General features: G+C 60.7%; 49 protein-coding genes, 5 tRNA genes and 1 pseudogene (1 of these 55 running past the window's edge). 38 read left to right on the top strand and 17 right to left on the bottom strand.

The genetic code is table 11. The annotated features are described in order from the left end of the window. The 7 genes in view from purD to B097_RS0111975 are tightly spaced (at most 52 nt apart) and all read left to right on the top strand, a layout consistent with a single transcriptional unit that may run on beyond the window. Positions 1-280, top strand: the final stretch of a protein-coding gene (gene purD, locus B097_RS0112005; RefSeq protein WP_018582768.1) for a phosphoribosylamine--glycine ligase. The gene continues 956 nt to the left of window position 1, outside the view; 280 of the gene's 1,236 nt are visible here — the last part of the coding sequence; its start codon lies beyond the left edge, outside the window; it ends in the stop codon at positions 278-280. A 52-nt stretch (positions 281-332) separates the two neighbouring features. Beyond that, positions 333-1,448: a pyridoxal phosphate-dependent aminotransferase gene (locus tag B097_RS0112000; protein ID WP_018582767.1), complete on the top strand. Its 1,116-nt coding sequence runs from the start codon at positions 333-335 to the stop codon at positions 1,446-1,448. Between the two features lie 26 nt (positions 1,449-1,474). Continuing rightward, positions 1,475-2,905: an adenylosuccinate lyase gene (gene purB / locus B097_RS0111995; protein WP_018582766.1), complete on the top strand. Its 1,431-nt coding sequence runs from the start codon at positions 1,475-1,477 to the stop codon at positions 2,903-2,905. Between the two features lie 45 nt (positions 2,906-2,950). Further along, on the top strand, positions 2,951-3,847 hold the full coding sequence (locus B097_RS0111990; RefSeq protein WP_018582765.1) for a phosphoribosylaminoimidazolesuccinocarboxamide synthase: 897 nt from the start codon (positions 2,951-2,953) through the stop codon (positions 3,845-3,847). A gap of 23 nt (positions 3,848-3,870) precedes the next feature. Continuing rightward, positions 3,871-6,015 carry a S9 family peptidase gene (locus B097_RS0111985; RefSeq protein ID WP_018582764.1) on the top strand — a complete coding sequence of 715 codons (2,145 nt, stop codon included), beginning with the start codon at positions 3,871-3,873 and terminating at the stop codon, positions 6,013-6,015. A gap of 45 nt (positions 6,016-6,060) precedes the next feature. Then, positions 6,061-6,741 (top strand): DUF2334 domain-containing protein, encoded by a 681-nt coding sequence (locus B097_RS0111980; RefSeq protein ID WP_018582763.1) that lies wholly within the window; start codon positions 6,061-6,063, stop codon positions 6,739-6,741. Between the two features lie 29 nt (positions 6,742-6,770). Beyond that, complete coding sequence (locus B097_RS0111975; RefSeq protein ID WP_018582762.1) at positions 6,771-7,262, top strand: glutathione peroxidase; 492 nt, start codon at positions 6,771-6,773, stop codon at positions 7,260-7,262. A gap of 10 nt (positions 7,263-7,272) precedes the next feature. Here the strand turns inward: B097_RS0111975 and B097_RS13025 are convergent, their stop codons facing one another. From B097_RS13025 to B097_RS0111960, 3 genes are all read right to left on the bottom strand, one after another. Beyond that, positions 7,273-9,945: an ExeM/NucH family extracellular endonuclease gene (locus B097_RS13025; RefSeq protein ID WP_018582761.1), complete on the bottom strand. Its 2,673-nt coding sequence runs from the start codon at positions 9,943-9,945 to the stop codon at positions 7,273-7,275. 194 nt (positions 9,946-10,139) lie between these two features. Next, positions 10,140-11,201: an alpha/beta hydrolase gene (locus B097_RS0111965; RefSeq protein ID WP_018582760.1), complete on the bottom strand. Its 1,062-nt coding sequence runs from the start codon at positions 11,199-11,201 to the stop codon at positions 10,140-10,142. Between the two features lie 69 nt (positions 11,202-11,270). Then, a complete protein-coding gene (locus tag B097_RS0111960; RefSeq protein ID WP_018582759.1) occupies positions 11,271-12,278 on the bottom strand; it encodes an acyl-CoA thioesterase in 1,008 nt (335 codons plus the stop codon). A 104-nt stretch (positions 12,279-12,382) separates the two neighbouring features. Between B097_RS0111960 and B097_RS0111955 the strand changes: the two genes are divergently transcribed. The 3 genes from B097_RS0111955 to purM are packed head-to-tail and all read left to right on the top strand — an operon-like array spanning position 12,383 to position 15,415. Further along, a complete protein-coding gene (locus B097_RS0111955) occupies positions 12,383-12,781 on the top strand; it encodes a sterol carrier family protein (protein WP_018582758.1) in 399 nt (132 codons plus the stop codon). A gap of 15 nt (positions 12,782-12,796) precedes the next feature. After that, positions 12,797-14,338 (top strand): amidophosphoribosyltransferase, encoded by a 1,542-nt coding sequence (purF, locus tag B097_RS0111950; protein ID WP_018582757.1) that lies wholly within the window; start codon positions 12,797-12,799, stop codon positions 14,336-14,338. Further along, positions 14,339-15,415, top strand: a complete 1,077-nt coding sequence (gene purM / locus B097_RS0111945) for a phosphoribosylformylglycinamidine cyclo-ligase (protein ID WP_018582756.1) — start codon at positions 14,339-14,341, stop codon at positions 15,413-15,415. 82 nt (positions 15,416-15,497) lie between these two features. On the opposite strand, the gene B097_RS0111940 is transcribed toward purM, so the two are convergent. Both B097_RS0111940 and ygfZ read right to left on the bottom strand, forming a co-directional pair. Beyond that, positions 15,498-15,719 carry a DUF3073 domain-containing protein gene (locus B097_RS0111940; protein WP_018582755.1) on the bottom strand — a complete coding sequence of 74 codons (222 nt, stop codon included), beginning with the start codon at positions 15,717-15,719 and terminating at the stop codon, positions 15,498-15,500. 148 nt (positions 15,720-15,867) lie between these two features. Next, positions 15,868-16,980 carry a CAF17-like 4Fe-4S cluster assembly/insertion protein YgfZ gene (gene ygfZ / locus B097_RS0111935; RefSeq protein WP_026254508.1) on the bottom strand — a complete coding sequence of 371 codons (1,113 nt, stop codon included), beginning with the start codon at positions 16,978-16,980 and terminating at the stop codon, positions 15,868-15,870. 43 nt (positions 16,981-17,023) lie between these two features. On the opposite strand from ygfZ, the gene B097_RS0111930 reads away from it, so the two are divergent. After that, positions 17,024-17,965, top strand: coding sequence for an aminodeoxychorismate lyase (locus tag B097_RS0111930; RefSeq protein ID WP_018582753.1), 942 nt, complete (start codon positions 17,024-17,026; stop codon positions 17,963-17,965). Here B097_RS0111930 and B097_RS0111925 read toward each other — a convergent pair. Both B097_RS0111925 and B097_RS0111920 read right to left on the bottom strand, forming a co-directional pair. Beyond that, entirely contained in the window at positions 17,962-18,633 is a 672-nt protein-coding gene (locus tag B097_RS0111925) for a heme-binding beta-barrel domain-containing protein (RefSeq protein ID WP_018582752.1), read from the bottom strand. The two genes, B097_RS0111930 and B097_RS0111925, sit on opposite strands and share 4 nt — an antisense overlap. Next, complete coding sequence (locus B097_RS0111920; protein ID WP_018582751.1) at positions 18,623-19,423, bottom strand: LmeA family phospholipid-binding protein; 801 nt, start codon at positions 19,421-19,423, stop codon at positions 18,623-18,625. Before B097_RS0111920 ends, B097_RS0111925 begins: the two co-directional genes overlap by 11 nt. A gap of 22 nt (positions 19,424-19,445) precedes the next feature. Between B097_RS0111920 and mshD the strand changes: the two genes are divergently transcribed. The 5 genes from mshD to pstB all read left to right on the top strand — a co-directional run bounded on the left by mshD (position 19,446) and on the right by pstB (position 24,835). Next, entirely contained in the window at positions 19,446-20,345 is a 900-nt protein-coding gene (mshD, locus tag B097_RS0111915; protein ID WP_018582750.1) for a mycothiol synthase, read from the top strand. A 297-nt stretch (positions 20,346-20,642) separates the two neighbouring features. Further along, a complete protein-coding gene (pstS, locus tag B097_RS0111910; protein WP_048403072.1) occupies positions 20,643-21,821 on the top strand; it encodes a phosphate ABC transporter substrate-binding protein PstS in 1,179 nt (392 codons plus the stop codon). Positions 21,822-21,988: 167 nt separating this feature from the next. Then, the gene (pstC, locus tag B097_RS0111905; protein ID WP_018582748.1) at positions 21,989-23,086 is read left to right on the top strand and encodes a phosphate ABC transporter permease subunit PstC; all 1,098 of its coding nucleotides are present in this window, start codon (positions 21,989-21,991) and stop codon (positions 23,084-23,086) included. A 19-nt stretch (positions 23,087-23,105) separates the two neighbouring features. Then, positions 23,106-24,026, top strand: a complete 921-nt coding sequence (gene pstA, locus B097_RS0111900; RefSeq protein ID WP_018582747.1) for a phosphate ABC transporter permease PstA — start codon at positions 23,106-23,108, stop codon at positions 24,024-24,026. A 35-nt stretch (positions 24,027-24,061) separates the two neighbouring features. Beyond that, entirely contained in the window at positions 24,062-24,835 is a 774-nt protein-coding gene (gene pstB, locus B097_RS0111895) for a phosphate ABC transporter ATP-binding protein PstB (protein WP_018582746.1), read from the top strand. A 103-nt stretch (positions 24,836-24,938) separates the two neighbouring features. On the opposite strand, the gene phoU is transcribed toward pstB, so the two are convergent. Both phoU and dusB read right to left on the bottom strand, forming a co-directional pair. Beyond that, positions 24,939-25,682, bottom strand: a complete 744-nt coding sequence (gene phoU / locus B097_RS0111890) for a phosphate signaling complex protein PhoU (protein WP_018582745.1) — start codon at positions 25,680-25,682, stop codon at positions 24,939-24,941. A gap of 92 nt (positions 25,683-25,774) precedes the next feature. Further along, positions 25,775-26,959, bottom strand: coding sequence for a tRNA dihydrouridine synthase DusB (dusB, locus tag B097_RS0111885; RefSeq protein WP_244911204.1), 1,185 nt, complete (start codon positions 26,957-26,959; stop codon positions 25,775-25,777). A 295-nt stretch (positions 26,960-27,254) separates the two neighbouring features. On the opposite strand from dusB, the gene scpC reads away from it, so the two are divergent. From scpC to B097_RS0111845, 8 genes are all read left to right on the top strand, one after another. Beyond that, on the top strand, positions 27,255-28,754 hold the full coding sequence (scpC, locus tag B097_RS0111880) for a succinyl-CoA:acetate CoA-transferase ScpC (RefSeq protein WP_018582743.1): 1,500 nt from the start codon (positions 27,255-27,257) through the stop codon (positions 28,752-28,754). A 477-nt stretch (positions 28,755-29,231) separates the two neighbouring features. After that, a complete protein-coding gene (locus B097_RS0111875; RefSeq protein ID WP_161795940.1) occupies positions 29,232-29,912 on the top strand; it encodes a sugar transferase in 681 nt (226 codons plus the stop codon). Positions 29,913-29,951: 39 nt separating this feature from the next. Next, the gene (locus B097_RS0111870) at positions 29,952-30,440 is read left to right on the top strand and encodes an FAD synthase family protein (RefSeq protein ID WP_018582741.1); all 489 of its coding nucleotides are present in this window, start codon (positions 29,952-29,954) and stop codon (positions 30,438-30,440) included. Further along, positions 30,437-31,231 (top strand): CDP-alcohol phosphatidyltransferase family protein, encoded by a 795-nt coding sequence (locus tag B097_RS0111865; RefSeq protein WP_018582740.1) that lies wholly within the window; start codon positions 30,437-30,439, stop codon positions 31,229-31,231. Before B097_RS0111870 ends, B097_RS0111865 begins: the two co-directional genes overlap by 4 nt. Beyond that, positions 31,218-32,126, top strand: a complete 909-nt coding sequence (locus B097_RS0111860; protein WP_018582739.1) for a glycosyltransferase family 2 protein — start codon at positions 31,218-31,220, stop codon at positions 32,124-32,126. The genes B097_RS0111865 and B097_RS0111860 overlap by 14 nt, the downstream gene beginning before the upstream one ends. Positions 32,127-32,146: 20 nt before the next feature. Further along, complete coding sequence (locus B097_RS0111855; RefSeq protein ID WP_018582738.1) at positions 32,147-33,319, top strand: Wzz/FepE/Etk N-terminal domain-containing protein; 1,173 nt, start codon at positions 32,147-32,149, stop codon at positions 33,317-33,319. A gap of 10 nt (positions 33,320-33,329) precedes the next feature. Then, positions 33,330-34,565, top strand: a complete 1,236-nt coding sequence (locus B097_RS0111850) for a glycosyltransferase family 2 protein (RefSeq protein WP_018582737.1) — start codon at positions 33,330-33,332, stop codon at positions 34,563-34,565. A 2-nt stretch (positions 34,566-34,567) separates the two neighbouring features. Continuing rightward, a complete protein-coding gene (locus B097_RS0111845; RefSeq protein WP_147287068.1) occupies positions 34,568-35,854 on the top strand; it encodes an O-antigen ligase family protein in 1,287 nt (428 codons plus the stop codon). Here B097_RS0111845 and B097_RS13190 read toward each other — a convergent pair. After that, positions 35,790-36,329 carry a hypothetical protein gene (locus B097_RS13190; RefSeq protein ID WP_147287066.1) on the bottom strand — a complete coding sequence of 180 codons (540 nt, stop codon included), beginning with the start codon at positions 36,327-36,329 and terminating at the stop codon, positions 35,790-35,792. The two genes, B097_RS0111845 and B097_RS13190, sit on opposite strands and share 65 nt — an antisense overlap. Before the next feature lie 222 nt (positions 36,330-36,551). On the opposite strand from B097_RS13190, the gene B097_RS0111835 reads away from it, so the two are divergent. From B097_RS0111835 to B097_RS0111820, 4 genes are all read left to right on the top strand, one after another. Beyond that, the gene (locus tag B097_RS0111835; protein ID WP_018582734.1) at positions 36,552-38,078 is read left to right on the top strand and encodes a flippase; all 1,527 of its coding nucleotides are present in this window, start codon (positions 36,552-36,554) and stop codon (positions 38,076-38,078) included. A gap of 133 nt (positions 38,079-38,211) precedes the next feature. Continuing rightward, positions 38,212-38,550 (top strand): SdpI family protein, encoded by a 339-nt coding sequence (locus B097_RS0111830; protein ID WP_018582733.1) that lies wholly within the window; start codon positions 38,212-38,214, stop codon positions 38,548-38,550. Positions 38,551-39,193: 643 nt separating this feature from the next. After that, positions 39,194-42,598 carry a fibrinogen-like YCDxxxxGGGW domain-containing protein gene (locus B097_RS0111825; RefSeq protein ID WP_018582732.1) on the top strand — a complete coding sequence of 1,135 codons (3,405 nt, stop codon included), beginning with the start codon at positions 39,194-39,196 and terminating at the stop codon, positions 42,596-42,598. Continuing rightward, complete coding sequence (locus B097_RS0111820) at positions 42,588-43,343, top strand: WecB/TagA/CpsF family glycosyltransferase (protein ID WP_018582731.1); 756 nt, start codon at positions 42,588-42,590, stop codon at positions 43,341-43,343. Before B097_RS0111825 ends, B097_RS0111820 begins: the two co-directional genes overlap by 11 nt. On the opposite strand, the gene cydC is transcribed toward B097_RS0111820, so the two are convergent. The 4 genes and pseudogenes from cydC to B097_RS13015 form a co-directional block, all read right to left on the bottom strand. Next, positions 43,340-44,866 carry a thiol reductant ABC exporter subunit CydC gene (gene cydC, locus B097_RS0111815; RefSeq protein ID WP_018582730.1) on the bottom strand — a complete coding sequence of 509 codons (1,527 nt, stop codon included), beginning with the start codon at positions 44,864-44,866 and terminating at the stop codon, positions 43,340-43,342. The two genes, B097_RS0111820 and cydC, sit on opposite strands and share 4 nt — an antisense overlap. Continuing rightward, positions 44,863-46,359, bottom strand: coding sequence for an ABC transporter ATP-binding protein/permease (locus B097_RS0111810; RefSeq protein WP_018582729.1), 1,497 nt, complete (start codon positions 46,357-46,359; stop codon positions 44,863-44,865). The genes cydC and B097_RS0111810 overlap by 4 nt, the downstream gene beginning before the upstream one ends. Before the next feature lie 59 nt (positions 46,360-46,418). After that, positions 46,419-47,423: a cytochrome d ubiquinol oxidase subunit II gene (cydB, locus tag B097_RS0111805; protein WP_018582728.1), complete on the bottom strand. Its 1,005-nt coding sequence runs from the start codon at positions 47,421-47,423 to the stop codon at positions 46,419-46,421. Then, positions 47,423-48,997, bottom strand: a pseudogene (locus B097_RS13015) (cytochrome ubiquinol oxidase subunit I). Before B097_RS13015 ends, cydB begins: the two are co-directional and overlap by 1 nt. A gap of 203 nt (positions 48,998-49,200) precedes the next feature. On the opposite strand from B097_RS13015, the gene B097_RS0111795 reads away from it, so the two are divergent. The 3 genes from B097_RS0111795 (at position 49,201) to B097_RS0111785 (ending at position 50,953) form a co-directional block, all read left to right on the top strand. After that, positions 49,201-49,273, top strand: a tRNA-Lys gene (locus B097_RS0111795). Between the two features lie 338 nt (positions 49,274-49,611). Continuing rightward, complete coding sequence (locus tag B097_RS0111790) at positions 49,612-50,604, top strand: bile acid:sodium symporter family protein (protein WP_018582725.1); 993 nt, start codon at positions 49,612-49,614, stop codon at positions 50,602-50,604. Between the two features lie 157 nt (positions 50,605-50,761). Further along, positions 50,762-50,953: a hypothetical protein gene (locus B097_RS0111785; RefSeq protein ID WP_147287064.1), complete on the top strand. Its 192-nt coding sequence runs from the start codon at positions 50,762-50,764 to the stop codon at positions 50,951-50,953. Positions 50,954-50,957: 4 nt separating this feature from the next. On the opposite strand, the gene B097_RS0111780 is transcribed toward B097_RS0111785, so the two are convergent. Then, the gene (locus B097_RS0111780; RefSeq protein ID WP_018582723.1) at positions 50,958-51,308 is read right to left on the bottom strand and encodes a metal-sensitive transcriptional regulator; all 351 of its coding nucleotides are present in this window, start codon (positions 51,306-51,308) and stop codon (positions 50,958-50,960) included. A gap of 143 nt (positions 51,309-51,451) precedes the next feature. On the opposite strand from B097_RS0111780, the gene B097_RS0111775 reads away from it, so the two are divergent. The 5 genes from B097_RS0111775 to B097_RS0111755 all read left to right on the top strand — a co-directional run bounded on the left by B097_RS0111775 (position 51,452) and on the right by B097_RS0111755 (position 52,588). After that, a tRNA-Glu gene (locus tag B097_RS0111775) sits at positions 51,452-51,524 on the top strand. Between the two features lie 34 nt (positions 51,525-51,558). Then, positions 51,559-51,635: transfer RNA gene (locus B097_RS0111770), tRNA-Asp, on the top strand. 350 nt (positions 51,636-51,985) lie between these two features. Continuing rightward, a tRNA-Asp gene (locus B097_RS0111765) sits at positions 51,986-52,059 on the top strand. 21 nt (positions 52,060-52,080) lie between these two features. Next, positions 52,081-52,153: transfer RNA gene (locus B097_RS0111760), tRNA-Phe, on the top strand. A gap of 141 nt (positions 52,154-52,294) precedes the next feature. Continuing rightward, a complete protein-coding gene (locus tag B097_RS0111755) occupies positions 52,295-52,588 on the top strand; it encodes a GNAT family N-acetyltransferase (RefSeq protein WP_018582722.1) in 294 nt (97 codons plus the stop codon). 9 nt (positions 52,589-52,597) lie between these two features. Here the strand turns inward: B097_RS0111755 and epsC are convergent, their stop codons facing one another. Together epsC and cysK are read right to left on the bottom strand one after the other, a co-directional pair. Next, complete coding sequence (gene epsC, locus B097_RS0111750; protein ID WP_018582721.1) at positions 52,598-53,167, bottom strand: serine O-acetyltransferase EpsC; 570 nt, start codon at positions 53,165-53,167, stop codon at positions 52,598-52,600. Between the two features lie 134 nt (positions 53,168-53,301). Beyond that, positions 53,302-54,237 (bottom strand): cysteine synthase A, encoded by a 936-nt coding sequence (gene cysK, locus B097_RS0111745; RefSeq protein ID WP_018582720.1) that lies wholly within the window; start codon positions 54,235-54,237, stop codon positions 53,302-53,304. A 357-nt stretch (positions 54,238-54,594) separates the two neighbouring features. On the opposite strand from cysK, the gene ramA reads away from it, so the two are divergent. Both ramA and murA read left to right on the top strand, forming a co-directional pair. Then, positions 54,595-55,434: an acetate metabolism transcriptional regulator RamA gene (gene ramA / locus B097_RS0111740; RefSeq protein WP_018582719.1), complete on the top strand. Its 840-nt coding sequence runs from the start codon at positions 54,595-54,597 to the stop codon at positions 55,432-55,434. Positions 55,435-55,458: 24 nt separating this feature from the next. Then, a complete protein-coding gene (gene murA, locus B097_RS0111735; RefSeq protein WP_018582718.1) occupies positions 55,459-56,715 on the top strand; it encodes a UDP-N-acetylglucosamine 1-carboxyvinyltransferase in 1,257 nt (418 codons plus the stop codon). The last annotated feature ends 956 nt before the right edge of the window (positions 56,716-57,671 follow it).

Below are 57,671 nucleotides of genomic sequence, written 5' to 3'. Positions count from 1 at the left end.
GATCACGGTGGTGTTGGCGGCGCAGGATTATCCGGCGGCGCCCGTGATCGGCGGGGAGATCCATGGCGCTGAGCATGTGCTGCACGCGGGCACGGCGCTTGACGACGAAGGCCGCCTGATCTCCTCTGGTGGCCGTGTTCTCAATGTGGTGGGCGTGGGTGCGGATCTTGGGGCCGCACGCGCTGATGCGTACGCGCAGATCGAGCAGATTGAGCTGGAAGGATCCTTCTACCGCCGCGATATCGGACAGCGTGCGTTGGACGGGGAGATCACGGTTTAAGCTAGAGGCCATGAAAGTTTCCAATCGTGGCCGCGTTCAACCGTTTCGAGTAATGCAGATGCTGGACTTGGTCCAGCGTCGCAAGCGTGAGGGCAAAGACACCATCATGCTCTGCGCGGGGCAGCCGTCGACCGGCGCGCCCCTGCCTGCGATCGAGGCGGTCACGCAGGTGCTTAACGACGACGCCCTGGGCTACACCGAGGTTGTTGGCGATGCGCAGCTGCGCCAGATTATCGCGGACTGGCACTCGAAGACCTACGGGGTGGACACGGAGGCGCACAGCGTGGTGATCACGACGGGTTCTTCCGGCGGTTTCGTCAACGCGTTTCTGGCCTGCCTGGACGCTGGCGACACGGTGGCGTTGCCGAACCCGGGTTACCCGGCGTATCGCAATATTTTGGAGTCGCTGGGCGGCAATATCGTGACGATGGAAACGGATGCGTCGACACGCTTCCAGCCCACCGCCGACCACCTGGAGGAGCTACGTAAATCCGGCGAGGACATCAAGGCCGTCATGGTCACCAGTCCCGGCAACCCCACCGGCACCATCATCGACCCGGCTGAGCTGGAGCGCATCGCCGCGTGGTGTGACGCAAACGGCGCCTGGCTGATTTCCGACGAGGACTACCACGGCATGAGCTTTGGCCGCCCCGAGGCCACCGCGCGACAGTTCAGCAAGAATGCTGTGGTCGTCGGCACGCTGTCGAAGTATTACTCCATGACCGGCTGGCGTGTGGGCTGGCTGATCCTGCCGGATGCGCTGCTGGAGCCCGTGGAGAACCTGCAGGCCTCGCTTGCGCTGTGTGCGCCGGCGGTGTCCCAGGTGGCGGCGCGCGGCGCTTTCACCGACGCGGCGCGCGAGACGCTCGACGGCTACGTGGAGGATTACCGCTCCGTGCGGGAAGTGCTCCTGGAGGAGCTGCCGAAGATCGGGCTGGATACTTTCGCGGATCCGGACGGCGGGCTGTACCTGTGGGTGGACGTGTCGAAGTACACGCAGGATTCGGAAGCCTGGTGCCATGAGCTCGTCGATAAGATCGGCGTGGCGTTTGCCCCGGGAATTGATTTCGACCCGACAGGCGGCAACACGTGGGTACGATTGAGCCTGTGCTCCACCCCTGAGTTGGCGCGTGAGGCGTGTGCGCGTCTCGACGATTACCTCAACTAAAAAGTCTCTATAGAAAGAGTTGTGCTGTGGCCGAAAAACCCTTCAACGGCAATGTCCTATCGAATCGCTACGCTTCTCCCACCATGGCGAAGCTGTGGAGTGCAGAATACAAGATCATCCTGGAGCGTCAACTGTGGATCGCCGTCATGCGCGCGCAGAAGGACCTGGGGCTCGACATCCCGGAGTCCGCGATCCAAGCTTATGAGGCAGTCATCGACCGCGTTGACTTGGACTCCATTGCCGCGCGTGAGCGCGTGACCCGCCACGACGTGAAGGCGCGCATCGAAGAATTCAATGCTTTGGCCGGCCACGAGCACATCCACAAGGGCATGACCAGCCGCGACCTCACCGAAAACGTGGAGCAGCTGCAGGTGTACAAGTCCCTGGAGCTGGTGCGCGACAAGTCCGTGGCCGTGCTTAAGGCCATGGGTAACCGCGCCGGCGAGTACAAAACCCTGGTGATGGCCGGCCGTTCCCACAACGTGGCCGCCCAAGCCACCACCTTGGGTAAGCGCTTCGCCACGGCCGCCGACGAAACACTGGTCGCTGTGCGCCGCGTGGAAAACTTGCTGTCGCGCTACCCGCTGCGCGGCATCAAGGGCCCGATGGGCACTTCTCAGGACATGCTGGACCTTTTCGACGGGGACCGGGGCCGGCTGGCCTCCCTGGAGACCACCATCGCCGACTACCTCGGCTTCTCGAACATCTTCGATTCGGTGGGCCAGGTCTACCCACGTTCGCTGGATTTTGACGCGATCTCTGCCCTGGTACAGCTGGGCGCGGGGCCTTCGTCGTTGGCCACCACGATCCGCCTGATGGCGGGCAACGAAACCGTCACCGAGGGCTTTAAGGAAGGCCAGGTCGGTTCGTCGGCCATGCCGCACAAGATGAACGCGCGATCCTGCGAACGCGTCAACGGCTTCCAGGTGATCCTGCGTGGTTACCTCACCATGGTGGCTGACCTGGCTGGGTCGCAGTGGAACGAGGGCGACGTGTCGGATTCGGTGGTGCGCCGTGTAGCGCTGCCGGACGCGTTCTTCGCCTTCGACGGCATGATGGAAACCTTCCTCACGGTGCTCGATGAGTTCGGCGCTTTCCCCGCCATGATTACCCGCGAGCTGGACCGCTACCTGCCGTTCCTGGCGACTACCCGCATCCTCATGGCTGCGGTGCGCAAGGGCGTAGGCCGCGAAACCGCGCACGAAGTGATCAAGGAAAACGCTGTGGCGATGGCCCTGGACATGCGCCAGAAGGGCGCGGAACAAAACCTCACCGAACGCCTGGCCAAGGACGGCCGCTTGGGCCTGAACCAGTCCGAGTTGGACCAGGCGCTGGCGGACCGCGAGGCCTTCATCGGTGCTACTGAGCTGCAGATTGACCACGTGCTGCACAACATCCACGACTTGGTCAACCAGCACCCAGAAGCCGCGAACTACACCCCGGGCGAAATTCTCTAAGTCCCAACTACCACGGTGGCGCTGATGGGTCTACACTGTGATTCCATGCGACCAGAATTGTCTGAGTACAACCACCTTTCTGCAGGTAAAGTCCGTGAAATCTACGAGATTGACGACGAGGCCCTGCTGATGGTGGCCACCGACCGAATTTCGGCGTTCGACTTCCCACTTGAGCCACTCATCCCCGACAAGGGACGAGTGCTCACGGCGACGAGCGTGTTCTTTTTCAACCAGATCGATTTCCCGAATCACCTCGCCGGCCCCATCGACGATGAGCGGATCCCGGACGAAGTGCTGGGGCGTGCGCTCGTCGTTAAGCGCCTGAACATGCTGCCTTTCGAGTGCGTCGCGCGCGGCTACCTCACCGGCTCGGGCCTGAAGGAATACAAGGAGTCCGGCACCGTCTGCGGTATCGAGCTGCCCGAAGGGCTGACTGAGGCTTCGAAGCTGCCGGAGCCGATCTTCACGCCTGCGACGAAGGCGGAGCAGGGCGATCATGATGAGAACGTCAGCTTCCAGGTGGTCGTCGATAAGCTCGGCGAAGCCCGCGCCAACGAAATGCGCGACGCCACCTTGAAGATCTATTCCGAGGCCGCGAAACTGGCCGAATCCAAGGGCATCATCCTGGCGGACACGAAGTTCGAATTCGGCCTGGACAAGGATGGAACGCTGGTGCTTGCCGACGAGGTCTTGACCCCAGACTCCTCCCGCTACTGGCCGGCGGACTCCTACGCCGAGGGCGAGGTGCAGCCAAGCTTCGACAAGCAATACGTGCGCAACTGGCTGACCAGCCCGAAGTCCGGCTGGGAACCGGGCGGGGACGTCGCACCGCCGGCGCTGCCGGGCTCCGTGGTGGAGGCCACGCGCGAGCGCTATATCGAGGCCTATGAGCGCCTGAGCGGGGAGAAGTTCCACAGCTGGCTGGGTGACTGCGCGAAGTAAAACGGTTGCTAGCATGGGTGGTTATGACCGACACCTCGCGAACCGCCCCTGTTGCCCCCACCCACCCCGTGACGCGCTCTTTCCATGGGCGCGATTTTGTGGACAATTACGAATGGTTGCGCGACAAAGAGTCACCCGAAACCATCGCCTACCTGGAGGCGGAGAACGCTTACACGAAGGCGCGCACCGCTGACCTGGAGGACCTGACGGAGCAGGTCTACGAGGAGATCAAGTCCCGCACGAAGCAGACCGATATGTCCGTGCCGCAGCGCGCCGGTAACTGGTGGTACTACGGGCGCACCATCGAGGGCAAGGACTATGGCCTGTCCTGCCGTGTGGCCGTGGAGGAAGGTTCTGACCCGTGGGTGCCGCCCGTGCTGCCCGAGGACGGCTCCGCGCTGCCCGGCGAGCAGGTCGTGCTGGACTTCAACGAGCTGGCGGAAGGCCACGAATTCTTCTCCGTCGGCGCTTCGAGCGTGACGACGAGCGGCCGCTACCTTGCCTACTCCGTCGACACCGCCGGTGATGAGCGTTTCACCCTCTACGTCAAAGACTTGGAGACGGGCGAGCTGCTGGGCGACCGGCTGGACAACATTTTTTATGGCGCAACCTGGGCAGGCGAGGACTATATCTTCTACCAGCGCGTCGATGAGGCCTGGCGGCCGGATTCGGTGTGGCGCCACAAGATGGGCACCAGCATGGATGAGGACGTGCTGGTCTACCGCGAAGAAGACGAGCGCTTCAACGTGGCCGTGGGCGGGGAGCGCTCGGAGCGCTACCTGATCATTGAATCCGGCTCCAAGGTCACCACCGAAATCCGCGTGCTGCCGATCGACGATCCCGAAGGCGAATTCCACGTGTTGTGGCCACGCGAACAGGGCGTGGAGTACGCGGTGGACTTGGCCGACCTCGACGGGGTGGAGCACTGGGTGGTCACCCACAACGCGCTGGGGCCGAACTTTTCGGTGGGCCAGTGTGCGGTGAGGCCGGCGTCGGAACGCGCTAGTGTCGCACTTCCTGGCCTGCGCGAGTTGGACGAACTGGTCCCGCACGACGACGAACGCCGCGTGGAGGGCATCGACACCTACCGCGACTTCATGGTGCTGGCGTACCGGCGCGGGGGCATTGGGCGCGCCGCGTTCATGAACCTGAAGGGCGAGGATTTCGGGCGTTTCCACGAACTCGAATTTGATGAGGAGCTTTACACCGTCGGCGTTGGCGGCAACCCGGAGTGGGATGCCCCGGTGGTGCGCCTATCCTACGTGTCCTTCACCCAGCCGGCGCAGCTTTTCGATTACTGCGTGGCCACCGGCGAGCGCACCCTGCTGAAACAGCAGGAGGTCCTGGGCGGCTATAACCCCGAGGAGTACACCGCCTATCGCATGTGGGCGCGTGCCGACGATGGCACCGACATCCCCGTCAGCGTGGTACACCGCGCCGACCTGGACCGTTCGGTGCCGCAGCCCACGTTGCTCTACGCCTATGGTTCCTACGAGTCCTCCATCGACCCTGGTTTTTCCATCGCACGGCTGAGCCTGATGGACCGCGGCATGATTTTTGTCATCGCGCACGTGCGCGGCGGCGGCGAGATGGGACGTGCCTGGTATGACCAGGGCAAACTGCTGCAGAAGAAGAATACTTTTACTGACTTCATCGCGGCCGCGGACATGCTTATCGACGAAGGCCTAACCACGCCGGAGCAGCTGGTCGCCGAGGGTGGATCCGCCGGCGGAATGCTGGTCGGCGCGGTGGCGAACATGGCCCCGGAGAAATTTGCCGGTATCCAGGCGATCGTGCCCTTCGTCGATCCGTTGACCTCTATCTTGATGCCGGAACTTCCCCTGACGGTCACCGAGTGGGAGGAATGGGGCGACCCCTTCCACGACCCGGAAGTCTACGACTACATGGCCTCCTATTCGCCCTACGAGAATATTGAGGCGAAGGACTATCCCAATATTCTGGCGGTGACCAGCCTGAACGATACCCGTGTGCTGTACGTGGAGCCGGCGAAGTGGATCGCGCAGCTGCGGGCAACGGCGTCTGGTGGCGAGTTCCTGCTCAAGTGTGAGATGAGCGCCGGCCACGGTGGCGTGTCCGGGCGTTATGCCCGCTGGCGCCAGACAGCCTTCGAGTATGCCTGGACGCTGCGCACCGCCGGTGCGGCGTAGTTTCTTGGCGCGCATTAACCCGTACCTTGTGCGATAATCAGGCGCATGAATGGCCGCCTCTTCGTCTCCGTGTCGTCGATTTTTGCTGAGACGCGCAAGGACGTGGAGCGTTTGATCAGCAGGCTTGACGACGAAAAGATCCCCGTCTCTTTGCTGGTCGCGCCCCATATTGATGGCAACTGGCACCTGGCCAAGGACAAGAGCACTCGCGCTTTTCTTTCGGAGCAGCGCGACGCTGGCCGAACCTTGATCTTGAATGGTTTTGACCAGGCGGTGCAGGGTAGGCGTGCCGAATTTTCTACTCTCGATGCACACGAGGCCCGCCTGCGGTTGAAGGGGGCAACGCGCCAGATGCGCAGCATTGGGTTCGACACCGATATTTTCGCCCCGCCGCGGTGGCGGATGTCTGCCGGAACGCTGGAGGTGCTGCCGGAGTTCGGGTTCGTGGTCGCAGCGTCCACCGGTGGGCTGGTACACCTCGAGTCTGGGCGAGTGTTGAAAGCCCGCAACCTCTCAGTGGGCGAGGGCTATGGTGCGGCGAAGTGGTGGCGTGGCAACGTGATCCGTGCCGCTGAGCGCGGAGCGAAACGTGGCAACTCGGTGCGTTTGTCCATTTCGGGCCGCAACGTGGGGGAGAAGAAGGTGGCACGTGATTTCGTGGCCGCGGTGCTGGCCGCCGCGGAGGCGGGTGCCGTGCCCGCCGACTACGGAAAATTTCATCGCTAGCCCCGGCAAGTTTTCTGTACAGTGGTGCCATGACTATTCGAGACACCACAGTAACCCTGAACGATGGGTCCGAGACAACGTTGAATGACATCGCCGGAAGCAACCTCATTCTTCTGGTCAACACCGCGTCCGAGTGCGGGCTGAAGACTCAGTTCGAGCACCTTGCCAATCTGCAGGACACCTATGGTGAGCGCGACCTGACCGTTATCGGCGCCCCGTGCAACCAGTTCAAGGGTCAGGAGCCGTTGAGCGATGCGGAGATCGCCACGAAGTACGCTGAGGAGTACAACGTGAACTTCCCGCTGCTGGCCAAGCTTGAGGTCAATGGTGAGAACGCGCACCCGATCTACCAGGAACTGGTGCAGGCCAAGGACGAAGAGGGGGAGGCGGGCGAGATCCAGTGGAACTTTGAGAAGTTCCTTATCGCTGAGGACGGTTCCGTTGTTGCCCGCTTCCGCCCGATGACCACCCCGGACGATCCCGTGGTGATCCAGACGCTCGAGGAAAACCTCCCCGAGTAAGTCCCCGGCGCTAGAGGCCGAAGCGCCCCAGGGCCTGGCTGAGAAGGTCGGGGAAGAACAGGTTGAGCAGCCCTGCGACCAGGGCGCTGATACCTGCAACGCCGACAAGCGCACCAATCACGCCCGAGAGGCTGCTGCCAGAGCTCGCCGCATCTGGCTTTGTGTCCGGATCCGCAGGATCCGTGTCCGGCTTCGTGTCCGGATCCGCAGGATCCGTGGACAGCGAGAACCCGACCTTGATCGGATCGTGGTCGGAGGAGCGGAACGGGGTGGTGTCGTAGAAGTCGACCGTGTTGTAGTTGCGGCGGGAGTACTCGAACGCGATGGATTCATCAGCGTTGATATTCCACACAGCCGCGTCGACCACGCGCGTCGTCGCCTCCTCGTTGCCCAGTACGTGGTCGAGCGACCCAAGCATCCCACCGAACTGGTACGTCGGGGTAGAACCGGCGTGGGACTCATTGATGTTGGTGAACCCCTGCTGCTCGAAGACGCGCACGGCATCCTCCTGCGAGTAGGCATTCAGGTCGCCGATGACGAACACTGGCAGCCCAGCCCAGTCGTCCTGGCGCTCGAGGTGCTCCACGAGGGCGCGCGCCTGCTCGGAGCGCAGGTTCGCATTATTGCCCTGTCCGTCGCCCATGTCCCCATCGCCGTTGGCCACAGAACCCTTGGACTTGAAGTGGTTGGCGATAGCGACGAAAGACTCGCCGCCGCCAGCAGGCTGGAATTCTTGCGCCAGCGGTTGGCGCGCGGTGCCGGTGTAGGCTGGGTCGTCGAAAATGCGCGACTCTCCCACGGGCTCCACTTTGGCTGGCTGGTAGATGAACGCGGTGCGGATCACATCCTCGTCGGTGCTCAACTGCGTCGGCGATTCGACATAGGCCCACTTGGTGTCACCAGCAGCCTCGTTCAGCTTATCGACGAGGTATGCCAGCGATTCGTCGCGACGCGTGACATCACCGGTGACAACCGCTGTATTTTCGATCTCTTCGAGGCCCACCACGTCGGCATCGAGCATGTTGATCGCGTTAACGATCTTGGCCTGCTGGTCGTTGAAGGCTGCCTCCGAGTAGGCGCCGCGCACGGTGCAGTAGTTCGTGGCGATCGGATTGCCGTGCATGTCCGTGTAGTAGCGGCAACCGGGCTCATCCTTACCCAGTGAGGTGAAGAAGTTCAACACGTTGAAAGTAGCGATGCTGTAATCACCCTGCACCGATGCGGGAACCGCCAGCTCCTTGTCGCGGGAGTTCTCCCACGTGATCGGAAGCTCCGCAGTGGCGTTAGCGCCGGTAATGGGGATCTGGGGCTGGAAGCGCCACAGGTTGAAGTCATACTGGACGATCACCGGGTTCTGGAAGGTAACACCGTCGCCGGTGCGAATGGATGTGATCCCGCCGTCCGCGGTGGTCAGGTAGGGCAGGGGAGTGTCCTTGTCGGTGCGCATGTAGTTGGCGGTGCGGCCGTCGTCGAGGGTGACCAGTTCTTCGTCGATACGCGCCTGCATCTCCTGGGCCTGCTCGCCGGGTAGTACGACGTCGGTGGGCTGGCGGAAGGCCTCGGTGCCAGGGGCAAGGCCAAGTTCGCCGAAGGCGTTCAAGGAGTAATTGTTGGTCACGGTGTAGGCGCCTGTGGGCTGGACCAGCATCGACTCGTAGGTCTCGCGGATTTCGTCGCCGGCGGGAAGGTGCTCGATCGCGACCGGGGTGACCGGGGTGAGCGGCTCTGCGAGGACGACGACCTGCGCGTTGGACAGCTGGGTGGTGCCGTGATGCTCGCCGGCGCGCCCGGTGACCTGGACGGAATCGCCTAGATTCGGGTAGGTGCCATTGGATCCCAGGTAGACGAAGATGCCGTGGGAGGCATCGCCGAGCTTTTGCGGTTGGCCGCCGGTTCCCTCTGTTTGGATGTAGAAGCCATTGCGGCCGCCCTCAGCATAGACGCCGGTGACGACACCGCTGGTGCTCACCGTCTGGCCGTCGAGCGGGGTGGCATCCCCGGTGCCCTGGATCTCTGCGATTGGGGTGAGCTGGTCGGAGGGGAGGACTTCTGGCTCTGTGGGGCCTGTAGGTTCTGTAGGTTCGACAGAACCTGCGGTGCCCGAGTTCTGCGGGGTGGGTGCGCCCACGGTGAAGTCGACCGAGTTGTTGTCCGTATCGACGCCGACGGATACGCGCTGCACCGAGGTGGAGTTCGAGGTGGACGTGGCCGGAGCACCTTCGAATTGGGTGGCGCTGCCCCAGCCGATGAGGTCGACGGTGGCCCCGGTGGCGTCGTTAAGCTCAGCGATGGCGTTGGCACCAGCGAAATTGAACGTGCCTTCGGCGTCGGGAGCCGGCAGGGCGCCGGTGTCGTTGGATCCGGAAGCGCCCTGGATCAGGAAGTGAGATTTCGCGGGGATCACGCCGGACAGCGTGATCGTGTTGCCCACGTTTCCGGCCGCTGATTTCTGGGCCAGGGTCCACCCCGTCACATCAATGTCTGCGTCGGTGGGGTTGTACAGCTCGACGAAATCATGGGAGAAGACGGAGCGGGAGTTGCCTCCGCCACCGTAGACCTCATTGATCACGACATTAGAGCCATCGGGCGCAGCGACAGCCTGCGGTGCAACGACGGATACGGTACCTGCAGCCAGGGCCAGGGCGAAGGCCATAGCGCGGCGGGGGTGAGCAAACAAAGACATGGGAATTCCTTCACAACGGGGGAGTGTCAGAACGTGACGCGTTCTCATTCATTCTTAACAGAATAAAAAACTTATGAATGGTGAAGATTGAAGAATTCATGTCGATGTCACAGAGAGGTCACCCAGAAGAAAAGACAGGTTCACCCCTGCCTCAAGAAAAGGTGAGGCAGGGGTGATCGTCGATAAGCGAAAACTTAAGCTCCGATGGCCGGGCCGATCGTCGGCCAAGACTCGCGCAAAGACTCCTCGAACAGGTAGAAGGAGTGTGCGCCGTGCGTCGGCGTGTAGCGCGTGACGTGGAGGCCTTCCTTCCGCGCCATGTTGGTGAAGTACTCAGAGCACGCGTGCGCGCCAAGCTCGACGATACGCGGGCCGATCCAGACCGGCTGGACCGCGCGCTCCTGGGCCGAAGGCACACCTTCCGACGAAGACACGAACAGCGCGGTGCCGTGCAGGCGGTGCAGATTGCGGATCGGGTTATGGTCGTTCCAGGTCGGGCTATCGGGCAGGCCCCACGCGTTGAAGGACAGGCCGCCGGCCTCCCCCATGATGGCCGAAATATAGGCCCACCCTGCGGCACCACCCGTGGACGGGCAGCCGGAGTAGGACGCGGCGGCCTTGAAACGCTCTGGGTTCTGCGCGGCCAGGTCGATCGCGCCGCTACCGGAGGCCGAAATGCCGCCGACGGCGTCGCGCTCGGTGCCGTGGAAGTGGCGGTCGATCACGCTTGGCAGCTCATAGGCGATATACGTGGTCCACTTGTTGTTGCCCAGCGCTGGGTCAACGTTGTTCCACTCGGAATAGATTGAACGCTTGCCGCCCAACGGGGTGATCACGTTGACGTGCTTGTCGGCGAAAAAGTGCTCATAGTTAGAATGGCTGGCCCAGTTCTGGCCCGCTTGCCCACCGTTGGAGCCGGAGAGCAGGTAGAAGGTGGGGCGGGGCGCGTCGCCTGCGGGAAGCAGCGCCATATTGGAAATGGTGCGGCCCATCGCCGGGGAGTAGACATCAATATTCCACCGGTTGCCCTCCACGTGGGTGGCGGAGACAAGGTGTGCGCCGGAGGTATCCGGCGGGGCGATGGGTGGGGCGACGGGACCGTTGCCGGAAGACAGCCCCAGATCGGCGACTGCATTACCGGCGTTAGAGGACATTTCCCCTTCGGGCACGGCGTGGGAAACGGGTGCTGTGGCGATCGTGCCAGCGGTGACAGCCAGCGCAGCAAGCGCGCTGGTGATCTTTCGACGGAATGACATGAGCTGATTCTAACCTGAGAACGCGTGAAGCGTTGAGGAATCGGTGTCGTGGGGTGCGGTTGGGGGCGTTTAGTCCACCAGTTTGCTCACGTGGCGTGGCTGTACCAAAGGAATCGGCTGGTAGCGCGAACGCAGTTCCTTGAGCGTTTCGACGTGCTCTGCCAGGGCGAGGTCCTCGTCGGTACGCGGCACGAACTGGCGCGCCGCAAGCGGGTGGCCGTCGATGCTGATGCCGATATAGGTGAAGGTGGCGTGGATGGCGGTTTCCAAGCCGGCTCGACCGTTGCGCGGGTTACCAGATTCGACGTGGACGGTGACGTGCATCGAACGGGAATCGGTGCGGGTGAGGCGGGCGTCCACCTGGATCAAATCACCGATGGAGATGGGCTTGTAGAAGCGGATGCCGCCGGCATAGACGGCGACGGTGCGCTCCCCGGACCACTCCATGGTGCAGTTCATGCCGGCCTCATCGATCCACTCCATCGCGGTGCCGCCGTGGACGTTGCCACCCCAGTTGACGTCGGTGGGCTTGGCCAAGAAGCGGTGGACGATGCGCGGCGCGTCCGATTCGCCGTCGTAGGTCTGCTTGAGCATTTCCTCTTCGATGTCCTTGCGTAGCTGGATACGCGACTTCGCGGCGGCTTCCATGCGCTTTTCCTCTTCCGTTTCCGGAACGAAGGTGGGCACGGGGGTGGACTTACCGGTCTCGGGGTCCTTCGCGACGAAGATCACCAGGCAGTCACAGGCGCGGGTGAAAATGCCCTCGCGCGGATCCGCGGAAAGCACTTCGTTGACGATGTGCATGGAGGAACGCCCCGTCATCGCGATGCGCGAACGCACCTCCACCAAGTGGCCGGACGGGATGGGGCGGGTGAAGTGAATGTGCCCCACGTACGCCGTCACGCAGTATGTCGACGACCATTGGACCGCACAGGCGTAGGCGGCCTTATCGATCCACTCCAGCACGCGCCCACCGGACACGCCCTGGGCACCTGCCACGATGATGTCCGTGGGAGCCGCCATGAAACGCAGCGTGACGGAAGGTGACTTGGTGGTGGGAACGGGGGTGGTGGGCATGGGGGACAGGCCTTTCAAAGATCGAAGTGATTCATTAGTGCAGCTACAGCGCAGGTGAAGTACCGATAAGGGTAGCGGGAACTTCACACACTTAAGATGGTTTCATGCCTCCAAAGAATGACCCTGCGTTGACCCGTGCCGCCGTCGACGCTATCTCCGCCTGGATTCGTGAGCCAGAGCACAATGAAAAGCCAGCTCGAAGCCAGTTTGCCGACGCCGTCCGCCGCACCGCACGCGCGCTTGCGGCCGAACTTCCAGGGCATTCCGTCGAGCTGCGGGTACCCCCGTTTGTAGCCGTCCAATGTGTTGAGGGCCCGCGACATACACGCGGCACGCCCCCGAATGTGGTGGAAACGGATCCGCAGACGTGGCTTCGCCTTGCCACTGGCATCAGCACGCTTGACGACGAGATCTCCGCCGGCACCGTGGACGCGTCTGGATCACGCGCCACCGACATTATTGCCGCGCTTCCCGTGATCGGCTTAGAAGACGGACCAAAATAAGCTACTGTAAAGGACGTGTTCACCACTGACGCTATTGAAAGTGACGGACGCCCCTTCGATACCCCGGAGAACGAACCACGCGAAGAGTGTGGCGTCTTCGGAGTATGGGCACCAGGGGAAGAAGTCGCGAAGCTAACCTACTTTGGGCTCTTCGCCCTTCAGCACCGCGGTCAGGAAGGCGCGGGAATAGCGGCAGGCAACGCCCAACACCTCGTCGTATTCAAAGACATGGGCCTTGTCTCCCAAGTCTTCGACGAACCCACCCTGGAAGCTCTACAGGGTGATGTCGCCATCGGGCATACGCGCTACTCCACCGCAGGATGCACAAGCTGGGAAAACGTCCAGCCCATCTTCCGCGCCACCGCCGCCAACACAGACCTGGCGCTGGGCCACAACGGCAACCTCGTCAATTACCAGGAACTTCGCGACGAGGCAGTTGCGCGACGCCTGATCCGCGAAGATAATATTGACGGGCAGGGGTCCTCGTCGGATAGCGCGGTGATGTCAGCGCTGCTGGCCGACGCTATCGACGAAAACACCACTGCGCTGGACGCCGCCCGCCAACTGCTACCGCGCCTTGAAGGCGCATTCTGCCTAGTCTTCACCGACGGCGAAAAAGTGTATGCGGCGCGCGACCGCCACGGCGTGCGCCCCCTGTCACTCGGCCAGCTTGAAAGCGGTTGGGTGGTCGCCAGTGAGACAGCGGCGTTGGACATCGTCGGCGCGAAATTTGTTCGTGATGTGGAGCCAGGCGAACTCATCGTCATCGACGCCGACGGCGTGCGCTCGGAGACTTTCGCGGAGCCGCAGCGCGCCGGGTGCGTCTTCGAATACGTGTACTTGGCGCGCCCGGACTCGGTGATTAATGGCCAGACCATCAACACCACCCGCATTGAGATCGGCAAGCGCTTGGCGCACTCTGATCCCGTCGAGGCGGACCTCGTGATGCCCGTGCCGGAATCCGGCGTGCCTGCCGCGATCGGCTACGCCACGGCCTGCGACATTCCGTATGGCCGCGGCCTGATGAAAAACGCGTATGTGGGGCGAACCTTCATTCAGCCCTCGCAGACGCTGCGCAAGCTGGGCATCCGGCTGAAATTGAACCCAGTGCGCGACATGATCAAAGGCAAGCGCCTGATCGTCGTGGATGACTCGATCGTGCGCGGCAATACGCAGCTGGCGCTGATCAAGATGCTGCGCGAGGCAGGTGCGAGCGAAGTCCATGTGCGCATCGCCTCCCCGCCGGTGAAATGGCCATGCTTCTACGGCATTGATTTCGCGGATCCGGACGAGCTGATTGCCAACCGTGACGGCCTCGACGGTTTTGCGGCGGCGCGGACCGCTTCGCGCTCCGAGGAAGACATGGTGGAATATATTCGCGAAACCATCGGCGCGGACTCGCTGGCGTTCGTCAGCCAGGAGGACATGGTCGATGTGACCAACCAGCCAGGACGTCAACTGTGCACGGCATGTTTCGACGGCCACTACCCACTGGGTCTGCCGGCGGGGAACAAGCAGGCAGACATCGTGCGTGAACTTCAAGAAGGGACCAAATAGATGACCGACCAGAATACGCCCACTACCGGCGCGTCCTACGCCGAAGCAGGCGTGTCCATCGAGGAAGGCGACCGCGCGGTCGAGCTCCTTGCCGCGCACGCGAAGCGCGCCACTCGCCCCGAGGTCCGTGGTGGTATCGGCGGCTTTGCTGGGCTCTTCGCGCTGGGCAAGTACCGCAACCCGCTGCTCGCCGCAGGATCAGACGGCGTGGGTACGAAGCTTGTTATCGCCCAGGCGATGGATAAGCACGACACCATCGGCATCGACCTGGTGGCCATGTGCGTCGACGACCTCGTCGTGTGCGGTGCTGAGCCACTGTTCCTGCAGGACTATATCGCCACCGGAAAAGTGGTGCCGGAGAAAATCGCAGACATCGTCGGCGGCATCGCCGAAGGCTGCGTCCAGGCCGGTGCAGCCCTGCTGGGCGGCGAGACCGCTGAGCACCCAGGTGTGATGGACCCAGATGACTACGATGTGTCCGCCACCGCCGTCGGCGTGGTCGAAGCAGACGAGCTGCTGGGCCCAGAGAAGGTACGCGTGGGCGATGCGATCATCGCCATGGGTTCCTCCGGCCTGCACTCCAACGGTTACTCTTTGGCGCGCCACGTCCTCTTCGAGCGCACCGGGCTTACGGTGGACTCTTACGTGGAGGAACTGGGCCGCAGCCTGGGTGAGGAACTGCTGGTTCCCACCCGCATCTACGCCCGTGATTGCCTGGCCTTGATGTCGGAGTGTGAGGTGCGCACGTTCTGCCACGTCACCGGCGGCGGCTTGGTGGGCAACATGGAGCGCATCATCCCGGAGGGCATGGTGGCGGAAATGCACCGCAACACCTGGACCCCGCAGCAGATCTTCCGCACCATCGAAACCCTGGGCAAGGTCAGCCGCGAAGAGATGGAGAAGACCTTCAATATGGGTGTCGGCATGGTCGCGATCGTGTCCGCCAAGGACAAGGAGCGCACCCTGGCGATGCTCACCGCACGCCACGTGGACTGCTGGGAACTCGGCGAGGTCCGCTCCGCGAAAGCGGGCGAGCAGGCCCGCGCGGTCCTGTTGGGGGACAACTCGAAGTACTAAAACGGCGCAGGGAAGCAGACACCCCGCCTCCTAGGAATCACGGAGGCGGGGCGTGGTGCACAGTGTTAGTTGCGCAGTTTGTCTAGCGGCGGTCGTCGTCCTCATCAGGATCCCAGTCCGCGTATTCCGCGTACTGGTCGTCGACCTCGTACTCATCGTAGCCGTCATCGTCTTCATCCCAGCGGCGGCCAGGTGCTTGACCTGCCAGCTCGCGCTGGAGGGATTCTAAATCCATCTCGGGAGAGTTGTACTTTAACTGGCGTGCAACCTTGGTCTGCTTTGCTTTGGCGCGTCCGCGGCCCATGGCGTGACCCCCTTGAGGTGTTTGAAGGGCGACCCAGGGTATTCGGGTAGCCCCATCAGCTTTTCGATTCAGTATGTATTCCTGTCACATACAATAGCGTGAAATCAGAAAAAATTCCTCCCCCACGCCCAAGCTGCGTAAATAGGGCTTAGTTTTGCCCCCGTAACTTCGCGATAGCTTCCCTTCCTGCTTTCGTCGTATCTTCTTCCGGAATGTAGTCCTGATCCACCGTCGCGCTCACCGGCGAAGTGCCCTCGATAACAAGGTCCTCGGAGGATAAAGCGCTGCGTTTCACGAGCGCAAGAGCAATCGGGCCGTAGTCGTAGTCATGCACGACGGTGCCCAGTCGACCCGCCTTACGCCCGTTGGCCGTGATCTGTGAACCCGGAACCGGATCCTCCGGAGCAGACCCATCCAGTTGCAGAAGCACCAGAAGGCGAGGGGAGCGGCCCAGATTTTCTACCCGGCCCACAGTTTCCTGCCCGCGGTAGCACCCCTTTTCGAGGTGGACCGCCCGCACCCGGCCCGCGCGACTAATCAGCCGCGGCGCCTCGTGCGGGATCGACTTCTCATCAAGGTCGGCACGCATCTCCGGCTCGCCCGCGCGCACCCGCTGCGCAGTAAACGCCATCAGCCCGGCAAGTTGAACGCCGCGGTCCGCAAGCTTATCGACGACCGCCCTCAGCTCAGCGCGCGGAACGGCAAGGTCGTGACGCTCCACACCGTCCCAGTCCACGCGGCGGACAAAGGCGGTGGGAAGATCGGCCAGCGTCTCGTCGTGAAGCGAACCGTCCGGCCCAAGAAGGGTAAGTAGTGCCAAGTCGACTTCCTCGATGTCCACCTTGGACCAGAAAATCATCTTCTGTAAGAAGTCAGAAAACGTGGGGAAGACATAAGAGGGCATGTCCAGGTAGAACGTGTCGCCGCTGCGGGTGACGTACGCCTGGTGCAGAATGCGGCCCTGAATATCTAGGTCCAGGCAGGCGGCGGAGAAGCCATCGGGGGCGTCATCAAGTTTTTGAGTGAGCAGGTTGTTCAGGAATTCCGCGGCATCCTCGCCGGTCACCGCAAGGACGCGGCGGTGCGAGCGGTCCACCATCACCAGATCGGATTCGATGGCGCGCTGCTCTGCGAGGGGATTTCCGTAGTGCCAAGCGACACCTGCTGCGTCGAGCAGGGAGCTGGACAGGGATTCGTCGACAAGCGACTGCGCGTTCGGTCGGGACAGTAAAGGGGAAGTATAAGATTCGTAATTTGTCACACTAATGATCGTAGCCGGGATAAAGCAGGCATAATAGGGGGCCATGAGTTCCGTGACTTTGTCCCCGCAGCCTGTGATCTACATCGTTGAGCCCTTTGGCGGGTCCGTGCGCAGGCATAATCCCAACCTGCCGCACGTGTTTTGGGACGATGCCGCGGTGACTCGCGGGGACGGCGTTTTTGAATCGCTTTTAGTGCGCGACGGGAAGGTGGCGAACCTGGCCGCGCACGCCGAGCGCTTTGCTCGTTCAGCGCAGCTGCTGGACCTGCCTGAGGTCAGCGGCGAGGACTGGGAGCGCGCCACCCGCGAGGCAATGGCGGACTACGCACGGGAGCGCGGAGGGGAACCCTTCGAGGCCAAATGCACGTGGACGTACACGCGCGGTCGCGAGACTACGGGGGTGCCCAGCGCGTGGATTACCGTGCGTGCACTGCCGAAGAATATCGCGGAGCAGCGCGAGAAGGGCGTCAAAGCGATGACCGCTCCGCGCGGCTACACCATCACCCCGAACCTGCCGGACGCGAAGGGCGCCGCCCCCTGGCTGGCGGTGGGGGCGAAGACGTTGAACTACGCGGCGAACATGGCTGCGATGCGGTGGGCACGGGAGCACGGGTACGACGATGTGATCTACATTGAGCCGGCCGAGGAGCCCGGCAGCACCCGGGTGCTCGAGGGCGCGACATCGACGGTGCTGGTATTCAAGAAGGGCGGGAAGATCCGCACCCCACGCCATGGCGGCGCCGTCTTGGCCGGCACCACGCAGCAGGCAATTTTCGATACGGCGCAGGACAGCGGGTGGCGCTGCAAAACCACCGACCTCACCGTCGACGACTTACTCAAGGCCGAGTCGGTCTGGCTGGTCAGCTCCACCCGGGTGGCCACGCGCGTGACCAAGCTTGACGACGAAAAACTGCCCGCCTCCGACAATGAGGCGGAGATCCGGGAGCTTTTCGACGCGGCGATCCAGAAAAGTTTGGAAAGCTAGCCTGCGATGCGGGTGAGCTGGGCGGACATGTGCGGTGCCAGCTGTCCGTCCTGCATTCGCTCGTCGACCCAGCCCAGCGAATTATCGGGCATCAGGCCGTAAAGCCGCTTACCGGGGCCGTGGGCGGCCGGCCCGGTGGCGGTGACGATGGTGGAAGCACTTTCGATCTGCCAGGCGCGGTCATTGACCGGTTCGCCGTACAGAATTTCCACCAGGCCACGAGAGTTGGTCAGCGTCACCTCGATCTCGTCTTTCAGGCTGATGCGCCAGAAGCCGATCTCGCGCTGGTCGGCGCCAACCGAGTTCCCTTCCGAATCGACCCGCCAGATGCGGGAATCGAAGCGCAGGTAGTTTTCCCCGTCGTGGGCAATCACGAGGCGCTGGCCGAAAGCATATTCTTCGCCGTTGTCGTTGGCCTGGCCGAAACCTTGCCACACGCCGACCAGGGGCAATAGTGCGAGGAGGCCGTCGTGCAGGCTAGGGCCCTGACGCAGGTTGGCGGTGTCGTCGGCAAGCGGAATCTCATCGAGGTTAAGCGGTGGGATATTGCGGTGCGCCGTGTTCTTTGACTGTTGTTCAGCCAGGTTGATGGCCTCGTTGCCGTCGAGGGGCTGTGCTGCAGAAGCGTCGGACGCGTTCTGTGGTTCTTCGTTAAAACTATTGCTCATGGGAACCAGGGTAGTCAGTGAACTCCGAGTCACCTGTTTCCACCGGCGTTAAGTCGCTGGGGCGCAGGATGATGTTGCGGCGCTCTGCCTCGAACACGATGGAACCGCCTGAGAGCTGGACCAGGTTGGCCTGCGCGGCAAGCGGGAGGTCGCGGGTATCAAACTCCAGGGTGTAGCCCTTCTCGACAAGGTCTGGGCGGCCTGCGGAGTCGATAATCTCGAGTGGCTCCATGCGGAACTGCGGGCCGTTGAGGCGCAGGGTGACAATCACGGAGGTCTTTTCGCTCATGCCCGGCAGCGTGCCGGTTAGCTGGGCCTCGCTGGCCACGCCGCCGCCAGGGGAGATGTCGTAGGGGTTCGAAATGTCTAGGTCGGTCATTCCGAGGAACTGGCCGAGGGCTACCCCGTCGAGGCTGATGCGGCGTTTCATCAGTTCTGCGAAGTGCCCGACAACATCTCCGGAGTAAGCCGCGCCTGCCGGTAGTTCGACGTTATAAATGTCGGTAGAGGCGTTGACGATACCGAGGTCCTCAATATCAACATCCAGCGCGTTGACGCTGATTTGGGGAATCTTCTCGGTGAGAAGGACCTGCGCGAATGGCGTCCCGCCGACATAGACTTCCGGCGTGGTGGCAAGCTGCGAATTGTCCTTGATGGACTGGGACAACCGATGCTCAACCCGTGCCGCCGTGAGACTATCGACCACACCGACAGCAACGACGATGAGCAGCACGACCCCGGCCACAGAGAGCAGCCGCGAGTGCCTCGCCAAGAATGAATCGGTCTTCACATATTCATTTGTACCGTAACCTATGGACATGACGAAAATTGAGATCATTTCAGTCCAACTCCCCGCGGCCTCGTCGCAAAGCGGATGGGTCCGCTCCTTGATCGCGAAGGCAGAGAAGCACGACGGGGTTGCGCCTTTATCTGAGGCGTTCATCAACGGGCTTAACGACGAGCGACTGGGGCATTCACACTTGCTTATCGACGATGCCGCTGTCGCAGCTTATGCGCCTGACGGTGGGGTGGAGCTGGTGGTGGATCCAGAACATCGTCGAGAAGGCTTAGCCACCGCCCTGATTAATAAGGTGCGGGAAAAGGAACCGAAGGCGCAATTCTGGGCGCACGGGAACTTGTCGGAGGCACGCGCGTTGGCCGAAGAGCTTGGGATGGACGTCACGCGCCGTCTGCTGGTGATGGGCGTTGATGGTGATGCTTTAAGTGCTGCCACGCACGTGGACCTGCCCCAGGGCTTTGAGGCGCTGAATTACACCCAGGCGGTGGAGAAGTTTGGGAAGGATGCCGTGGAGCAGGCGTGGCTCGATGCCAACAATGATGCTTTCTCCTGGCACCCGGAACAGGGCGGGTGGTCTATGGAACAGTTGCACCAGGGGATGGAGGCCGAATGGTTCGATCCGGCTGGTGTGCAGCTGCTGTACCGCGGCAATGAGCTGGCTGGGTTCCACTGGACGAAGATGCATCCAAATGGTGACGGTGAGGTCTACGTGGTGGGCTTGGCGTCTGAATTCCGTGGGCAGGGCTTGGGGGATCCGTTGTTGCGTATAGGTCTGCGTCACCTCGTTGAGCAGGGCGCCGGGCGCGTCATTTTGTACGTTGAGGCTGATAATGGACCGGCCGTTGCCCGTTATGAAGAGCTTGGGTTTGGCATCGTGGAGGATCACGTGGTCTATCAAGTTGTTGAGGACTGAAACTAGAGTGTTGCGTGGGGCGATTGGGGGACAATATACCCCCATACTTCACCCCCAAAAGCTAAAAGGATCCTGAATTTAGGTCCTTTTCTCTCGCGATAGCGCAATCTTGATAAAGGTGCGTTTTGTTGTGGGGAGCACCTATTTTGCACTGGTAGTGAAGAAAAATTAACCCGTTGTTCACCAATTAAGACACGTTGGGTTAACGTACGCCCCGTAGGTTTTCTCCTGTGAGCAATCGGACGGGTGTGTCTATCGCATTAAAGGTGATGTGCCCTCCTCCCTTGCCGGGGACCGATGCTCAGACTCCCATCTGAATCTGCACCGGAAAGGTTTCCCGTGATCCGTAACTTTAAGCGTACTTTCGCAATCGCTGGCGTTGTTGCCGCGACCTCCGCAGGCCTCGTTGCTTGTGGCGATTCCTCCAATGACAATGGCGACACTGCCGCATCTGGCACCGCTGAGGCTCCTTCTGAGGTCAACGCAGAGGGCCTGTCCGGCACTTCTGGTGAGCTGGTCGCTGAGGGCGCTTCTTCCCAGGCAAACGCAATGGACTACTTCGGTCAGCGTTACTCCGAGGCTGTTGACGGCGCATCTCTCGCGTACACCGCGTCCGGTTCCGGCTCTGGCCGTCGTAACTTCGTCGCTGGCCAGGTCGACTTCGCTGGTTCTGACTCCCCGCTGTCCGACGACCAGGTTGAGCCTGCAAAGGAACGCTGCGAGGGTAACGACGCATGGCACCTGCCAATGGTGATCGGCCCAGTTGCTATCGCCTACAACCTTGAGGGTGTTGACTCCCTGAACCTGTCCGTCGACACCGTCGCGAAGATCTTCAAGGGTGAGATCGACAAGTGGAACGACGAGCAGATCGCTGCTGAGAACGAGGGCGTCGAGCTGCCAGACACCGACATCTCCGTTGTCTACCGTTCCGACGAGTCCGGCACCTCCGACAACTTCCAGAAGTTCCTGACCGCTGCAACCGACGGCTACTGGGACACCGAGGGCCAGCAGTTCCCACGTGACGTGGGCGAGGGTGCTGAGGGCTCCGGTGGCGTCTCCACCCAGGCTTCCGGCATCAACGGCGGCATCACCTACGTTGAGTCCGGCTACGCTCTGCAGCAGGGCCTGGGCATCGCGAACATCGACTTCGGCTCCGGCCCAGTCGAGCTGAACGCTGAGAGCGTCACCACCGCACTCGACGGTCTCGAGTTCGTTGGTGAGGGCGGCGAGCACGACATGGTCGTGGACGCAGACGCACTGTTCTCCCAGGACGGCGAGGGTTCCTACCCACTGATCCTGACCACTTACGAGATCGTCTGCTCCGCAGGTTACGATGAGGAGACCAAGAACCGAGTCCAGGACTTCCTCAACGTTGTTCTGCAGTCTCAGGACTCCACCTTGGAGGAGCTGGGCTTCATCCCAGTCACCGGTACCCACGCAGAGCGCCTGCAGGCTGCTGTCGACGCAATCGCGTAACTTCAGTTTCAGTCGCGACAGCGATGACAGCACGAGCATTGTGATGTAACGTGCTGAGGCCCCCCGTGCAGGTTCTATGATCGGGGGGCCTCGTTATGCCAAGCGAGGTTATGCTAAGCGGGGCATATCAACCTAGTGACTATTACTTCTTTCAAAGGATTCACAACATGGCTAATAACAATGAGCCAATGAATAACGCGCGTGACGACGAAGTCCGTGCCGGCCAGGTGGCCACTGAATCCGGTCCAACCGTAGCCAACTCCACTGGAACCGTGAACGCAGGCGTGACCCCATCCGGGGACGGCGCCGACGGGCGCCAGGCTTCGGGTGCTGGAGTCAAGCGACCTGGTGACCGAATCTTCGAGTTTCTTTCTGTTGCATCGGCGACCCTCATCACCGTCATCATTGCAGCAATCGGCATCTTCCTGCTGCTGCAAGCAATCGAACCTCTGTCCCGTAACGAAGGCGGCCTCGTTGGCTTCTTCACCTACACGGGCCCATGGCAGACCAATGACCTAGAGAACATGCAGTTCGGTATCCCGAACATGTTCCTGTCTACGGTCACCATTTCTCTGATCGCACTGATCATCGCGATGCCTATTGCCCTTGGTGTGGCGCTGTTCCTCTCGAACTACGCTCCTCCAAAGCTGGTTCGTCCGCTGGCAACCCTGGTGGATATGCTGGCCGCTGTTCCGTCGATCGTGTACGGCCTGTGGGGCTGGCAGGTGCTCGGCCCGGCCTTGTCCGGGTTCTACGAGTGGCTCCATAGCTGGGCTGGCGGCTTCTTCCTCTTCGCCACCTACTCGAACTCCCCATCCTTTGCGACTGGCCGTAACATGCTGACCGGTGGCATCGTCCTGGCAGTGATGATCCTGCCGGTGATCGCCGCAACCGCGCGAGAAGTGTTCGTGCAGACCCCACGCGGCCACATCGAGGCCGCACTGGCACTTGGTGCTACTCGTTGGGAAGTTGTGCGCATGACCGTCATCCCATTCGGCCTGTCGGGTTATATCTCCGGCTCCATGCTTGGCCTGGGTCGCGCATTGGGTGAGACCATGGCGCTGTACATGGTTGTCTCCCCATCGACTGCGTTCCGTGGCTCCCTGTTCGACGGTGGTACCACCTTCGCAACAGCCATCGCATCTGCGGCAGCAGAGTTCAACAACCCAGTCAGTGCGGGCGCCTATATCGCCGCGGGTCTGGTGCTGTTCTTGCTGACCTTCATCGTCAACTCGATCGCGCGTGCGATCGTGGCCAAGAGTTAAGGGGAAGGGAGAAAATAGAATGAGTACCGTAACCCCTACTGACAAGCAAGTGTACGGCGCAGGTGGCCCAGTGTTCACCCACATTTCCGCCGGCCGTAAAACGACAAACACCATCATGACCGTCCTGATGTGGGCGTGCATGATCCTGGCACTGGTCCCTCTCGTCTGGGTCCTGTGGACCGTAATTAACAACGGTATCGGCGTCGTCTTGAGCTCCGAGTGGTGGACAGAAGACCAGAGTGGCACTACACGAATCCTGCCGGGCGGCGGCGCGCTTCACGCGATCGTCGGTACGCTCGTGCAAACCTTCATCGCATCCATCGTGTCCATCCCGCTGGGCATCTTCACCGCGATCTACCTCGTGGAGTACGCGCAGGGTGGCTGGCTCGGCCGCCTCACCACCTTCATGGTGGACATCCTGTCCGGTGTTCCTTCCATCGTTGCCGCACTGTTCATCTACACCCTGTGGATCACCGTGCTGGGCCAGCAGCGTTCCGGCTTCGCCGTGGCACTCTCGCTGATCCTGCTCATGGTTCCGATCGTTGTGCGTAACACCGAAGAAATGCTCCGCGTTGTCCCAATGGACCTGCGCGAGGCGTCCTACGCGCTGGGTGTGCCGAAGTGGAAGACGATTGTTCGCATCGTGTTGCCGACTGCTCTGTCCGGCATCGTCACCGGTGTCATGCTGGCTGTTGCCCGCGTGATGGGTGAGTCCGCACCAGTGCTGGTCTTGGTGGGCTCCACCTCGACCCTGTCCTGGAACCCATTCGGTGGCCCGCAGTCCTCGCTGCCACTGATGATGCTGGACATGTACAAGGCTGGTACCACCGACGCGCTGATGGACAAGCTGTGGGGCGCAGCCCTCACGCTGGTGATCCTGGTTGTCTCCATCAACCTGATCGCACGTTTCATCGCCGCGAAGTTCTCGGTCAAGAAGTAAACGCCGAAGTAAACCACGAATCCTAGGAGAATCAGATGTCTAAGCTTGAACTCAACGACGTCGATATTTACTACGGCGACTTCCATGCCGTACAGAACGTCAACCTGCAGATCCCAGCACAGGCTGTGACTGCATTCATCGGCCCATCCGGCTGTGGCAAGTCCACCGTGCTGCGTACCCTGAACCGTATGCACGAGGTCATCCCTGGCGCACATGTCAAGGGCGAGATCATGCTCGACGGCAAGAACATCTACGACAAGGATGTTGACCCCGTGTCGGTGCGCAACACCATCGGCATGGTGTTCCAGAAGGCGAACCCATTCCCAACCATGTCCATTGAGGACAATGTTGTCGCCGGCCTGAAGCTGTCGGGCGAGAAGAACAAGGCGAAGCTCAAGGAAGTCGCCGAGAAGTCCCTGCGCGGCGCGAACCTCTGGGAAGAGGTCAAGGACCGCCTGGACAAGCCAGGTGGCGGTCTCTCCGGTGGTCAGCAGCAGCGCCTGTGCATCGCTCGTGCGATTGCAGTGGAACCAGAAGTTCTGCTGATGGATGAGCCTTGCTCCGCCCTAGACCCAATCTCCACCCTGGCAGTGGAGGACCTGATCCACGAGCTGAAGGAAGACTTCACCATCGTGATCGTGACCCACAACATGCAGCAGGCAGCCCGCGTGTCCGACAAGACCGCGTTCTACTCGCTCGAGGCAACCGGTAAGCCAGGTCAGCTCATCGAATTCGATGACACCAAGACCATCTTCGAAAACCCAAGCCGCAAGGAAACCGAAGACTACATCGCTGGCCGCTTCGGCTAAGCCACAGTAGCGGTCCCCGGCAAAGAAAAGCCCTGCGCCTTCCCAATAGCGGAAGGCGCAGGGCTTTATTTATGCGCTACGCGTGTGCGCGTTACGCGAAGGCCTACTCGGTGCGGTAACCGCGGCGGAACTGGCGCTCCAAAGCCTCGAAGCGCTCGTTGAGCTCTTGGTCGACGCGGTCTGATTCCACCTTCTCCTTGTACTCGGTAGGCATCAGGCCGGTGATGAGATAGACGATACGCGCGGCAACGTTGACGCAGTGGTCAGCGTAGCGCTCGTAGAAGCGCGTGAGAAGGGCCAAATCAACGGCCTCACGGGTGGAGTGCTGCCACTCCCGCTGGGTCAGCAGATTAAGCAGGAAATCGTTGAGGTCGTCAACGGCATCGTCGTCCTGGCTGAGGACAAGCGCGACATCGGCGTCAGGGTCGACCAAGAGGTCGTGGGTCTTTTCGCCCATTTCACAGACCAAGCGCGCCATCTCCTCGACATAGCCCTTCACCGAATCGGGCAGGACTGGGTCAGGGTGGCGGCGGCGCGCTGTCTTCGCAATGTGCATGGCCAGCGCCGCCATGCGGGAGAAGTCCTCGACGATATAGATCGAGGAGACGACTTGGCGCAGGTCGGACGCCACAGGGTTTTCCAGCGCGAGGAGCTCAACGGCGCGTTCCTCGCAGCGGATTCGGATATCTTCCAAAGGGTCAGCGATGGACAAGGCGTCTTCGGCCTTCTCCAACGATGAGGTGAGAAGCGCCTCCGACGCCCTGTCCATGATCGAACGCACGGTATCGCACATGACCAGCAGATCATGTGCGAAAGCGTCAAGATGTTCACGGTAGACAGTACGCATGGGCCACATCTTATGGCATGTCCCAGAAAATTGCGCGATGAGTGAAATTACATGTTTGTAACGGCAAAGTGTCTACAAAATGAACTGCCATCTTAACCGCCGTTATTCTCAATTTCCGCGCCTTCCGGCACCGTCTCATCTTCAGGATCGTCCAGCCAGCCGTCGGGAAGCGCCACCTTAGAAGCGGACCCCTGGCGGCCGCGTGCACCATCGGCGTCCTCGGCACGCACGGTGGAGTCGGCCCAGGGCGCCAGTTTCTCACGCAGTTCGCTTAACGACGACACCTGCGCCAATTCTTTACGTACCTCACCGCCGACGGGGTAGCCGCGCAAGTACCACGCGATGTGTTTGCGGATATCGCGGCAGGCGTGGTGTTCGCCGGAATGCTCCGCAAGGAGCTCAGCGTGCCGGTAGATGATCTCGGTGACGGTGCCCAGCGTGGGGTCGGCGGGGATCTCCTCTCCACGGAGCTGGGCTCCCAGCTGTGCGAAGAGCCATGGGCGGCCAAGGCAGCCACGGCCGACCTCTACGCCGGCGCAGCCTGTGTGCTCCATCATCCGTGCCGCGTCGTCAGCGGCGAAAATGTCGCCGTTGCCTAAGACAGGGACACCAGTGCCCTCCATGTGCTCCACAAGCCGGGCAATCTCATCCCAGTGCGCCTGGCCAGAGTAGCGCTCCGCAGCTGTACGAGCGTGCAGGGTGACGGCTGCGGCACCTTCCTCGGCGGCGATGCGGCCGGCGTCGAAATGCGTATGCGTATCTTCGTCGATACCGATGCGGAACTTCACCGTAACAGGGATTCCGGAGCCCTCTGCAGCCTTAACCGCTGCGGCCACGATATTTCCGTACAGGCGCCTCTTGTAGGGGATGGCGGACCCGCCGCCGCGGCGTGTGACCTTCGGGACGGGGCAGCCGAAATTCATATCAACGTGGTCGGCCATGTCCTCGTCGACGATCTTGCGTACGGCCTTGTAGGTGTACTCGGGGTCGACGGTATATAACTGCATCGAGCGTGGCGTTTCCACGTCTGCAAACGCGGTCATGTGCAAGGTCTTTTCGTTGCCCTCGACCAGCGCGCGTGCGGTAATCATCTCGCAGACATACAGCCCCGACGAGGTTCCGGTCAGCTCTTCCTCAATCTCGCGGCACAGTACACGAAAGGGCATGTTTGTTACACCTGCCATCGGAGCGAGGATGACAGGTGAGTCGAGATCGAGATTGCCGATGCGCAGAGTTGGGCGCGCGGCCATTACCGGGGTCGTTGTCACACGCGCCATTGTTCCAAGGCTGACGTGAAATTCCAAACATGGTCCGGGAGACAGGGCTCGTCGACAAGCGAAAAGATCGCACTAACAGTACGGGGGTACTGGTGGGGGTGAGGGAATGTGGGGATTGGTCACGTCTGTTGTGTTGGCAAAGTGGGTACCCGACGCGCTGACCAGCAGGGTTAGCTGGGATGCAAAGTTTTAGGGGTGAATCGGCAAATCCTGTGGCGTGGAAATGGAATCTGGGTCACAATATGCTGGAATGTAATAACTGACACCCCCTAGAACACTGAGGTTACTAATCACAATGAGCGATCGCATTCTCAATGACCAGCTGCGCGGCAAGGTCATGTCCGCCGAGGAAGCTGCCGAATTCATCAACAATGGCGACAATGTCGGCATCTCCGGCTTTACCGGCGCTGGCTACCCGAAGGCACTGCCAAAGGCCATCGCAGAGAAGGCTAAGGCGGCACACGGTCGCGGCGAAGAGTTCAAGATCAACGTCTTCTCCGGCGCATCCACCGCAGATGACTGCGACGGCGTGCTTGCTGAAGCAAACGCGATCAACTTCCGTACTCCATATAACTCGGACCGCACCCTGCGCGGCCAGTTCAACTCCGGTGACGCATTCTACTCGGATGTTCACCTCTCCCACCTCGGCCAGCAGGTCGTCCAGGGCTTCTTCGGCGAGATGCAGGTTGCCATCATTGAGGCCGTCAAGATCAAGGAAGATGGCGCAATCGTTCCATCGTCGGCAGTGGGCAACAACGTCGAGTACGTTGAGGCAGCTGACAAGGTGATCATCGAGGTGAACTCCTGGCAGTCCGAAGACCTCGAAGGCATGCACGACATCTACGCGCCAGAGCGCCTGTGGGACCGCAAGCCATTCGAGATCGTCAACGTGGGCGACCGCATCGGTGAGACCGTACACCGCATTGACCCATCCAAGATCGTCGCCGTCGTGGAGACCAATGAGGCTGACCGTAACGCGCCATTCAAGGCACCAGACGAGGTCTCCGAGAAGATCGCCGCGAACTTCCTGCAGTTCCTCGAGGACGAGGTTGCCGCCGGCCGTCTGACCTACGACAACTACATCATGCAGTCCGGCGTGGGCAACGTTCCTAACGCCGTGATGGCAGGTCTGCTGGACTCCAAGTTTGAGAACATCACCGCCTACACCGAGGTCATCCAGGACGGCATGCTGGACCTGATCGACGCAGGCAAGATGTCCATGGCATCCGCAACCTCCTTCTCCCTGTCGCCTGAGGCAGCTCAGCGCATGAACGACAACGCTGACTTCTACAACAAGCACATCATCCTGCGCCCACAGGCGATCTCGAACCATCCAGAGATCATCCGCCGCGTTGGCCTGATTGCTACCAACGGCCTGATCGAGGCCGACCTGTTCGGCAACGTCAACTCCACCAACGTCTCCGGTTCGAAGGTGATGAACGGCATTGGCGGCTCCGGTGACTTCACCCGTAACGCCTACATCTCCTCCTTCATCACCCCATCCGTGGCGAAGGACGGCGCGATCTCCTGCATCGTCCCATTCTCCTCCCACATCGACCACACCGAGCACGACGTCATGGTGATCGTGACCGAGCAGGGCTACGCAGACCTGCGCGGCCTGGCACCACGCCAGCGTGCGAAGAAGATGATCGAGGTGGCACATCCTGACTACCGCCCACTGCTCGAGGAGTACTTGGAGCGCGGCATGGCCAACGGTGGACACACCCCGGTGGACCTGGCAACCGCCTTCGAGTTCCACACCCGCCTGGCTGAGACCGGCACCATGAAGAAGTAACACGCTTCTTGGCCCGACCGGGCCATAGTGCCCCGGCTGCACAACTCCTGACCGACAGGGTTGTGCAGCCGGGGCATTTCCTTTTGTGAAACTTAAATAATTTTAAGTGTTGGTAAATCTGCTTAACCCAGAAAGGGGGTAGCCAGATTAGTTCTAGAGACATGTTGTATTGGTTGGGGTGGCTTGTTCATTTACATCTGACATCGGGAGAGGCGAATTGATATCAGCAGGCAGGGCGGCTGCAGTGATGTCTAGCTCCCTCGTTCTGGTGAAAATTTTCTGGCGAGATACGTAGGTGTAAAGCACGGTTGTCCATACTGTAGGAATTTATCTTAATCTTAGGTTGCGTTAATCTGGGTGGTGTTAATTCGCAGTTTCATGCCCGTTAACTACACCTTTGCTCCATGGGTGCTGGGCCCGAAAGGGTCGCACTTGCGGCGAGTTAGGGCGGATCATCATGCACTCAAGGACACGATTATGGCAATGGCTTTGCGGGGTACCGCTCGACGATTTCCTGCTGTATCCGGCGGGTCACGGACCTACTTTTATCGGCCCCTTAAGCGAATCGGTGATGTTGCTGTTTCGGCGACTGCGCTGATCGTCCTCGCTCCATTGATGGTGTTCGTGGCCTTAGTGATCAAGCTGGATGACGGTGGGCCAGTCCTCTTTAGGCAGCGCCGTATCGGATATCAGGGCGAGGATTTCACGATGCTGAAATTCCGCACCATGCGCACAGATGCCGAAGACGTCCTCCCGGAAGTTACACACCACATCGCAGGTACTGAGCTGGAAAGCGAACCCAAGCTGTTCAAGTTGAAGGACGATCCGCGCATTATCAGGTCGGGAAAATTCCTACGCCAGTCCAGCCTTGATGAACTGCCGCAACTTTTTAATGTTTTGGTAGGGCAGATGAGCCTGATCGGCCCGCGGCCACCTTTGCCGCGGGAGTATGCGCAATACTGCGACGAGGAAAAACGTCGGATGAGCGTGAAGCCGGGTTTGTCGGGACTCTGGCAGGTGATGGGCCGCTCAAATCTGACCTGGGAGGAGACCATCGAGCTGGATTTGTATTATGTCGATAACCGCAATACTACGCTAGATTTAAGTATTTTCTTCAGAACATTTAAAGTTGTTTTGTCACGAGATGGGGCTTACTAGTGCAGGCAATCCCCAAGAAAACAAAGAAGGCCTAGGATCATGTGCAAAGGAAAACATCAGCAGAAGGACGTCGTCGGGTATGTTCCCGGCGGGTTCGACATGCTCCACATCGGCCATCTCAATATCCTGCGGGCTGCCCGTGAGCGCTGTGATCGGCTCGTCGTAGGCGTTGCTACTGATGAGTCGCTGGTCTGCATGAAGGGTCGACCACCTGTCGTTCCTCATGCAGAGCGGATGGAACTGATCGCCAGCCTGCGCTTTGTCGACGATGTCGTCACAGACATCGATCAGAATAAGAAAGTGGCGTGGGAACGGCACCCGTTCGACGTGTTGTTTAAGGGCGATGACTGGAAGGGGACGGACAAAGGGCACAGGCTTGAGGCCGAGCTCGCCTCGGTGGGAGCACGCGTGGAGTACCTGCCATATACGCCCTCGACATCATCGTCGATGTTGCGGGAGTTTTTGGCTCAAGAGATTCACAGCGAGGGCGTGCCGACGACCGCAGAGGAAAGAACTCGATCGCTATGACCACGAAACAACCACGGACTACTCACGACGAGCAGGCAACCCAGCACGAGTCCCGCGCGCAGCGCTACTCTTGGGCGATCGCATCCCTGTCTTCGGCTCAGAAGCCAGCGCAGGGTGTTCCCGCATATACCAGGTGGATCAACCGTCGCGGGGCCCGCGTCGTCGCCGCATTCGCGTACTCGGTGGGATGGACCCCGAACATGGTCACGGGCATCTCAGCAGGGCTGTCCCTGACCGGTATGGTCCTGCTCATCGCGCTGGAACCTGCGTGGTGGGTGGGGGTGCTCGTCGCAGTGTTTCTCGCCGCCGGTTATCTTTTCGATTCTGCGGATGGCCAACTCGCGCGTGTCAGTGGATCATCGTCGGTGACAGGGGAGTGGGTCGACCATGTGGTTGACGCATTCCGGTCGCCGGCTATTCATGTCGCGACGGCGATGGCGATCATGGTGCACCGCCCTGAACTGGCATGGTTGGCCGTCGTAGCGCTCGTTTACTCGCTGGTGACCAGTGGGCAGTTCCTCAGCCAGATTCTGGCAGAGGCGTTGGTTCGGAAAGCTGGTCGGCCGCAGACTCGCGGGGGAAACCTGCGATCCTGGATCCTGCTGCCCACCGATCCCGGGGTGTTGTGCTGGATGTTCATCCTCTGGGGCATCGCGCCACTGTTTACAGTGGGCTACGGCCTCCTCGCACTGATCAGTGCGGCGCACGCGATGGTGTCGCTGAGTCGTCGATACGCGGACCTGCAAGCGGTTGATGCCGAAGCCAAGGAGGCAGTGAGTGCCCAGGCTTAGCGTGATTCTCCCCGCCCTCAACGCGGAGGACACCGTGGCGCGAGCGGTGTCGTCGACGCTGCGCGCGCTGCCCGCTGATGCGGAGCTGGTCGTGCTTGACGACGGGTCCACCGACGACACCGCTAACCGTGCGGTCGAGGGGGGAAGCACGAAGGGCGTCGTCGATAAGCGTCTGCGGGTCGAGAGCGAAGATACACCCGGTGGGATCGCGACGGCCCTGAATTGGTTGCTGGAGCACACGGATTCGGCGATCGTGGCGCGGATGGATGCCGATGATGTGAGCCTGCCCACGCGATTTCGGGCAGAACTCCGTGCGTTGGACAGCGGCGATGATTATGTGTTTCCGCAGGTGATAAACGTTGCAGGGCGCAAGCTCAGCCCGGCGGCGCCGGTGCCAATCCCGCCGGCCGCGTTCCCGCTGCATTTGCTGCTGACCAACCCGGTGTCGCACCCGGCGATGGTGGCGCAGCGTCACGCGCTTGAGGCGGTCGGCGGATACCGTGAGGTGCCGGCGGAAGACTATGACCTCTGGATGCGCGCAGCACTCGGGGGTGCCTCGCTGCGTCGGATAGCAACGTGGGGGCTGTTATATAGCCAGCATCCGGGGCAGATTACGGCGTCGGAATCGTGGCGGAATTCCTCCTGGCGCGACCCCTCCCAAGCCGAGATATTCTCCCAGCTCAGCCAAAAAATCACCGGCGTTGCGTTGCAGAGAATCGTTGCGATCGCGCTCGCACCTCCCGACGAGAGAGCACGACTGCTCGCCGAATTTGAACGCGCTATCACCCCCGTGATTGCCCGTGTCCCCGTTCCCCATCGTCAATTCCTCCAACGGAAATTACGCGGACGCCTGCGGTGGGCGCGCGAGTTTCACAATGGCGGATTCACTCATTAAAGCCACATCTGAGGACAGTTATGCAGACAGAGAATTATATTGAAAACGCATCCCTCGGTTTCGACCAGGTTGGGCGCATCCTGCGTCGTCGAAAAGCGTGGATCGCTGTGGGGATCGTTGTGGGCATGCTGGTGGCAATCGGGGTGATCTTGTTCATGCCGAAGCAGTACACAGCGACCACCCACGTGCACGTAACTCCTGTTGGGGCTGGGGCATCCAGCGACTCTCTCGATATGTCGACCGAACGCCAGCTCGCCGAATCAGCAAAAACGGCAGTGGCGGCCGCGCAGGCGCTGGGGGGCGGTTGGTCCAGCGAAAAACTCCTCGAAAACACCAGAGTCGGCGGCGATTCCGAGAGCACGATTTTGCGCATTTCCTTTACTGGGAAGACCCCGCAGCGCGCTGCCACTGGGTCGATGGCGATGGCCGAGGCTTACCTCCAGGTTGGGTCAGACGCCGTCGCGATGCGCAACGAGAACCTGATGCGTTCACTAGACGAGCAGATCATCCAGCAGGAGGGCGCTCTTGAAACGCTACAGATGGCGGCGGCGATGGGTGGTACGCCCGAAGCGGTCCAGGCCGAGTCGCTACGCCGCGCTATTGCTGACCTGCAACAACGCAGAATTGAGCTGAGCAGCAGCGCGGGGCCTACCGGAGAAATCGTGACATCCGCAGAGGCCAACCGCATCGACACATCCCCATCCACGCTGCGCACGCTCGCGCTTGGCCTCGTCGGAGGTCTCGCGCTTGGCGTCCTCCTCGCCCTCATCGTGCAGGCCACCGCGCGCCGACCTGCCGATAGCTCCGAGATTGAGCAGCTGCTCGGCGTCCCGGTCTTCCGCCCCGCAGCACCCGAAGGCGATAGCGACCGCTGGAGTCTGGCCAGCGAATTCGCCCGCCACGCGGCAGGAGACGGCGGACGCATTAGGTTGCTTATCGACGACCACGACTCCACCTCGATCGACGCAGCCAACGCCATCGCGTCCTCTCTTGACGCCGATATTAACGGCCTGCGTGCGAGCTGGTCCGAGTCGATTCACGCAGCTGGCACGGCCGACTCTGTTCTTGTGATTATTCCCCGCGAATGGACCAAGGCTGCACTGCAGCGTTTGAGGGATGACCTCTCCCACGTAGACGCCCACGTCATCGGAGCAGTGGTGTCGGATGCTCCCGTCGACCAGACAGTGAGCTGAGGTGACAGGCATGCCAACCTCCCAACTACTCATCGGGATCGTCGAAGTGAAGTCGCGTGAGCTGACAGTGCTGTCCGGCTCTCACGATGCGTCGGAAGCCTGGGTTGTGGTGCGTGACGACGACGCCACCGCCGGCTACCACCACCTGACCGGGTGGGGTTCCGCGGAAGCCTTAATCGACTCGGCCCTACAGGCCACCGCCGGCGCCTCGACTGCTCGCGCCTGGAGCAAAGACGGCGGCGCGGACATTAACGCCACCGTGGTTATCTGCACCGTAGGCACAAACCCGCTGCTTCCGCGAGCGGTCGAAGCCGTATTGGGGCAAGAGCACGCACGCTTCGAACTCATCGTGGTGGACAACGCCCCCACCACAGGCCGCGTACCCGCAGCGCTATCCACTATCGAGGACCCGCGGTTGCGCATTATCGACGCCCCGCAGGCGGGATTGTCCCATGCCCGCAACGCCGGTGTCGATGCTGCCCGTGGAGAAATCATCGCCTTCACCGACGATGATGCCCAGGTTCATCCCGGCTGGTTGGGCGCGATGCTCGACGTGTTCGCCGCAGACCAGGCCGACCGCGCCGATCAGGCGATCGGCGCGGTGACCGGACCAGTCTTTCCCGCGGAGTTAAAACACGAATCTCAACGTTTCTTCGAAGCCCGCGGCGGTTTTCCAAAGACACTGGAACCTACAGTGTGGACTGCCGGACAGCCCACAGAACAAGCTTCCCGGCTCGGCGTTCCAGGCGATGGCGGCCCCTTATTCCCAGTGGCCACAGCACGGGTCGGTGCCGGAGTATCCATGGCCTTTCGTCGTCACGTGCTTGCCCAGGTGGGGCCCTTCGACACCCGTCTCGGCGCCGGGACCCAGACGTGCGGCGGGGAAGACCTCGACTCTTTCGCGCGCGTCCTGCGCCTGGGATATGAGGTCGTGACCACACCCGATGCAGTGGTCCATCACGTGCATCGGCGCGACTTCGACGGGCTGATGAAACAAACCTACGGCGACGGGGCGGGCATGGCAGCCCTGCTCACCAAGTCTGTGCTGACCCACCCGGCGGCGTTGTTTACGTTGGCGCGCCGGGTTCCAGCGATCGCGCGGCGCGTGGCGCCAGGCTCCGAACGAATCACGGGGACGGAGCCCGGGGTCCCACCCGAGCTGACGCGCAACGAGGTCCGCGGTTTTTTGCGTGGCCCCTGGCTTTTCTTGGCCGAGGCGCTGCAACAACGCCGGTTGAGGCGATAACTGTGCCCTCGATAGTGAAGTCTGTGCTGCCGGCCTGGCCGGTAACGCTGCCTTTTGCGGCTTATGTTTTGTGGTGGCTCCTCGGCATCGGCGATTTCATCTGGATCATCGCTGGCCTTGCGATTGTGCTGACCTGGGTGGGGCGGGCCAATCTCCGATTCCCGGTGGTGATGTGGCTGTGGGTGTTGTTCCTGATCTGGGTGGTGGCGTCCCTAGTCATGAACGACACTTCCGGCAGGTTGCTGGGCGCGGTCTATCGGCTTCTGCTCTATGCCAGTGCGGGATTATTTGCACTCCATGTCTATAACGCGCGGCCCGCGCTTTCCGGAATCCGCATGGGTTCAGCCCTGGTCTGGTTCCTGGCAGGAATGTCGGCGGCAGGATATCTTGCGCTGGCGTTTCCGGAGCTGACTATTCGTACTCCGATGTCTTATCTCATCCCGGCGTCGTTGCAGAACAATGAACTCATAGCCGACATGGTGATCCGCCAGACCACCCACTGGGACCCGCAAGCGTGGATCGAACAGCCTGTCAGGCCGGTCGCCCCGTTCCTCTACGCCAATACCTGGGGCAACGTCTACTCTCTCGTCCTGCCTTTGGTGGTGGCCCACTTGTGGGTGATGTGGCATACGCGACAGCGGTGGTGGATCCTTGGCGTTGTTATTGCCAGCGTCATTCCCGCACTGAGCACGCTAAACCGAGGCATGTTTGTTGGTTTGGCGGTGGCCGGGTTGTGGGCCGCCTTCCAAGGTGTGCGCCGAGGAGCCTTCGCGGCTACAGGTGCATGGGGGCTGGCTGGTGTTGTGGCCTTGGGCGCGTGGCTGGCCTCACCCTTCGGCTTGAATTTGTTTTCGCGTGTCACGAACACAAGCTCCACCGAAGACCGCGGAGAGCTGTACCGTGCAACCGTGAGCGGCACGATGGAATCGCCGCTTTTTGGTTTTGGTTCGCCACGCCCGGCAGCGGAACCGTGGCTGCCGTCTTTAGGCACGCAAGGGCAGCTGTGGACCGTGATGTATTCGCATGGCTTCGTAGGGCTTGCCCTGTTCCTCGGATTCTTGGTGTTGGTCTTCGTCCTGCTCATGCGGCGCCAAGATCCCGTCGGAGCGGTGTTAGGCGGGGTGATCGCGGCAACCATCGTGGAAACAATGTTCTACGGAATGATGACCGGCATCTTTGTCACCATGGTCGCCGTCGGGCTCGGTTTGCGTGGCGACACCATCATCAACAGTTCGGATCGTCCGGGAATGATAGCTCGGACAGCGTCCAGGAATCTCCATCAGCGGTGAAGGTGAGGAGCATGCGGGAGCGAGACTGCGCGTTGGGCGAGGTGACGTCATTGCCGTTCTCGTCGAGGGTGCGCACTGCAGAGTTATCCACGCACACCTCTTTAATTACGGTGCCTGGACCGGGGGAATCAACCTGGCGTTCATCGACGATGGTGACTTCCCCCTCCATGCGCAGCCCTTCGTTTTCCAACTCTAGGCGTTGGTTCTCAAAGTCTTCGAGTGCTTGGTCTGACAGGACCTGTGACAGATCGCGAACAACCGTGGGCTCGGCCAATACGGAATGGGCCGAGTTAAAGGTGTCCTCGATGAAGCCCTCGTCGACCTCCGTGGACGGTGCCACGGCCGGAACAGGTTCGCCGGTCGTTGTGTCGTCTTCATCTGTCGCGGAGGCAGATTCGTCGGTCGTGTCTCCGGCCCTGGCCTCCGTCGTCGAAGGGTCAGTTGGGGACGATTCAGAGCCACAAGAGGTGAGCACCACGGTAAGGCTAAGCGCGCTGGCGGAAAGAAACAAACGGGACAAGCAAGCTGACATGAACACTCCGATTCTAAGGAGGGGATTACGTTTGCTGAGCGAGAGGGTAATTTGGCTTAATCTAAATAAACATTATTCTAAGGTGAGTTCCTGGCATAATCTAGACAATCACTGCACTGATTTGAAACCATCGCGTGGGATAACCAGCGCAGGAAAGAGGAGCGAGTGAGCGACACTAACCAAGAGCGCAGCGACCAGGGACCAGCCACGGTGGAGCGGCGCAAGCTCGCTCGTGGCAGCGCGCTCAGCTTCGTCGGCTCCGCAACTAGCGCGCTCCTCGGCTTTGTGCTGACCATCGTGATTTCGCGCTTGCTCGGGGCAGACGGCGCCGGGATCGTTTTTCAGGCGACCGGCGTGTTCGCGGTGATCATGGCGTTCGCCAAATTTGGGATGGACTCCACCTCTGTCTACCTGCTTCCGCGCTTGCTTATCGACGACCCCCGCGCGGTTCGCGGAGCGATCAACGCCAGCCTCTGTATTTCGCTGGCGGTCGGCATTGTGCTGGTTGCGGTGATGGAGGTGCTCGCGCCCTGGATTTGGGGCGAAGGTCAAGAGGGATTACTGCGATCGGTGCAGGCCATTATGCTTTTCGTGCCGTTCGGGGCGGCCTTCCTCATCTTGTCAGCCGTCCTCCGGGCCTTGGGTTCTGTCGTCGAATATGTGATGGTGGCCAACGTCGCGGTGCCGGTGCTGCGCCCGCCTTTTGTCGCGATCACGGCTGTCGCAACGGGCTCCGCCGTGGTGGCCAGTGTGGCCTGGGCTGTTCCGCTTGTGATCATGGCCCTTGTTGCTGGCATGCTGGTGCTTCGCCGTGTGCGCGGTGTCGAAGAGGGGGTGCCTGGTCCGTTCTTTCCAGAAAAGGAGCAGTGGCGGGAGATTTGGACATTCTCCATTCCGCGCACGATCGCAGCCGGGCTCGAACAGGCCATCGTGTGGGTGGACGTGCTGCTCATCGGTTGGCTGGCCAGCGACTACGCTGCTGGAATCTACGGGGGTGCATCGCGCTTTGTCCAGGCAGGGTTGCTTGTCGACGCCGCATTGCGCGTGATTGTGTCACCTAGGTTCTCAGCCCTCCTGCATAAAGGTGAAATGTCCCAACTCAAAGAGCTCTACGTGACCGCGTCATCGTGGCTGGTCCTTTTGGGAACCCCTGCCTACGTTCTACTTGCTTTCTTCTCGCCTGCATTTCTGCAACTTCTTGGCGACGAGTTTGTTGACGGCTCAGCCGCGCTGAGCATTCTCGCCGTGGGAATGGCTATAACTTTTCTCGCAGGGAATATCCACTCCATGCTGATCATGAGCGGGCGATCAGGCTGGGCGGCAGCCAACAAATTCATCGTCCTGATTACCAATATTGTGGGCAACCTGCTGCTCGTGCCCCGTTTTGGCATTGAGGGGGCCGCATTTGTGTGGGCGTTGTGCATGGTGTTGGATGCGTGCTTGGCCCTGGTGCAGGTCAGGGTGTTCCTCCGGATCACGCCAAGCGCCATCGATGTACTTCAGCCACTACTCATTGTTGTCGGCTCTTTCGGGCTGCCTGCCCTAGTCGCGGTGCCCACTGTGGGTAATTCATTTGCTGGGCTTGCGGTGACACTTGCGGTGGGAGGCGTGCTCTATATCGCAGCCTGTTGGTGGCAGCGGAGGCCCCTCCGGATCGACGGGCTTCGGTCCATCGCGAATCGTCGTCGTTAAGCGTGGGGTGTTCCTATCTAGTTAGTCATGTCATCGGTTTCCGCATTGCCTAGACTATGGCAGAAATTTTAAGATTAGCCCCTGGAAAATAACTACGTGTTTCCACGATCACTAGAAACCGGGAAGGCTTGAGATGACCGTTTTTTCAATTATCATGGCGACGACCTGGCTCCTCGCTGGGGTCGCCGTGTTGTGGGTGGGCATTAAAGCCGGCCAAGGGACCTTGCCTGAAAATAAGTGGATTGGAATTAGGACTACAGACCTTCTCGCCAGCGATGAGGCGTGGAGCCAGGGACATAAAGCTGCAGCAGCTTATTTAAAGGCTAGTAGCATTCCACTGTTCATAGGTGCAATTATCTGTGTGGCAGCCGATGATTCCTTCATCGGCTGGGTAAGTCTGCCGGTTGTCATCATTTTCACTCTCTTAGTTTTGATCGCTTCTAAAAAGGCTCATTCGGCTGTGGGGGAGTGATGCTCTAACGTCGCAGGCCGCCGATCGCGTCAATCCTTATGGATTTTTGATGGGGCTCCGTCTGGCTGCGCCCGCCTCACGGATGAGGAAGTCCGTTGTGGTGCACACCCCGTTGCCCCTGCTCGGGACGTGACCTTTTTGATGACGTGGTCATCATTATCAGTGAAACTCCTTTTGGATCAGAGTCTCAGGCACACAAAAATTCCTCGCACTCTTTGAGATTTCACACCAACGTCGGTTTGGATCAGGTGCGTATTAGCAGTTGGAGTATGTCGCTGCCTGCGGCGGCATCACTCCGGTTCTTTTTCAGGCAGGGCGAGAAAGAGCCAAACCGAGGCCGGCGACTAGTTCTTTCCTTCCTGGGGGATATGAGGGGGCGGAATAAACATCCCTGCCCCGATCGGGGGCGGTGCAATCAATCTTCGGAACCCCTCCGGTGCAACTAACTCGAACGTAGTGCGCGTTCACTACCCCGATATACGCAAGTTGTAAAGACATTTACCTGCGATTTCCCCTTGCTTAATATAAGAAAAAGGCTGAGAATACGCTATGATTATTGCTCGAGATTGACCTGTATTTCTTATCTTTGTTCGGTCTGTCTTTTCCTTGCCCGTAGCCGTGAATGACCCATAAAGGCGGTTTTGTGAAGTTACACAGCGTTGGTCTTGCTCTTGCCACGAGCATCATGATTGCCCTGGGAGTGGTCACAGTCCCGAACAGCGGGCACACGCGCGCGGTGGCCCAAGAAGGCGTGCCGACGATAACGCGGGACGGATCCTCGCCAGAACGCGCAGCCGCCTCATGCTGGGCGATCAAGCAGGAAAACCCGCGCAGTCAAGACGGCCGCTACTGGCTTTTAGCTCCAGACATGGATGCTCCTCAAGAGTTCTTCTGTGATCAAACCATGGACGGTGGCGGCTGGGTCATGATCGGCCGCGGGCGCGAAGGGTGGGACACCTACCCACAGGGCCAGGGAGACCCAGCAAGCCTCACCAGCCGCGACCGCACCACCGAGGATTTCGCTCCTGTCCAGTTGCCCGAGGACACCATTAATGGTTTGTTGTCCAGACGTGAGGTCCGATCGCTTCCCGAGGGCTTCCGTGTCGTCCGTGCCACCCGTACCAGCGGTGCCCCATGGCAAAACGTCGACATCATTCCTGATCGCATGGGGGAGTGGACGTGGGCCCTCCCCACCGAGGAGACCGGCCGCTTCCGAATCAACAACTCCGGGTGGCGCGCAACCGGAGTGATGGACCGGGCCTTCGGCCGGAACAACGGCACGGGTGCGATCGATCTACTCATGAGCCCAGCCCGCAATTATAAGGGTGGTTTTGGGTTCGGCTACTCCGTCCGAGGAAACACCAGCCCCACGAACTATCTCTGGAGCGCGAACGGCAGGTCCGCGCTGCCTTATTCAGAGGTGTACCTGCGTCCGCAGATTGCTAACGACGATGCCGGGTTCCGTGCCGTTCCCGATACAGGCACGCAGGTCCAAGAGCAGCGAGCACTGGTCTCAAATTATTCGGCGCCGACCGATTGGGGCGTCACCGGCAACCTCAACGGGCGCACCGCGGAGGGGAACTCGCCGGCTCAGGCGTTCGCTCAAATCGGCGACACAATTTTCGTCGGAGGCAACTTCACGCACGCCACGCAACGGTCCACACGTAGTGATGTGCGAAGGACAGGCCTGGCTGCCTTCGATATGGTCACCGGCGAGCTCCGCCATGAATTCAATGTAAAGCTCGACGACCAGGTGAAGGCCCTGTTGGCGATGCCCAACGGAAAGCTCTTGGTCGGCGGTGAGTTCACAACCGTCAATGGGAAACCACGCGTCGGAACGGTCCTTCTTGATCCCGTCACAGGGACTGTCGACGAATCCTGGTCGCTCGAGATCACCTCACGGCTGTCTAACGGCATCATCTCTGTACGCAGCTTCTCGCTTACCGACGAATTCGTCTACATCGGCGGCGCATTCACTCACCTGCAAGATGGCAACCAGAACTGGGTATATGCGCGATCTGCGGCGCGCGTGAGCCACTCGGGCATTCCGGATCGCAGCTGGAATCCGGAGTTCAACGGTTCCGTGATCGACATCGATACGTCCGACGACGGCCAACGCTTTTACGCCGGCGGATACTTCACCCAAAGCATCAAACACCCCACGCACAAGGCGGCGATCCTGTCCACCGCTCCTGGGGCCGCACCAGTTGATCCGAACTGGCAGTTTGTCGGCTCTGACAAGGACTCCAACAACTTCCAGCAGGCAGTTGAGGACAACGGGGGACTGATCTTCTTCGGCGGGTCACAGCACGCCCTCTTCGGATACGACAGCGCTACTTTGGAGCGTCGCTCCGGTTCCGTCACCAGGCGTAATGGCGGTGACTTCCAGGCAATTGCGGGTAACGGCGACATCACCTATGCCGGGTGCCACTGTTTCGACAGCACCTACGAAGGGGCCTATACGTGGCCTGCGATGAATTCTGACTGGAGGCGAGTGGACAATATCCAGGCCTTCGGTGCGTGGGATTCGCAGACCGGCGAGCAGCTCGGCGAATTCAGCCCTTACATGCTCAACTCGAAGAATGCGGGTGCGTGGGCGCTCTTCCTCGACTCCGATGGTGCGTTGTGGGCAGGCGGCGACTTCACCGGCTCTCGCACCTCTCAAACCAGGGCGCAATGGAACGGTGGCTTTGTGAAATACCCGCCAAGAGATGCGGTCGCCCCCGGCACACCTGCAGGCGCTAGCGCCCAGGGCGTGACACAGGAAGGTGCGGTCTTGGGGTGGAACAGCGTCGGAGATGCTGATCATTATGAAATCCTGCGGGATGACCGCGTGATTGCAACCACTAAGGAGACGGTGATGACCGCACCGCTTGGTGGCGAAAACCGTTTCTTCATCCGCGCGGTTGATGCGTCGGGCAATCGCTCCGCTTCGACCCCGGTGCTGGATGTTGGCGTGGGTACGGAGCCTGTGGTCGAATCCGCCGTCCTTATCCCGAACGGCGCGCAGTGGTTCTACTCCTATAACGCAGGCGTCCCAGACGAGAACTGGACTCAGCCGGAGGCCGATTACAGCACGTGGCAGCGCGGTGCCGCACCTCTGGGCTATGGCAGTGCCGACGTGGCCACAGAATTTGCTCCTCCCGCGCCGGCCACGCGACCACGCGTCGCATGGTTTGCCCACCAGTTTGAGGTGCCCGACCCCACCCAATTCGCCGAAGTGAGCTTGAGCTATATCGCCGATGACGGGGCCGTCGTCTATGTCAACGGCCAGGAGGTTCATCGTGCTCGCATGTCCGATGGTCCGGTGACCGCGATGACCTATGCCAACCAGGCAATCTCTGCGTCTCAAGCGGCGCACAACCGAGAGGTCGTGGCTATCCCTTCCTACCTGCTGCGGCCCGGTACAAACACCGTCGCTGTGGAATCACACCTGAATTACCGGTCGAGTCCTTCGTTGACCTTCGACGCCACGTTGGCCGTCACTGACTTTGGCGAGGCCCCGCAGCCCCCACCAACCCCAACGGATCTGGTCGAGCTCGGGGAGCAGTGGGCGATGTGGTCCCACCCCGAGGCACCGAGCGAGCATTGGACCACCGAAGAACCACTCGATGAGTGGCGCAGCGTCACCGCACCCGTGGGGTGGGGCCACCAGGACTTGGCAACGGAACTGACTGAGCCAGCGGCCAGCCGCCCGATCGTCAGGTATTTTGTGCGTGATTTTGACGTTGATGCAGCGCAGCTGCCTGACGACGAGAACGCCACCGTGCGGATCACACTGCGTGCCGACGATGGCGCTGTGCTGTATCTCAACGGTGAGGAACTGGGCCGCAAGCGGATCGATGAGGGGCCTGTCTTCCACAACAGCTACGCCAACTCGGCTATCAACGCTGCCGGTGCTCTAAGCGATCTGCTGGTGGTCGATATCCCGGCCTCAGCTTTAAACGATGGGAGCAACCGGTTGGCAGTGTCGACGCACATCAATTACCGCTCCACCCCGTCCGCGTCCTTCGACCTTCAGGCCCAGGTGATTCCGAATGAGGCATAATCTCGACGACGCGGCGGTGGATCCGGCCATTGAGGCAGTCGCGCTGCGGATGAATCAGCCGGGCACGGTGGTCACCTGGCTCAATCATTGGTCTATCGGCCGCGCCAACTGGGCAGCATTGGAAAATGTTGACGTCATCGGAGTCGACGGGACGTTGTTGCAGATGACGCTGCGCTCCTCCGGGTTTCCGTTGTCACGCACGTCCGCAGACCTCGTGCTGCCGGTGTCTTTTGGTAGCGTCTTGGCCCCCGGAAGCAGGGTTGCACTCATCGGAGCAGAGTCTGGTGTCGCACACACCTGCGCCGCGAAGGTGGAACGGGTCTACGGGCACAAGGTGCGCAGTTTCGATGGTTACGAGCAGCTGCGTGCGCTGCGCGACGACCCGGCCGAACTTGCTGAATTCGACCCCGCGGTCATCGTGCTTGGCCTCGGGGCAGGGCTTCAGGACGAGGTTGCGGTGGAGCTAAGTGAGCAGTTTCCCCAGGCCACCATCTGTACGGCAGGGGGCTGGATTGACCAGTTCGCGTCGAAAGAGCAGTACTTCCCGCCCTGGATTCACCGGCTGCGGTTGGGCTGGGCGTGGCGCATCGCTCACGAACCGCGCCGGCTGATCCGCCGCTACACGCTTGACGCACTAGGGTTCCTCTTCAACCACCGTTCCTATCTCCAGCGCCTGCGCGGTCTGCCACACGGGGCTACCCGCACCGGTTTGGCGAAGGCGCCGAGCGAGCCGGCGGTGCGCTAAACCACAGGCTCGAAGACCTCCACGCCCACGGGCCCGTCGGTATGCGCCACCGCGATGACGGTGCGCTCAGGCAGAGCACCCGGCAGTGGTTCATGCAGCACCATGTGGAGTAGCTCCTCGGCAGCATCGGGGGAGAGGTGCTCCGTCGGCTCGTCGAGAAGCAGTACCTCTGCGTCGCTACACAGCGCACGAGCTAGCAGCAGGCGGCGGCGTTGACCAGAGGAGAGAGACTCGGCGCCGTCGGCAAGCACGAAATCCAGGCCGAACTCGAATCCGACCGCGTCGAGCACCTCGGCCATCAACTCGTCGGAAGCCTCAGGCGCAGCGACGTGCAGGTTTTCGCGCACCGTCGTGGAGAAAACCCACCCGTCTTCGGCGAAGAAGCGCGCCCCGGCCGGCCGGGTTACCTCGCCTGCAGCTGCGGGCAACAACCCTGCCACGGTTTCCAACATCGTGGTCTTGCCGCAGCCGGAGGGCCCGCGCACCAGCATGCGCTCGCCGGGTGCCAGGGAGAAGTCCCACACGGTGTCCCCGTACACGGTGTGCAGTCCGCGCGCATCGACCGCGGCGGTGTCGTCACGCTCGGGCTGGGCCGGCGCAGGCTTATCGACGAGGGCCTTCAACCTCCGTGCTGCCACCGCTGCCTCAGAGCCGTGGATCGCAGCAGTGGCCAGGGGACCGTGGGCCTCAAAAGCTGCCAGGGGAATCATCACCAGCATGCCCAGCCACACGGGCTCACCGGGGTAGAACGCCACGGCGATGATGGTGACAAGCAGTGCTGCAAAGCCTGTGGCCCAGGCCTGGATCCCTTCGGCAAGGGCCTCCGGGCGCTGTGCCTTTACGGTCTCTGCACTCGCGCGACGCGACGCGTCAACGGCGGCGGTGAGCTGGTCGTCGGCACGGCCGGCGGCCTGGTATTCCACCCGGTGCTCCAGCACAGCATCGAGGCGGACGTGGAAATCATCGGCCGCGTCGATGTGGGTGCGCCGCGCGTTGACGCGCACGGCCAGCCACGGGATGAGCAGCCCGGTACACGCCATGGCTACAGCCATAACCACGGCCGCCAGCGGATGCAACCAGGCTGTAAACGCGATGGCCACGACGGACAGGACGATCGCCACTCCTGTCGGCACCACGGTGCGCACGATGAAATCCGTCACTCGCTCCGTATCGGTGACCAGGCGGACGTGCCCCTCACCACGACCCACCGGCCGCGACGTCGACGCCATCGCGTCATAGACCCGCGCCCGCAACGTGGTCAGGGCGCTCAGGCCCAGCTTGTGGGACACCAACCTATCGATATAGCGGAACACCGCGCGCGAAATACCCAGCGCACGCACCGCGGTAATCGCCACCGACAGGTGCAGCACCGGCGGCATCTGCCAGGACCGCGTGATCAACCAACCCGACAGTACCGTCAGCGTCAGCGCCGCCAGCAGCGTGATGGATCCCGCCAGCACACTCAGCGCAATATCGCGCCGGCGCACCCCGGCCAGTCGCAAAAGATAACGCACATCACTCATAGCCACACCACCTCATCTGCCATCTCACGCACCCGATGATCGTGGCTGGCCACCACCACGGCAGAGCCCTCGTCGGCACGCGCCCGCAGCGCCTCGAGCACCACCGGCACAAGGTCGGGAGAGAGGTGGGCGGTCGGCTCGTCGAGAAGCACCAGGCGCGCTGGATGAGCCAGCGTACGACTCAACCCGATGCGCTGCAGCTGACCTGCCGAAACCCCTTCGCCGCGCGGTCCCACCGCATGCTCAGCCGGCAGGTCTAGGCCCACTGCGTTGCGTGCGTGCTCGCTTGTCGACGAGCCCAGCAGCACGAGGTTGTCTTCCACCGTGCCCGGTACCGTCGCCGGACGGGCCGGAAGGTAGGTCAAATCTGGGTCCACGGTGATCGATCCCTCCACGTTCTCGTCGGGCAGCACACCCAAAGCGGCAAGAAACACGGTGGACTTGCCCGAACCATTCGGACCGGCAAGCACGGTGACCTGCCCGGGGCGAGCCGCAAAGGACAACCCGGAAGGGCGAGCACCATCGCGGCCCTGCACGGTCAAATCCGTGGCGCGCAGGCCCGCAGCGTCAGAAAGCGTGCGATAGGACCCGGACACCGCGGGCTCCGCGTCGATGACTTCGAGGAGCTGCTCGGCGGCCTCAAGGCCATCGACGGCGGCGTGGTAGTTCGTGCCCACCTGGCGCACCGGATTGAACACCTCCGGCACGATGATCAGCACGATCAAGCCCGCCAGCAGGTCCATCTCGCCATACACCAGCCGCAGACCGATGCTCACCGCCACCAACGCCACCGACAACGTGGCCAGAAACTCCAGCGCAAAAGACGACAAGAACGCCAGCCGCAGCACACCCATCGTGGCCTTCTCGTGGCGGCGCCCCGTCGTCCGGATCTGGCGACCCGGCTGCTTGGTAGCGTGCATCGCGCGCAGAGTCGGCGCACCCGCCAGCAAGTCAGCCAACTGCTGGCCCAACCCGGAAGTCACGCGCAGGCGGCGCTCCGTGTGCGCGGCCGTGAGCTTACCGATCAGAATCATAAACGCAGGGATCAAGGGCAAGGTGATTAGCGCAAACAGGCCAGAGACCCAGTCGAACACGAAAATCGTAATCAGCGCTGCAGGAGTTGCGATCACCAAAGCGATCAGCGAAGGCAAAAAGTCCGTGAGGTACGGGCGGAAATCCTCCAGCCCTTGGGTGAAAACGTGGCGCCACCGGCCCGCATGCTCCTGCACCTCACGCGGATCGCGCCGGGACAGCGCACGCAGGCCCTTCTCGCGCATCACATCAACGGTATCGCCCACCGCTTCCTGCGAGGCGCGCTTGGCCCACCACGCCACCGCACCGTGGGCAAGCACGACCGCAGCTAGGGCCACGGCAAGGGCCGCATAGTTGGCCTCGCGCCCAGTCACCGCCGAGGCGGCCATCCAGCCGATGAGCACGCCACGGGCAATGACCAGCGCAGTAGTTAAACCTTGGGCAACGCCCGTGCGAAGCATCAGGCGACGCACGGGCGGAACGAGTTGGATCAGTCGGGGATCAACCGGTGAAGCCAAAGTTAGACAGTCACCCGCTTCCGGAAGGACCAGTATGCCCAGCCCTGGCCGATCAGGACCAACGGGACGAAGACGATCGCAGCCCAGGACATCACCTTCAAGGTGTAGGGGCTCGAGGACGCCGAGTAGATATCCCAACCAGGGAACTGGCTTGTCGACGGCAACACATCCGGAAACAGGGAACCGAAGAGCAACACGCCCACCCCGAGCACAGTCAGGCAGGTCAGCGCGAATGCCCAGCCGTCACGGCCAGCACGCGTCACGACGATCGCTGCCACCAACGCGACAGCGCCGACAATCAGCGCGATCCACGTCCAGTCCTTGCCATAATCCAGCTGCATCCACAGCAGGTAGCCCGCGGCCACGATCACTGTGGGCAGCGCCAAGGCCTTCAACGCGATGCCGTGCATGCGACTGCGCAGAGGCTCCTCCGCCTTGAAACCGACGAAGAGCGCGCCGTGCAGCGCAAATACCAGCATGAACGCCAGCCCACCCAGCAGACCCTGCGGGTTGAGCAGGCCGATGAAGCCGTCAGTGAAAGAGTTCAGGCGGCCGTTCTCATTCAGCGGTACGCCCGCCACGATGTTCGTAAACGCAACACCCCACAGGAACGCCGGCAGGTAAGAGCCAATGATGGTGGCGATATCGCACTTCTTGCGCCACGCGATGGTATCGATCTTCACGCGCCACTCAATACCCACACCGCGCATAATCAGCGACAGCAAAATCAGGAGCAGCGGCAGGTAGAAGCCCGAAAATAGGGTGGAGTACCACTCCGGGAACGCTGCGAAAATCGCGGCACCGCCGGTGATCAGCCACACCTCGTTGCCGTCCCACACCGGGCCGATCGTGGTGATCTGCGCGGTACGACGACGATCGTTCTCCTCTTCCGTCTCACCGCCGACGAAGGGAAGAAGCATTCCGACACCAAAGTCGAAACCTTCAAGAATGAAATAACCGATGAAAAAGAAGGCAATAACAAGGAACCAGATTGAATTAAGATCCATTACTTGTCGCCTTCCTTCACGCTGGTACTTCCAGAACCAGACGGGCGATCGTCGTCAAGCGAAGAGCTAAACGACAGCGGAGTCAACTCCGAATCCTCATCCGGGCCGTAGGTGACCTCGGCGAGGTTATCCACATCGCCCTCCGCCAAACCTGGCTGATCCATGCCCTTGCGGACGTACATCCGCATCAAGTAGAACCAGATGACGGCCAAAATGCCGTACAACACGGTAAAGGAAATCAGCGAGAGCCAGACCTGCCACGTCGCGTGATCAGACACGCCATAATCCACAATCATGTGGATGTGCTGCTGCCCGCCCGGCGAATCCACGCCCTGGTACTCGGGGTTCGGGTGGACGATCCATGGCTGGCGGCCCATCTCGGTGAAGATCCAACCAGCGAAGTTAGACAGCCACGGTGCAGGCAGTGCCCACAGAGCCAGGGTGCCCATCCACTTCTGGCCGGGGACGCGGTTCTTGCGCGTCACCCAGAGAGCGACCACAGCCATGATCAGCGGGATCACCATGAAACCGATCATCAGGCGGAACGCCCAGTAGGTGACAAACAGGTTCGGGGTGTAGTTGCCTGGGCCGTAGAGGGCCTCTTACTGCGCTTGCAGCTCCAAGACACCCTGGAGCTCCACGCCGCTGAACTTGCCCTGAGCCAAGAAAGGAAGCACGAACGGCACGCCAATCAGCTGAACCGCGGATTCACAGTCGTTCATCGTCGAAATCGACAAGACGGAGAAGTGCGGATCCATTTCCGTATGGCACAAGGCCTCCGCGGACGCCATCTTCATTGGCTGCTGCTCAAACATCAGCTTGGCCAGGAAGTCACCTGTCAGAGCAATACCGGCGGCGCCAATCAAGATGACCCAGGAGCCGAAGCGGGTGCAGTCACGCCAAATCGTCGCCGCGTGCCCCGAAGGGTCACCCTTGCGCTTCTCGCGAATCATCCACCAGCCTGCGATGCCGCACACGAAGGTGCCGGCCAAGAACCACGACGCAAACACCGCGTGCGGAAAGCCCTGCAGAGCGGTCGGGTTGGTCAGAAGAGCAAAGAAATCGACCAGCTCAGCGCGGTCCGTCTCCGGGTTGTACACCGCACCAACCGGGTGCTGCATGAAGGAGTTCGCCACGATAATGAAGTACGCGGACAAGTGGACGGCTACAGAGACGATCCAAATCGATGCTAGGTGCGCCCACCGCGGGACGCGACCCCAGCCGAAGATCCACACGCCGAGGAAAATCGATTCGAAGAAGAATGCGGCAAGCCCCTCGAAGGCAAGCGGGGCGCCGAAGACGTCGCCGACGAAACTGGAATACTCCGACCAGTTCATACCGAACTGGAACTCCTGCACAATGCCCGTTACAACGCCGGTGGCGAAGTTAATCAGGAAAAGATTGCCGAAGAATCGGGTCGCACGGTACCACGCCTCCTTGCCCGTGCGATGCCAAATGGTCTGCATGATCGCCACCATCGGAGCAAGCCCGATAGTCAGCGGAACAAAGATGTAGTGGTACACCGTGGTGATACCGAACTGCCATCTGGAAATATCGACTAAGTCGAGTTCCATTGGATTAAAACTCCCTAAAAACGAAAGCTGTCTCAGGCGGCAGTCTGGTGCAGTAGCCGCCGAGAAGAATAAAAATGCTCCATTCGTATATTTAGTCGGAAATAGCCGTGAAAAGGTTCCCGGCGGTAAAGGATGACCTATAAAGGGGTCAACCGGTACCGATTTCGCGGATTGGGATCCCGCGCGCTAACATATTTTCCGTTGGGCCTTTAGCTCAGTTGGCAGAGCTACGGACTTTTAATCCGCAGGTCGCGGGTTCGATCCCCGCAGGGCCCACAAATCGCAGAAAACCGCTGGTCAGTCGTGGCCGGCGGTTTTCTTTTTGCCCTCATCAGCGGTCCGATCCCGGACCCATCACCGACCCATCACCGAACTCAGCGCACACTGCTGGAACTGAAATGTTGGAACAGGGACGTTTTGTCGGCTCGCGACCCTGAATCGCCCCTGTACCAACAGTTGAGCTTCGTCAGTTTGGCCGTGGAAGCGGACTAAAGGGTTCGGCGCACCCTGTCCTATAGTTAATCCATCGTCCACACCCAAGGACGTGCTTATCATCGGGCCCCACCTGCAGGCTGTTGCAACCAAATTGAGATTCACATATTAAGGAGACGTGAATGTCCATCTCCGTGGACCAAGCGCAGGCGCGGGAAGACCGATCGGCGGCGATCGCCGTAACAGGCTTCCCTCTGTTTATTCTGGCCGGCGCAATCCTTGCCTTCTTCTTCCCGGCGCCGTTTTTGCCACTGGCGAACTACATCACCTACTTCCTGATGATCATCATGTTCGCCATGGGGCTGACCTTGACCATTCCGGATTTCAAGGAGATTGCCCGGCGCCCTTGGCCTGTATTCGTCGGCGTTGTCGCACAGTTTGTCATCATGCCTCTGCTGGCTGTGGCGGTGGCCAAGCTGCTCGGCCTGAATGAGATGCTGACCCTCGGGTTACTGATGTTGGGTTCGGTGCCGGGCGGTACCTCGTCGAATGTGATCGCGTACTTGGCCAAGGGCGATGTGGCGCTGTCGGTGGCGATGACCTCTGTTTCGACGCTGGTCTCGCCGATCATGACACCGCTGCTCATGCTGTGGCTGGCCGGTCAGACCACCGAGGTGGACGCGGCGGGGATGGCGTGGTCGCTGGCGCAAACAGTGCTGCTGCCGGTAATCGGGGGCCTGATCATCCGCTATTTCTTCGATGGGTTCGTGGAGAAGATCTCCCCGGTGTTGCCGTGGATTTCGATCGTGGGTATCGGCGGGGTGGTCTTCCCGACGGTCGCTGCCAATGTTGACCGTTTGGTGCAAGTGGGGTTCATTGCCTTCCTGGCTGTGTTGCTGCACAACGTGTTCGGCTACGTGCTGGGCTGGGTGGCTGGACGGCTGGCGCGGTTCCCAGATTCTCAGGTGCGGACGATGTCGACGGAGATCGGGACGCAGTCTGCAGGGCTCGCATCAGGGATGTCCGCGAAGTTCTTCTCGCCAGAGGCGGCTCTGCCTGGTGCGGTCGCTGCCGTCCTGCACAACATTACCGGTGCGATTTTTGCTGCCGTGATGCGAAGGATTCCATTACGGGAGAGCGCAGAGGCCGGGCGTTCGTCGATAAGCGAAAAATAGGCCCTTGCAATTAAACGAATTATTTGATAGGCTGAACCTTGGAATCGAAATAACTGTACAGAGAGGGCGATAATTCTTGTTCAATGTCCGCGCGGTAGAAAAGTGGATTGCAACTTCGGAGCCAGAAGAGGTGGACAGCCTCCTGTGGAGCCTGCGGATGCACGCACACTACAACTGCGATGGCTTTAGCGATTACTCGTCGAAGACCGTGAAGACCACCAAGGCTGAACGTGAAAAAGAGCTTCGCGAAGCTACGAAGCGTGGCAAGGCGATGGCAAAGGAAAGCCGCATCAATCGTAAGGCGGCGGAAGTTGCAGCAGAGCTTCGCGACGAAGCCGCAGCCGCCTAAGTGGCTAAGACTTCACCATGCGCCGGACAGCCGCCATGGCTTCGGTGACCTTGTCGTCGGCAAGCTCACCACCATCGGCCACGGCGCCGGCAACGCAATGGTGTAAATGATCTTCTAGCAAGGCTAGGCCGACATTCTCTAAAGCGGAATCGATGGCAGATATTTGCGTCAAAATATCGATGCAGTATTGATCTTCACTAATCATCCGCTGAATGCCCCGGACCTGACCTTCAATGCGCTTCAAGCGCGTCAGGTAGCGTGCGCGGTCGGCGCTGTAGCCGTGCTGGCCACCGCAACACGTGTCTAGTTCGGCGGGCTGTTGCGCGGCGGGGTCTGGCTGGAGTGATTTAGTCATGACTTCATTCTATACGCCGTGGGGGTATTCTGAAGACTTGCGGGTGTGGCGAAACGTTGCCAACTACCTGCCGTTTTGCAAAAGTCTGTGGGTATCGGATACCTTTAATCAAGTCGCATACAGAAATGCATGCGCACGTTCTAGCTCCCATCGTCTAGAGGCCTAGGACTCCGCCCTTTCACGGCGGCAACACGGGTTCGAATCCCGTTGGGAGTACGAAGAACCCCCGTGGTTCTTTTTAAATGGATATGGCCCTGTGGCGCAGTTGGTTAGCGCGCCGCCCTGTCACGGCGGAGGTCGCGGGTTCAAGTCCCGTCAGGGTCGCCATGAAAAGCAGGAAGCCCGGTTCAGAAAATGAGCCGGGCTTCCTGCTTTTCGTATGGGAGTTCAGAGGCAAACTGTCGAAGCTGAACTGTTGGAACAGGGGCCTTTTAGCGGCCCGTAGCCTCGAAACCTCCCTGTTTCAACAGTTGAGGTCCAGCGGTTTGCGGCGGGGATAGGCGGTGGGGCCGACGGAGGCTTGGCGGTGGTAATCCGGGCGCGTCATCAGAAACGAAGAAAAGGCCGCTTACCTGGCGATTTGTCCGAATCAGTCACCCATGTGTAAGGTATTAACTCGTGCGCACGACAGGCTCACCGACTTAGTGAGAACTTCGTGAGGTGCGAAAATTTTATAAGGCCCTGTGGCGCAGTTGGTTAGCGCGCCGCCCTGTCACGGCGGAGGTCGCGGGTTCAAGTCCCGTCAGGGTCGCGGAAGCAAGAAATTGTTTCTGGCCAGATAGCTCAGTTGGTAGAGCACACGCCTGAAAAGTGTGGGGTCGCCGGTTCGATCCCGGCTCTGGCCACAATGAGACGAAACCCCCTTACCCCCGGTAAGGGGGTTTCTCCTTCGGCAAGGTGAGTAGTGGGGATAATGGTGGTACGGCGCAACATCAGTCCACGTTCGCTCTGACCACTGCTTTGAGGCACCTTGTAAGGAGGCCGTCATGTCCGGCAATCCAGAGATCATCCATGAGCCCAAGAAGAACCGCTACGTGCTCAACGTGCACGGCCGTGAGGCGGGCTACGCCACGTATCGGGATGCAGACACCGATGTCCGCGATTTCGATTATGTCGTTGTTGATGACGCTTACCGGGGCCGTAGGCTCTCCATCCCGCTGATCCAGGAGGCGCTCGACGACACCAGGGAGGCTGGGCTGAAGGTTCGGACGTCGTGCAGCGCCGTGGAGCATTTCCTAGCAAAAAACGAGGCCTATCAAGACCTCGTTGCTGGTGAGTAGAAGCGCTAGCTAGATGACGTAATGCCCTGGGTCGACCAGTGGCTCATTCTCTTCCTTCTTGCGGGGGCGGTTCTTCGCCGGCACCCCGATGGCGATGTGGTTCGCTGGCACGTCCTTCGTCACCACAGCATTGGCGCCCACTGCGGAGCCTTCGCCGATCACAACAGGGCCGAGGATCTTCGCCCCGGCGCCCACTGTCACTCCGTCCTTCAGTGTGGGGTGGCGCTTGGTCTGGGTGAGTACCTGTCCGCCCAGGGTCACACCGTGGTAGAGCATGACATCGTCGCCGATTTCAGCGGTCTCGCCGATGACTATGCCCATCCCGTGGTCAATGAAGAATCGTCGGCCGATGGTGGCGCCAGGGTGGATCTCAATGCCAGTCAGCCAGCGGTTAATCTGCGCCAGGATGCGCGCTAAGCTCTTGAAACCGCGGTTCCACAGTCCGTGGCAGGCGCGGTGGAGCCAGATGGCGTGTAGACCGGAGTACACGATGGCATTTTCCAGATCGCCTCGCGCGGCTGGGTCATGAAGCTTCGCGTTGGCGAGGTCTTCGCGCAGGATTTTCAACAGCTTGATCATGAGGTCACAGTCTAGCAGCGCCTATCATTTTAATCTTCAACAGTTGCGCTTTTTATTCGCGCTGAACGACGAAGGCCCCGCCCCTCCTTTGCGCTGGGAGGGAGCGGGGCGGGTGTTCGTCGTAAAGCGAACTACTAGTCGCGAATGTCTTCGTAGAGGATGGTGGAGACGTAACGCTCGCCGAAGTCAGGAATGATGACGACGATCGTCTTGTCCTTGTTCTCTTCGCGTGCGGCCAGCTCGAGGGCTGCCTTCACGTTGGCGCCGGCGGAGATGCCGCCCAAGACTGCGTCCTTCACGGCCAGCTCGCGGGAGGTAGACACTGCGTCCTCGTTGGACACGGTGAGGATCTCGTCGACAACGTTGCGGTCGTAGGTGCCTGGGATGAAGTTTGCGCCCAAGCCCTGGATCTTGTGTGGGCCAGCCTTGCCCTCGGACAGGAGTGGGGAAGCGGCAGGCTCAACGGCAACAGCCTTGATGTCTGCATTCTGCTCCTTCAGGTACTTGCCCGCACCGGAGATGGTGCCGCCGGTACCCACACCAGCGACGAGGATGTCTACCTTGCCGTCGGTGTCGTTCCAGATCTCTGGACCGGTGGTCTCGTAGTGGATCTTCGGGTTAGCCTCGTTCTCGAACTGGGAAGCTAGGATCACGTTCTCGGTGGACTCGACGATCTCATTGGCCTTGTCCACTGCACCCTGCATGCCGGCGGAGCCTGGGGTGAGAACGATCTCTGCGCCGAAGGCGCGCAGTACGACGCGGCGCTCATTGGACATGGTCTCTGGCATGGTCAGGATGACCTTGTAACCACGTGCGGCGCCAGCCAGTGCCAGTGCGATTCCGGTGTTGCCGGAGGTGCCCTCGACGATGGTGCCGCCTGGCTTGAGATCGCCAGAAGCCTCTGCTGCGTCGATGATGGCCTTACCAATGCGGTCCTTGACCGAGTTTGCTGGGTTGAAGAACTCGAGCTTACCCAACACGCGAGCGCCGGTGCCCTCTGTGATTCCCTTGAGCTCTACCAGCGGGGTGTTGCCGATGGTCTCTAGGACGTTGTCGTACACCTTTGCCATAAAACTTGTCTCCTTTTAACTACGTGAGTTGTCGAAAGTGTTTCTGCGCTCATCGCTTCTACTGCGTGGCGCTTAGTATTCAACTGTACACCCTCCGCATAGACAGAGCGGTATATCATTCATAGACTGATGGTTTTGGCTGGTAGCCGGGCATTTCGTTTTGGGGGTATCTGGGGGTGATGCCTGAGGGGGTAGCGTAGGGGGAAGTGATTGGCGCGGCGGGAGTAAAGAAGGTATTAATGCCGATTTTTCCCTCCCCCAATTCAGGGTATGATGCTTAGAGAGCAGACATTGAACCGTGCTTGTGATCCCCCGTTAAGGGACACACGTACGGGGTAGTACTCGACAGGAGACTTAATGGATTCCCAACGGATCAAAGACGACGATGATGCTATCCGTGCAGCTCTCACGTCCTTGAAGACCGCGACCGGCATCCCGGTAACCATGTATGGCACCCTGCTGGCGGATAATCGCCTGCAGATCACACAGTGGATTGGTTTGCGTACCCCCGCCCTGCAGAACCTGATTATTGATCAGGGGGTCGGAATCGGCGGGCGCGTCGTCGCTACGCGCCGTGCCGTGGGTGTATCCGATTACACGCGGGCAAACGTAATCTCCCACGAGCACGACCGTGCCATCCAGGACGAAGGTCTGCATTCCATCGTGGCAGTCCCAGTTATCGTGCAGCGAGAGATCCGGGGTGTGCTCTACGTCGGCGTTCATTCGCCGGTGCGCCTCGGGGACAAGGTCATTGAAGAAGTCACGATGACTGCCCGCACACTCGAGCAGGACTTGGCAGTGAACTCGGCGCTGCGCCGCGCCGAGGGCGGCAAGGCCAGCGGGAAGACTGGGCGCGTCATGAACGGCGCCGAATGGGAACAGGTGCGCTCCACCCACTCGAAACTGCGCATGCTGGCTAACCGCGTGGAGGACGAGGCCTTGCGCAAGGAGCTGGAGCAGCTCTGCGACCAGATGGTCTCACCGGTGCGCGTGAAGCAGACCACGAAACTGTCGGCGCGTGAGCTGGACGTTCTCTCCTGCGTGGCGCTGGGGCACACCAACGTTGAGGCGGCCGAGGAAATGGGCATTGGCGCAGAGACGGTGAAGTCTTATCTGCGTAGCGTGATGCGCAAGCTTGGTGCCCATACGCGTTACGAGGCTGTTAACGCAGCTCGTCGCATTGGCGCTCTGCCCTAAGGATCCTTCGGTAGTCTAGGGAGCGTGAAGGATCGTTTTCTAGTTACTGGTGGAACCCGTCTGCAGGGTTCCGTGACCGTCGATGGCGCTAAGAACAGCGTGTTGAAGCTCATGGCTGCAGCGCTGTTGGCCGAGGGCAGGACAACGCTGAACAACTGCCCGGAAATTCTGGACGTGCCGTTAATGAAGGATGTCCTGGAGGGGCTGGGTTGCTCGGTGAATATCGAGGGAACCACGGTCACCATCGACACGCCGGCTGAGCTGTCCCCTCGTGCCGACTTTGATGCGGTACGACAGTTCCGCGCGTCGGTGTGCGTGCTTGGGCCTTTGACCGCACGCTGCGGGGAAGCAGTTGTTGCGCTGCCCGGGGGCGACGCGATTGGTTCGCGCCCGCTGGACATGCACCAATCCGGGCTGGAGCAGCTTGGGGCGACAACCCATATCGAGCACGGCGCAGTCGTTGCGCGAGCAAGCTCGCTAGAAGGTGCGGAAATCTCGCTTGATTTTCCGTCGGTGGGGGCGACCGAGAATATCCTTACCGCGGCTGTGCTGGCGAAGGGGACAACCGTGCTGGATAACGCGGCGCGTGAACCCGAGATCATTGACCTGTGCAACATGCTCAACTCGATGGGCGCCCGCATCACTGGTGGCGGTTCCTCAACACTGACTATCGAGGGCGTGGACAAGCTCGAACCCACCACTCATACGGTTATCGGGGATCGAATCGTCGCCGGCACCTGGGCCTACGCCGCGGCAATGACCCAGGGGGACATCACTGTCGGAGGTGTAGCGCCGCGTCACCTCCACCTTGCGCTGGAGAAGCTGAAGACCGCGGGAGCGGACGTGGAAACCTATGACAACGGTTTCCGAGTGAGCATGAATCGTCGCCCCAAGGCCGTTGACTACCAGACCCTGCCATTCCCCGGATTTCCCACCGACCTGCAGCCTATGGCCATCGGCATCGCCGCGATCGCGGATGGGGTTTCGGTCATTACCGAGAATGTCTTCGAGTCCCGCTTCCGATTCGTCGACGAGATGCTGCGTCTCGGTGCCGACGCCTCCGTGGACGGCCACCACGTAGTGCTGCGTGGCAAGGACACGCTCTCATCGACTGATGTGTGGGCTTCGGATATCCGCGCCGGTGCAGGTTTGGTCTTGGCTGGCTTGGTCGCCGACGGAGTGACCTGCGTCCACGACGTCTATCACATCGACCGTGGGTACCCACGTTTCGTGGAGCGGCTCAACGCGCTCGGCGCTCACGTTGTGCGGGAAAGCGAATAGGCTCGCTTTACGACGACCCCAGGCCGCAATTTTGTGTTGTTTGCCTGGGGTTTTGTGTTTTGTTGGGGGTGTGTGTAAGTTTAATCAGGTCAGCGAGACCGACAACGCCCCGCTCGAGAGAGTGAGATGGCGGTTAGGAAAACTACCGCAGACAAAATATTTTCTTCGTTTCAACCCTTAGAAACATGTTGATTTGACTTCAGTCAGGTTGGTGTGTAAGGTTGGACAGGCTGCCTAGCACAGTGTTAACGGTAGGTTAACAGTCTTGTGTGGGTGTGCGAGTGTTGTGTGAGAACTCGATAGTGTGCCAATGTACTTTTTTGTTTGTGTGTTGGTGTGTGTGCCTGTGTACTTGCAGTGGCCTTGAGTGGTTGTTGTTGGTGTGTGCCGGTCATGCCATGGCTTCCGTGGTTGTGGTGTGTTTTGTTTTTTCGGTGCAGCATGGGTGTGCATTACTTCAATGTGCATTCAGATTTGTAGATGAATCATAATTTTTTATGGTTGTTTACTTTTTACCGGCCCCTTATTTTTCCCTGTCGGGTGGGGGTTGGTTGTTGTAATTCTTTTTTGGACAACAAGTATTTAGACAGCACTGTGGTGTTGTTTGTGCTGGTTGTTTGTTTTGGTTGGGTTTTGGGCTTTTCACGGCCTGAGGTTTTTTCTTAAAAACTTTTTTTGTGGAGAGTTTGATCCTGGCTCAGGATGAACGCTGGCGGCGTGCTTAACACATGCAAGTCGAACGGAAAGGCCCTGCTTGCAGGGTACTCGAGTGGCGAACGGGTGAGTAACACGTGGGTTATCTGCCCTGTACTTCGGGATAAGCTTGGGAAACTGGGTCTAATACCGGATATTCAACTTTGTGTTGGAAAGCCTTTGGGCGGTATGGGATGAGCTTGCGGCCTATCAGCTTGTTGGTGGGGTAATGGCCTACCAAGGCGTCGACGGGTAGCCGGCCT

Source organism: Corynebacterium pilosum DSM 20521 = CIP 103422, from assembly GCF_000373805.1.
Classification (GTDB): domain Bacteria; phylum Actinomycetota; class Actinomycetes; order Mycobacteriales; family Mycobacteriaceae; genus Corynebacterium; species Corynebacterium pilosum.
This window is presented reverse-complemented; position numbering and strand designations above follow the sequence as displayed.

Excerpts from the sequence above, each read along its gene's own strand:
- B097_RS0112000 (WP_018582767.1), top strand. The coding sequence starts at position 333 with ATGCAGATGCTGGACTTGGTCCAGCGTCGCAAGCGTGAGGGCAAAGAC.
- B097_RS0111990 (WP_018582765.1), top strand. The coding sequence starts at position 2,951 with ATGCGACCAGAATTGTCTGAGTACAACCACCTTTCTGCAGGTAAAGTC.
- B097_RS0111985 (WP_018582764.1), top strand. The coding sequence starts at position 3,871 with ATGACCGACACCTCGCGAACCGCCCCTGTTGCCCCCACCCACCCCGTG.
- B097_RS0111980 (WP_018582763.1), top strand. The coding sequence starts at position 6,061 with ATGAATGGCCGCCTCTTCGTCTCCGTGTCGTCGATTTTTGCTGAGACG.
- B097_RS0111975 (WP_018582762.1), top strand. The coding sequence starts at position 6,771 with ATGACTATTCGAGACACCACAGTAACCCTGAACGATGGGTCCGAGACA.
- B097_RS13025 (WP_018582761.1), bottom strand. The coding sequence starts at position 9,945 with ATGTCTTTGTTTGCTCACCCCCGCCGCGCTATGGCCTTCGCCCTGGCC.
- B097_RS0111965 (WP_018582760.1), bottom strand. The coding sequence starts at position 11,201 with ATGTCATTCCGTCGAAAGATCACCAGCGCGCTTGCTGCGCTGGCTGTC.
- B097_RS0111960 (WP_018582759.1), bottom strand. The coding sequence starts at position 12,278 with ATGCCCACCACCCCCGTTCCCACCACCAAGTCACCTTCCGTCACGCTG.
- B097_RS0111955 (WP_018582758.1), top strand. The coding sequence starts at position 12,383 with ATGCCTCCAAAGAATGACCCTGCGTTGACCCGTGCCGCCGTCGACGCT.
- purM (WP_018582756.1), top strand. The coding sequence starts at position 14,339 with ATGACCGACCAGAATACGCCCACTACCGGCGCGTCCTACGCCGAAGCA.
- B097_RS0111940 (WP_018582755.1), bottom strand. The coding sequence starts at position 15,719 with ATGGGCCGCGGACGCGCCAAAGCAAAGCAGACCAAGGTTGCACGCCAG.
- B097_RS0111930 (WP_018582753.1), top strand. The coding sequence starts at position 17,024 with ATGAGTTCCGTGACTTTGTCCCCGCAGCCTGTGATCTACATCGTTGAG.
- B097_RS0111925 (WP_018582752.1), bottom strand. The coding sequence starts at position 18,633 with ATGAGCAATAGTTTTAACGAAGAACCACAGAACGCGTCCGACGCTTCT.
- mshD (WP_018582750.1), top strand. The coding sequence starts at position 19,446 with ATGGACATGACGAAAATTGAGATCATTTCAGTCCAACTCCCCGCGGCC.
- pstS (WP_048403072.1), top strand. The coding sequence starts at position 20,643 with ATGCTCAGACTCCCATCTGAATCTGCACCGGAAAGGTTTCCCGTGATC.
- pstC (WP_018582748.1), top strand. The coding sequence starts at position 21,989 with ATGGCTAATAACAATGAGCCAATGAATAACGCGCGTGACGACGAAGTC.
- pstA (WP_018582747.1), top strand. The coding sequence starts at position 23,106 with ATGAGTACCGTAACCCCTACTGACAAGCAAGTGTACGGCGCAGGTGGC.
- pstB (WP_018582746.1), top strand. The coding sequence starts at position 24,062 with ATGTCTAAGCTTGAACTCAACGACGTCGATATTTACTACGGCGACTTC.
- phoU (WP_018582745.1), bottom strand. The coding sequence starts at position 25,682 with ATGCGTACTGTCTACCGTGAACATCTTGACGCTTTCGCACATGATCTG.
- dusB (WP_244911204.1), bottom strand. The coding sequence starts at position 26,959 with ATGGCGCGTGTGACAACGACCCCGGTAATGGCCGCGCGCCCAACTCTG.
- scpC (WP_018582743.1), top strand. The coding sequence starts at position 27,255 with ATGAGCGATCGCATTCTCAATGACCAGCTGCGCGGCAAGGTCATGTCC.
- B097_RS0111875 (WP_161795940.1), top strand. The coding sequence starts at position 29,232 with ATGGCAATGGCTTTGCGGGGTACCGCTCGACGATTTCCTGCTGTATCC.
- B097_RS0111870 (WP_018582741.1), top strand. The coding sequence starts at position 29,952 with ATGTGCAAAGGAAAACATCAGCAGAAGGACGTCGTCGGGTATGTTCCC.
- B097_RS0111865 (WP_018582740.1), top strand. The coding sequence starts at position 30,437 with ATGACCACGAAACAACCACGGACTACTCACGACGAGCAGGCAACCCAG.
- B097_RS0111855 (WP_018582738.1), top strand. The coding sequence starts at position 32,147 with ATGCAGACAGAGAATTATATTGAAAACGCATCCCTCGGTTTCGACCAG.
- B097_RS0111850 (WP_018582737.1), top strand. The coding sequence starts at position 33,330 with ATGCCAACCTCCCAACTACTCATCGGGATCGTCGAAGTGAAGTCGCGT.
- B097_RS0111830 (WP_018582733.1), top strand. The coding sequence starts at position 38,212 with ATGACCGTTTTTTCAATTATCATGGCGACGACCTGGCTCCTCGCTGGG.
- B097_RS0111820 (WP_018582731.1), top strand. The coding sequence starts at position 42,588 with ATGAGGCATAATCTCGACGACGCGGCGGTGGATCCGGCCATTGAGGCA.
- cydC (WP_018582730.1), bottom strand. The coding sequence starts at position 44,866 with ATGAGTGATGTGCGTTATCTTTTGCGACTGGCCGGGGTGCGCCGGCGC.
- B097_RS0111810 (WP_018582729.1), bottom strand. The coding sequence starts at position 46,359 with ATGCTTCGCACGGGCGTTGCCCAAGGTTTAACTACTGCGCTGGTCATT.
- cydB (WP_018582728.1), bottom strand. The coding sequence starts at position 47,423 with ATGGATCTTAATTCAATCTGGTTCCTTGTTATTGCCTTCTTTTTCATC.
- B097_RS0111790 (WP_018582725.1), top strand. The coding sequence starts at position 49,612 with ATGTCCATCTCCGTGGACCAAGCGCAGGCGCGGGAAGACCGATCGGCG.
- B097_RS0111785 (WP_147287064.1), top strand. The coding sequence starts at position 50,762 with ATGCACGCACACTACAACTGCGATGGCTTTAGCGATTACTCGTCGAAG.
- B097_RS0111780 (WP_018582723.1), bottom strand. The coding sequence starts at position 51,308 with ATGACTAAATCACTCCAGCCAGACCCCGCCGCGCAACAGCCCGCCGAA.
- B097_RS0111755 (WP_018582722.1), top strand. The coding sequence starts at position 52,295 with ATGTCCGGCAATCCAGAGATCATCCATGAGCCCAAGAAGAACCGCTAC.
- epsC (WP_018582721.1), bottom strand. The coding sequence starts at position 53,167 with ATGATCAAGCTGTTGAAAATCCTGCGCGAAGACCTCGCCAACGCGAAG.
- cysK (WP_018582720.1), bottom strand. The coding sequence starts at position 54,237 with ATGGCAAAGGTGTACGACAACGTCCTAGAGACCATCGGCAACACCCCG.
- ramA (WP_018582719.1), top strand. The coding sequence starts at position 54,595 with ATGGATTCCCAACGGATCAAAGACGACGATGATGCTATCCGTGCAGCT.